We start from the raw sequence: 57,671 nt of genomic DNA on the forward strand, positions 1-57,671 counted from the left end.
GATTTCGGGATGCCGCCGGCGATGCAGGCATCGCCGATGACGTGGATATTGGGCACGCGTTTGGAGGCGAATGTGACCGGATCGATCGGGCACCAGCCGGTATGGTCGGCGGCGCCTGCGATCTCGGCAATGCGGCCGGCGCGCTGCGGCGGAATCACATTGGCGACCGCGGCGCTGTAGTTACCGAAATCGGTGACGATCTCGTTGGTCGCCGGATTGACGGACGTTACGCGGCCACCCTGCGACAGCGCGATCCGCTCGATCATGCCGGGATAGAGCTCCTTCCAGGCGGCCTCGAACAGCTTCTGCTGCGAATAATTGTCCTTGGCATCGAGCACCAGGATCTTCGAACGCGGCTTGTTCGCCTGCAGGTAATGCGCGATCAGGCTGGCGCGCTCGTAGGGCGCGGGCGGGCAGCGCATCGGCGCGGCGGGGACGGCAATCACAACCAGGCCGCCGTCGTCCATGGCTTCGAGCTGCCTGCGCAACAGCGCCGTCTGCTCGCCGGCCTTCCAGGCATGCGGCATCTGGACCGACGCCGCCTCGTCATAGCCTGACAGGGCGTCGAAACGCAGCTCGATGCCCGGCGCGAGCACCAGCCGGTCGTAGGACAGCGTCGTGCCGTCGCCGAAGCCGATCGTGCGCGCCTGCGCATCGACCTTGGTGGCGGCCTGCGCGGCGACCGTGATGCCGTCGGCCGCAACCTTGTCGTAGGTGAATTGCTGCGCGCGAAGCTCGCGCAGGCCGGCGATCACCTCGTTGCTGAACGGGCAGGCGGTGAACGTCGTGTTCGGCTCGATCAGCGTGATCTGCAATTTCGGATCGAGCCGCCGCAGCGCCCGCGCGCAGGACGCGCCGCCAAAGCCGCCGCCGATCACCGCGATCCGCGCGGCGCCTTGCGCCAATGACGGACGCGCCAGCGCCGCGGCTGCGATGGCAGCCGCGCCACGGACGACATCCCTGCGCGTCTGAAGACGCGTGACGGTCATGCGGGACAATCCGGAAAATGAAGCGGCGGCCGGTGAGCCGCCGCCTCTCGCTTCATCAGGCGAAGGTGATGTTCTGGGTGCGCAGCGGGAAGGTCCTGACGCGCTTGCCCGTCGCGGCGAAATAGGCGTTAAGCACGGCAGGCGCGGCAACGCCGATGGTCGGCTCGCCGACGCCGCCCCAGAATCCACCGCTCGGCACCATCACCGCTTCGACCTTCGGCATCTCGTTGATCCGCATCGAGTTGTAGGTGTCGAAATTGCTCTGCTCGATGCGGCCGTCCTTCACGGTGCAGCCGCCATAGAACAGCGCGCTGAGGCCGTAGACGAAGGAGCCCGCGATCTGCCGCTCCACCTGCGCCGGATTGACGACGTAGCCCGGATCGGTGGAAGCGACGATGCGATGCACCTTGATCTTGCTGCCGTCGGTCACCGAGATCTCGGCGGCGCCGGCAACATAGCTGCCATAGCCCATCACCTGCGCGATGCCGCGATACACGCCCTGCGGGGCCGGCGTGCCCCAGCCGATCTTCTCGGCCACGGCATTGAGCACCGCGAGATGTTTCGGGTGCTTGCCCATCAGCTTGCGGCGGAATGCGAGCGGGTCCTGGCCTGCCGCAAGCGCCAGCTCGTCCATGAAGCATTCCATGTAGATCGCGTTGTGATTGACGTTGACGCCGCGCCAGAAGCCCGGTGGCACGTGCGGGTTGCGCATCGCATGCTCGACCAGCAAATTCGGCACCGAATAGCCGATCGCGGCCTCGCCGGTTGCAGCGACGCCCTGGAACGCAGCCGGATCCATGCCGTTCTGCAATGCTTCGGGACGCACCGAGAACAGGATGGACTGGCCGGACAGCCGGTAATGCAGGCCGACCAGGTTGTTGTCGGCATCGAACGCACCGGTCAGCTTGCATTGCGTGATCGGATGATACTTGCCGTGCTGCATGTCCTCTTCGCGCGACCACAGCAGCTTGATCGGGGTGCCCGGCATCTGCTTGGCGATCGCCACCGCCTGGCGGACATAGTCGGTCATGCCGCGCCGGCCGAAGCCGCCGCCGAGCATCAGCTTGTGCACGTCGACCTTCTCCGGCGGCAGGCCGGAGGCCTCCAGCGCCGCGGCGTAGGCGGCCTCGCCATTCTGCGTGCCGCACCACACCTCGCATTTGTCCGATGTGTAGAGCACGGTGGCGTTCATCGGCTCCATCGTGGCGTGGTTCTGGTAGGGATAGCTGTAGACAGCTTCCACCTTCTTCGCTGCGCCTGCGATCGCGGCTTTCACGTCGCCATTCTGCTGGCCGACATAGGCCGGCTGCGCATCGTCGAGGCCCTCGGCGAGCCATTTTGCGATCGTCTCGCTGGAGACTTTCGCGTTGTCGCCCTCGTCCCAGACGATCGGCAGCGCGTCGAGCGCGGTCTTGGCGTGCCACCAGGTGTCGGCGACGACGGCAACTGCGCTGTCGCCGACCGGCACCACCTTCTTGACGCCCTTCATGCCGGCGATCTTGGCTTCGTCAAAGCTCTTCACCTTGCCGCCGAACACCGGGCAATCCTTGATCGCGGCGTTGAGCAAGCCGGGCAATTTGACGTCGATGCCGTAGATCATCTTGCCGGTGGTCTTGTCTGCGGTGTCGAGCCGCTTCAGGCCTTTGCCGGCGATGGTCCAGTCCTTCGGGTCCTTGAGCTTGACGTCCGTGGGCGGCGCGAGCTTGCCGGCGGCTTCCGCGACCTTGCCGTAGGTCGTGGTCTTGCCCGACGGCGTGTGGGTGATGACGCTGTGGGCGGCCGTGCACTCCGCGGCCGGCACCTTCCAGTCGTTGGCTGCGGCCTGGATCAGCATCATGCGCGCCGCCGCGCCGCCCTTGCGCACATAGTCCTGCGAGGTGCGGATGCCGCGGCTGCCGCCGGTCGAGAAATCGCCCCAGGCGCGCTTGCGGGCGACGCTCTGGCCGGGCGTCGGGAATTCGGTCGTCACCTTCGACCAGTCGCATTGCAGCTCCTCGGCGACGAGCTGGGCGAGACCGGTCAGCGTGCCCTGGCCCATCTCGGAGCGGGCGATGCGGATCACCACGGTGTCGTCGGGTTTGATCACGACCCAAGCGTTGACTTCAGGTGCGTTGACTTCAGGTGCGTTGACCTCGGGCGTAACGTCGGCCGCGTGTGCTTGCCGTGGCCCGAACGGAAGGTCGAAGCCGATCGCAAGGCCGGCGCCGGCGCTTGCGGTGCCGATCACGAAGGCGCGACGGTTCAGTCTGACGTGCTGATTCATGGCTGCCTCCTCATGCGTTCGCGGCAGCATGGATCGCCTCGCGCACCTGCTGGAAGGTGCCGCAGCGGCAGATATTGGTGATGGCGTCGTTGATGTCGTCGTCGGATGGTTTCGGATTGTCCTTCAGCAGCGCCGCCACCGCCATGATCATGCCGCTCTGGCAATAGCCGCATTGCGGCACGTCGTTGGCGATCCAGGCCTGCTGCACCTTGTGCAGTGCGCCGTTGACCGCGAGCCCTTCGATCGTGGTGATCTCCTTGCCGGCGGCCTCACTGACCGTGACGCCGCAGGAGCGCATCGCGACGCCGTCGACATGCACGGTGCAGGCGCCGCACTGCGCGATGCCGCAGCCATATTTGGTCCCGGTCAGTCCAATATTTTCACGTATCGCCCACAGCAGCGGCGTGTCGTCCTCGACATCCACATTGATTGTCTTGCCGTTGATCTTGAGGTTTGCCATCGCTTTCCCCTGAATGGTCCAATCCTCCGATTGGACTTCAGCGCGATGTTGGCCTCGAAACTGGAACGGTTCAAATCAAGAAAATGCGTTTGCAGCGCGCAAGAAAGGTGATGCTGCGGTGTTGAGCCGCAGCATCCCGCGCCACATGCCTGTCATGCTTTTTTCGGCGAGGCGACCACCAGCCGCAGGAAGCTCATGACGGCGCCGAGCGCGGCAAAGCCGGCACCCAGCGCCAGTGCCACCGTCGCGCCTTCGCGGTCGGCCAGCGCAAAGCACAGCGCGGCGAGCGCGGCACCGGTGGTCTGTCCCACCAGCCGGGCGGTTGCGACGATGCCGCTGGCGCTGCCGCTCCGATGCGGCGGAGCGCTCGACATGATCGCCTTCATGTTGGGGGTCTGGAAGAAGCCGAATCCGAAGCCGCAGATCATGGTGCGCCAGACGATGTTGGCGACGCTGGGCTCGGCCGGCAGGGTCGCCAGCAGCACCATGCCGATCCCGAGCAGCAGCATGCCGATGCCGCCGAGGATGCCGGCCGGATAGCGATCCGACAGCCGCCCGCCGATCGGCGCCATGAAGGCGACCACCAGCGGCCAGGGCGTCATGAAGAAGCCGGTCTCGACCTGAGAGCGATGCAATATGTCCTCGAAGTAGAACGGCAGCGAGACGAAGCCGAGCCCTTGCACGGCGAATGAGCAGACCGCGGTGGCGGCGGAGAGCGCGAACACCGGCCGCCGGAACAGGTCGATCGGCAGCATCGGCGCCGGATGATCGGCATGCCGCCGGGTCAGGATCCAGCCGAACAGCAGCGCGCCGACCAGTTCGGCGATGACGAGCGCCGGCGCCGCCTTGTGCGCGGCGCTGCCGATGCCGATGATGAAGAGGCCGAGGCAGGCCGAGGTCAGCGCCGCGCCGAGGAAGTCGAACGAGTGGGTGGCGCGCGGCGTCGACGGCAGCGTCTTCAGGCCGATCAGGAGCGCGATCACGCCGAACGGGATATTGACGGCGAACAGCCAGGGCCATGGGCCGAGCGCGAGGATGCCCGAGGCGATCGTCGGCCCCAGCGTGAAGGCGGTCGCGACGACCAGCGCGTTGTGGCCGAAGCCGCGGCCGTGCATCCGGCTCGGATAGACGAAACGCACCAGCGCGGTGTTGACGCTCATCAGCCCGCTGGCGCCGAGCCCCTGCAACGTACGCGCCACCAGCAGGCTCGGCAGCGACCAGGCCAGCGCACAGCCGAGTGACGCCACCGTGAACAGCAGCAGGCCGCACAGATAGATCCGCTGGTGGCCGACGATCTCGCCGAGTGCGCCGAGCGGCAACAGGGTGGCGACCAGCGCGATCTGATAGACGTTGACGACCCATACCACTTCGGCGGGGCTGACATGCAGATCGTTGGCGATCGCCGGCAGCGCGATGTTGGCGATCGCCGTATCGAGCGAGGCCATCGCCAGCGCGGTGAAGATCGCGGCCACCGCCCAGCGTCGCCGTTCCCAAGGCAATCCATCGGATGTTGGCGCCGAGGTTGCGGCGGCGATCGGGGTCTTGTCGAGCATGCCTGAAAGTGTCTCCAGGCCGCCATGTACACCGTCAGCTCGGCCTTCCCCAGCCGTTCCGCTGCATGCTGCGTATGCGATGCGGCTGGGCCCCGTCATCCCTGTCATTCCGGGTTCGCGTCAAGAGGCGCGCCCCAGAATGACGACGCTTCGTTTTTTCGGAATTCTCTCTTGACGTGGACCCCAACTCAGATGTTTAATGTCTGCGTCTCACCCGATCGAGGGGCGCTGCGCATCGTCACAGACGCGGTGTGAGATGCGGTGGACGCCGAGCGTGTCAGTGACGACAGCACGCGAGGCGAACGGCGAAATCGTGCAGGCCTGACGTCCTAGTGGTAGATGTCTCCCAGTGAGAGATCGCTGGCGACGGTGACACAAAAGCCCAGTCTCGCCGGGGCGAGCACGTATAAGCCGTAACCCATCGCGCAGGGAAAGCCGGGTTGTTCCCGGTTACACCTGTGGTCCTACTCCCGTGCTTTTTGTTGCACGGGACCCATGGGTGCAATCGGCACCCGGCTTTCCCTGCGCCCTCTGTTCTCAGAGCGGCGGAACGAACAGCAAGACTCGGGCAATTCATGTCGCGAGAATACGAACATATGTCCCCGATACCGCAACATATTCAGTGTCGTCCCGGCGCAGGCCGGGACCCATAACCACCGAAGGTCATTATTGCGCGACGCTGGGGCCACAGCTCACTTCGACGACTCCACCCTGTGGTAACGGGTCCCGGCCTGCGCCGGGACGACGATGTGGTGAGAGCCGTGCGCAAGACCCCGCGTTGTCCTGGCCTTCGCCAGGACGACAACGGATCTGGTCGTCGGCGTGTCACACAACCGCACGCGGGCGACTTTCGGATAGCTTGCTTCATCGTCGCGATCGATTACCCTTGGTATACAAGCTGGCCGCCACGTCAGAATGGGCGGCAAAGGGGAAGCGCATTGCACGGACAGGCCGACCGGCGCAGCGAGGTTATCCGTGGCGCCAGCGATGGCGTGCGTCGCCGTGCGTTCACCGGCCTCTGGGTTGCCTCGCTGCTGGTGATCCTGGCGTTCCTGGTCGTCTATCCCGTCATCATGCTGCTGCTCGGCGCGCTCACCGATACCAATCCGGTGGTCGACGGCCTGACGCGCAGCCTGAGCCACCTCTCGGTCGCGAACTTCCTCACCGTGCTCGCCAATCCCAATGTCGGCGATGCCCTGCTCAACACGCTGCTCGCCTGCGGCGGAGGGACTGCGATCGCGGTCGCGATCGGGCTGTTGTTCTCATGGATCGTCGTGCGCACCAACACGCCGTTCAAGGGCTTCATCGCCGCCGCCAGCATCCTGCCGCTGTTCGCCCCGCCGCTGGTGGCGGGCGTGGCCTGGGCGATCCTCGGCTCACCGAAGACCGGGCTGATCAACACGGTGTTCAAGTGGATGGGCTCCGACTTCCGCGTCGATCTCTATTCGATGTGGGGCCTGGTGTTCGTGTTCGGCATCTACTACGCGCCCTACGTCTACATGTTCACCTCGTCCGCGCTACGCAACATGGACCCGAGCCTGGAGGAGGCCGCGGAGATTTCCGGCGCCAGCGCGTTCGCGACCCTGTTCACGGTGACGTTCCCGCTGATCATGCCGGCGATCGTCTCGGGCATGCTGCTGTCGTTCATCGTGATGCTCGGCATCTACGGCATCCCCGCGGTGCTGGGCGCGCCGACCAACATCAACGTGCTCACCACCTATATCTTCAAGCTCACCAACTGGTCGCCGCCGCTCTACAACACCGCGGCCGCGGTCGCGATCCTGCTGATGGTGGTGACGGGGCTCCTGGTCTATCTGCAACAGCGGGTGCTGAGCGGGCGCAGCTACACGACGGTCGCCGGCAAGGCGTTCCGTCCGCGCAGCCTCGATCTCGGGCCGTGGCGCTGGCTCACCTTCGCGCTCGGCGTGGTCTATCTCCTCGTCGTCGTGGTGCTGCCGTCGCTGGCGATGATCGTGGCGGCGTTCCGAAAATTCATGTTCATCCGCGACGTCGCCAGCCTGTTCGACATGCGGCAATATTCGCTGATGCATTTCCAGAGCATTTTCGACAACCCGCTGACACTGAAGTCGATCTACAACGCCCTCGAGGTCGGCATCATCACGGCCGTTGTCGGCGGCGCGCTGGCGTTTGCGATCGGCTACACCATCCATCGCACCCGCGTCCCCGGACGCCGCACCATCGATTTGATCTCGACCGTGCCGGTCGCCATTCCCGGGCTCGTGGTCGGCGTCGCCTATCTCTGGGCCTGGATCGGCGTGCCCGGCGGGCTCTACGGCACGATCTGGATCCTGGCGCTCGCCTTCATCGCGCGCTTCATGCCCGACACCGTGAAGGCGCTGTCGACCTCGTTCCTGCAGATCCATCGAGAGCTCGAGGAGGCCGCCTGGGTCTGCGGCAGGGGTATGCTCTCGACCATCATGACGATCGTGCTGCCGCTGGCGCGGCCGGGTGTGCTGGCGTCGATGACGCTGCTGTTTGTGCTGGCGATCCGCGAGCTCGGCTCGTCGCTGTTCCTTTACACCAGCAACACCATGGTGATGTCGGTGTTGCTGCTCGACTATTACGAGGGCGGCAATGTCGGCAAGACCGCCGCCTTCAGCCTGGTGCAGACCGTGCTGCTCGGCGTCCTGATCGGCGGCGCCAACTGGCTGTCGCGCGGCGCCGCGCAGCGCAACGTGGCGCGGACCGGATAACAACAAGCGAGGGGAGGATTGACGATGGATAGACGAACCTTCACCAGATTGGCCTTGGCGAGTGCTGCGACAGTCGCGTTGGCGCCGCGCGCGCGGGCCGACGAGTTCGGCTCGCCCGAGCTCGTCGCCGCGGCCAAGGCCGAAGGCAAGCTCGTCTTCTACACCGCGAACTATGCCGAGATCGAGCAGCAGGTGATCAAGGCCTTCAACAAGCGCTTTCCCGGCATCGAGGTCGAGATGGTCCGCGCCCCCGGCGGCCAGCTCATCACGCGGGTGAAGACCGAGGCCGCCGCCGGCAAGCTGATCGCCGACATCGTCGATCATTCCGACCGCGCGCTGATGCAGCCGCTGGAAGATCTGTTCCAGGACTATGCGCCGCCGAACGCGGCCGACTACAGCAAGGACGCGCTGATCTCGCCAAAGTTCTGGCCGCGCGCGACGATCGCCTGGTCGATCGCCTACAACACCGAACTGGTGAAGAACCCGCCGAAGAGCTGGATGGACCTGACCAAGCCGGAATACGACAAGCTGACCGGCCAGGTGTTCGCACAGTCCGGCGGCACCACCTGGACCCGGATCATGTTCGAGCGCCAGGTGCTCGGCGAGGACTACTGGGCCAAGCAGGCCGCGACCCATCCGGTGCTCTATCCCTCGGGCGCGCCGATGGCCGACGCGCTGGTCCGTGGCGAGATCGCAATGGGCCCGCTGCTCTACAACGTGATCTACCAGAAGCAGAAGGACGGTGCGCCGATCGAGATCTTCTTTCCGCCGGAGGGATCGCCGGTCAATCCTTACGCCACCGGCATTCCCAAGACCGCCGCGCATCCGAACGCGGCCAAGCTGTTCCTGAACTGGTGCCTGTCCAAGGAAGGCCAGGGGTTCATGATCAAGGAGTTCGGCAACCTCACGTCGCTGAAGGAGCCGCCGGCGTTTCCGGTGGGCTTCGATCCCAAGACGGTCAAGCTCTGGTATCCGAATTTCGACCAGTACGTGAAGCTGCACGCGGCATGGGTCGCGGACTGGGACAAGACGTTCGGCTATCGGCAGTAGGGGCGGTGCGGGAATGACGGCGACGCTCGAGGTCACCGAGCTCAGAAAACAGTTTGCGATCGGCCGCCCGGCGATCGACGGTGTCAGCTTCACGGTGCCGGCCGGCGAGATCGTGGTGCTGCTCGGCCCTTCCGGCTGCGGCAAGACCACGACCTTGCGCTGCGTCGCCGGGCTGGAGCATCCGACCGGCGGCGAGATCGCGATCGCCGGTCGCGTGGTGTCGCAGCCTTCGCGTGGCATTCTGGTGCCGCCGCGTGCGCGCAATCTCGGCATGGTGTTCCAGTCCTATGCGGTGTGGCCGCACATGACGGTGCGGCAGAACGTGGTCTATCCGTTGAAGCACCGCAAGATCAGCCGCACGGACGCCGGTCGCATGGTGGAGGAGGCGCTCGCGCTGGTCGGGCTATCCGAATATGGCGACCGTCCGGTGGTTGCGCTGTCGGGTGGCCAGATGCAGCGCGTCGCGCTGGCGCGCAGCATGGTGTACCGGCCGCAATTGCTGCTGCTCGATGAGCCGCTGTCGAATCTCGACGCCAAATTGCGGTTGCGGCTGCGCGACGATCTCCGCGTCATCCTCAAGCAGACCGGCATGACCGCACTCTACGTCACCCATGACCAGGCCGAGGCGGTCGTGCTCGGCGACCGCATCGGCGTGATGCGCGACGGCAAGCTGTTGCAGATGGACACGCCCGACGCGATCTACAATCGCCCGGCGGATCTGTTCGTCGCCAATTTCACCGGCGCCACCAACGAGCTCGCCGGTACGCTGGTGGCGTGCAACGGCGATTATGGCGTGGTCGATTTCGGCGATGGCCGTCAAGGCGAGGTCGCGCTGTTCCATGCGCTTGCGCCCGACGAGAAGGTGCGCGTCGCGCTGCGACCGGAGAACATCGCGATCGGCGGGAGCGATGGCGCCAACACCTTCGCGGCAAAGGTGGTGGACCGCCGCTATCAGGGCACCCAGACCGCCTATGGCATCGAGCTGTTCGGCAAACGGCTGGAGGCGGTCGAACTCGGCACCGCCGCGCGCCACCAGGTCGGCGTCGAGGTCCCGGTCTCGCTGCCGCGCGAATGCCTGTGGGCCTATCGCGACAGCGGGTCGGTGTCGCATGAATAGGGCATGATCCGGACTTGCTAGGTACTCAATCCCAGGCGCGCATAGATTCGCCGCGCATAGGCACCGAACGCGTCAGTGGTCTTGATCGGCAAGTCGCGCGGAAAGGGCAGCTCGATCGGGAAGTACTCGGCCATCCTGGCCGGACCCGCCGTCAGCACGGCGCAATGCGAGGCCAGGAATACGGCCTCCTGGATCGAGTGGGTGACGAAGATGATGGTCTTGCCGCTCTCGCGCCAGATCCGCAGCATCTCAAGATTCATCTGCTCGCGGGTCAGTGCATCCAGCGCGCCGAACGGCTCGTCCATCAGGATCAGCTTCGGATCATGGACGAAGGCGCGCGCAATCGCCGTGCGCTGCTGCATGCCGCCGGAGAGCTGCTGCGGATATTTGTCCTCATAGCCGGCGAGCCCGACCAGCCTGAGCAGGTCGCGCGCACGCTCCCGCGCCGCCTTCATCGGCAGGCCGACGATCTCGGCGGGCAGCAGCACGTTGTCGAGGATGGTGCGCCACTTCAGCAGCAGCGCCTGCTGGAACACCATGCCGATGTCGCGCGCGGGATTGAACGGCGTGGTGGCGTTGCCGATCTTCACCGTGCCGCCATCGGCAGCGTGCAGGCCGGCCAAAATCTTCAGCACCGTGGTCTTGCCGCAGCCGGACGGGCCAACCAGCGACACCAGCTCGCCTTCCTGCACGTCCATCGTGACGTCGGACACCGCGAGGAATTCGGCGCCTTTGGACCGGTAGACCTTGCGGACGTTGCGCAGGCTGATGAAGGGCTCGCCCGTCATGCCAGCCATTTCTGCAAATTCTCGGCGACGAACGCGTCGTCCGAGAGATCGGCATGCGCGCGGCAGACGCGGTCGATCTCGGCCATCTGGCCGGGGCTGAGGCCCTCATTGGGATCGAGACACCAGATTCCCTGCATCAACCCCTGGCGGCGGAGGATCTCGTGACAGCCGGCGATACAGCCGTGGAAATTGTTGGCGACGTCGAAGAGGGCGCTGTTGCAATCGGTGACGCGGGCGTCGAGCGCAAGCAGGTCGGCCGGCACGGTCTCCTTGTGGCGGGCCGCCTTGCACATCTCGAACTGCCTGATCGCGCTCGCGGTCCACACCGACCAGTGGCCGAGCAGGCCGCCCTTGAAATAGGTCCGCGTGGTGACGCCGTTGTCGCGCAGGTCGAACGGAAGGGTGAGGTCGAGCAGGATATGGTCGTCATTGCCGGTATAAAGCGCGACGCGGTCGAGCGCGCCGGCCGCCGCGACGCCGCGCAGCACGTCGAGCGTGCGATAGCGGTTGAACGGCGCGATCTTGATCGCGATGACGTTATCGATTGCGGCAAAGCGCCGCCAGAAATCGGCACTGAGGATCACGCCGCCGACCGCCGGCTGCAGATAGAAGCCGACCAGCGGAATCTCCCGCGCCACCGACACGCAATGCGCGATGATCTCGTCCTCGGACGCCGATTTCATCGCGGCGAGACTGAGCAGGCCGGCGTGATAGCCGATGCCGCGGGCGATCTTCGCCTCGGCAACGGCCTGGCTGGTCGGGCCGGCGAGGCCCGCGACCATCGCGAGCGGTCGTTTCGTCCATGCGGTGGCCGTTTCGGTGGCCAATTCCAGCACCGGCTTGTACAGGCCGACGTCGCGGATCGCGAACTGGGTGGTGTGGACACCGACGGCGAGACCGCCGGAACCGGCGTCGATGTAGTAGCGCGTCAGCGCGCGCTGATGCTTCGCGTCAAGCCGGCGGTTGGCATCGAGCGCCAGCGGATGCGCGGGCAGCACGGTGCCGTCGGCGATCAGCTTGCGTATCTCGGGCTTGATCTCGCTATGGTGCATGGCGTGTCCTATCCAAATTCCGGGCCGGCGACGGCGAAGGGCAATTCCGCGCCCGGTGCGGTCCGCGGGCCGAACCGCATCCGCTGGAACGGTCGCTCGATGGTCCAGCCCGCCGCGGTCAGGCCTCTGACGAAGTCGGCCTGCGACTGCACGGCATCGACGATCAGCGGTCGCGTCTCTGACCCTGCGATCGCGTCGACCAGCGCCAGCGCGCTCGCGGCGTTGTCGGCGTACAACGGGCCGATATGGCGCGCGACGCGGCCGTCGCGAACCAACGCGATGACACCACCATCGGAAGCGAGACGCGATCGGGGGCGATCGCAGAACTCGTGCAGCAGCGCGTCGCGCGCAAAGCCGTACGCGGCGCGGTCGCGCGCGATCAATTCATTCGGACTTCCCGCCCTCACTTCCGCACGCGGGGCTTGCGAAGGATTGATCAGGCGAAGCCGCCGCAACTCGAACGTCGGCGTGAAGCCGAGCGGTCCGTACACGGCAGCCCCGGCCGGCGTCGCGTCGAGCCACGTCGTCAGGTCCAGCCTGCGCGCAGCCGCGAGGCAGGCATCGACCAGTCGGGTCGCGAGGCCGCGCCGTTGCCGGCTTGCGGTTACCAGCACCATGCTGATCCATGCGTTGCCGTCGGAATACGGCAACAGCGCTGCGGTCGCGATCAGGTGGTCACCGTCACGGATGCCGAACACGATGCCGTGCTCAAGGAAAAAGCGCCAGTCGGCCTCGTTCTGGTTCCAATGCGCCTCGGTCGACAGCAGCAGTGCCGCCGGCGCGTCATCGATCCCGAGCTCGACGATCGCCGGCCCGTCAGTAACGGCCATCGCGCACCTCGTATTTGGTGGGCTTGCCGAGGCTCGGCATCGACCGCGCCACCCAGTCGGCAGTCCACGTAATGAGCTGATCGGTGTCGACGATCGGCAGGCCGAACAGTTTGAGCGCTTGCGACGTGTTGGTGAGCCACGCGGTCGGCTCCTCCTTGCCCACGATCAGCGGCGCGCGGCCGAAGCGCTGGCCGAATTTAGCAGCGAGGTCGCGCACCGCGAGGATCTCGTGGCCGCTGACATTGATCGGCGAGGTCGGCGTGTCGCAATGCGCGAGACAGCGCAGCGCCTGCGCGGCCGCGTCGCCCTGCCAGATGAAATTGACATGGCCAAGGCTGACATCGATCGGTTTGCCGGTCAGCACCTTGGAGGCGATGTCATGCAGCACGCCGTAGCGCATGTCGATCGCATAATTGAGCCGGAACAGACGGCCGGGCGTGGAGAATTTGCGGGAGAAATATTCGAACATCCGCTCGCGCCCGACGCACGACTGCGCGTATTCGCCGGGCGGGTTCGGCGCCATGCCCTCGTCGGAGCCTTTGCCGTCGGTCGGCACGAAGGGATAGACGCAGCCGGTCGAGAACGCGACGATTCTGGACTTGGTAAAGGCCTGCGCGACGAGGGCCGGCACATGGGCATTCATCGCCCAGGTCAGCGACAGATCGCCCTCGGCGCCGAACTTGCGGCCGGCCATGAAGATGACATTGGGGCTCTTCGGCAGTGCCTCGATCGCGACCGCGTCCAGCAGGTCGCAGTTGATGGTCTCGATGCCGCGCGCCTCGAGCCAGCCCTTGACGCTCGCGTCGCTGAAGCGCGCGACGCCGATCACGCGACGATCGGGCAGCGCGCGCTTGGCGAGGGCCGCCAGGGTCGGGCCCATCTTGCCGGCGACGCCGAGGATCATGATGTCGCCGTCGACCTTGCCGAGATCGTCGATCAGCGCCTGGCTCGGCCGGCACAGCAATTCGTCGAGCGCTGCGATATCGGGGATCGCATCAGGAAGGGTGTCGCGGCTGAGCAGCATGACTTGTCCTTGTTATTGCAGCCTGACGTCGCGGACCACGAACAGCCGTTCGAGGCCGAGCACGAGGCCGTAGAGGGCGACGCCGAGCAAAGTGAGCAGCACCACGGCCATCACCATCGCCGGCGTATCGAGCGAGGACTGCACCTGGATCATCAAATAACCGAGCCCGCGCTCGGAGGCGATGAACTCACCGACGATGGCGCCGGCCACGGCGAGGATCGCGCCGACCTTCATCCCGGAGAACACGTAAGGCAGCGAGCCCGGCAGCTGGATCTTCCGGAACAGCGTCCAGCGCGAGCCGCGCAGCGACTTGACGAGATCGAGCAGATCGGGCTCGACCTCGCTCAAGCCCCGCGCGGTGGTCAAAAGAATCGGGAAGAAGCAGATCGAGAACGCGATCAGGATATTCGGCAGGATGCCGTAGCTGAACCAGACGATGAACAGCGGTCCCAGCGCGACCTTCGGGATCATGTTGAGGGTGACGAACAGCGGCAGCAGCACCACGCTGACCAGCGGCGCCCAGCTGAACACCACGGCCAGCGCGACACCGACCAGCGCGCCGAGACAGAAGCCGCCGAGGATTTCGGCCGCCGTCACCAGCAGGTTCGGCAGCCAGGCGTATTTGGCGGCGCCCAATGTGGCGATGGTCGCGAGCGGAGAGGGCAGGATGAACTTCGGGATATGGAAGGCATCGACGGCGACCTGCCAGAGCAGGATCACGGCGAGATGAACGATCAGGATGATCGCGATCGTTCGGGTCGATCGTCCGCCGTCGGTGGACACCTGGATACTCCGTGGCTGCGCCTGTTCCGTCGGCGCCGAGCGAGGCTAGCTCGGCCTGCGGCAACTTTCAACCATCTGGTTGATTATTGTAGGTTGCTCCAAAGTCGCGGTGTCGTCCCTGCGAAAGCAGGGACCCATAACCACGAGGAGGCGTTGTTCCAAGGACTGCGGCCCCAACAGTGCAAACCAACTCCCATTCGTGGTTATGGGTCCCGGCTCAAGGCCGGGACGACAGCGAGCATGTGGCGCGGCCTTCGACTACATCTACGCCGTAATGGACTACGGCCGCAGCGATTGCATCACGAGGTCGACGACGTGCTTGCGTCGCGCGCGCTTCGCGACGGCGCTGGAGAGGTCCTTGCCGAAGATCGCCGACAGCGTCGGGGTGTTGGAGAAGAAGAAATAGCTCAGGCCGGCGATCGAGATATAGAGGTGCACGGGGTTGACGCCCTTGCGGAAGGTTCCGGCGCGGACGCCCTCGGCCAGGATCGTCGAGACCATGCTGACCAGCGGCGAATGCATCGCCTCGAGCTTGCGGGAGCCGCGCACATGGCGCGCGCCGCCGCGGTTCTCGTCGTTCAGCAGCACGATGAAATCTGGATGGGCGTCGAGATGGTCGAACGAGGCCTCGATCAGCGTCTTGATCGCCTTCTCGGGCGGCAGGCCCTCGAGATTGAGCTTGCGCTCCTGGGCCCGGATCTCCTCATAGACCCATTCGAGCACGGCGAGGTAGAGCGCGTCCTTGTCGCCGAAATAGTGGTAGACAAGCTGCTTGTTGACGCCGGCGCGGGCCGCGATCTCGTCGACCCGGGCGCCGGCCAGGCCATTCCGCGCGAACTCGCGCCGCGCGGCCGTCAGGAGCTTCCGTTGCGTCGCGGCAGGGTCGCGCCGCTGCGGCCTTGTGTCGTCCGTTCTCTTCCGGGGCATTTCCAACCAGACAGTTGACAACGCGTGTCGTCCTCTGTTGCATTGGTAGCGTCGGGGACGCGCAACGACAAGGCCCGCCTCGCGATATGAGGAGCTGATCATGAGGGGTTTGAGAGCCGCGGCTGCCGCGATCGCGCTGGCGATGACGGCGGGGCCGTGCGTCGCCGGCGAGGCGGTCAATCTGATCCTGAACTGGACGCCGACCGCGGACCATTCGCCGTTCTACTACGCCAAGGCGCAGGGCTGGTACGAGAAGGCCGGCATCGATCTCACCATCGAAGTCGGCAAGGGCTCCGGCGTCTCGGCCCTGAAGGTCGGCTCCGGCGGCTCGCCGTTCGGCATCGCCGATCTCGCGACCATGCTGGTGGCCAAGAGCAAGGGCGCGGACGACGTGGCGCTGATGAGCATCTACGCCAACACCGGCCAGACCTTCTACTGGCTGAAGAGCTACGGCGTGAACGGGCCGAAGGATTTTGCCGGCCACAGGATCGGCAACCCGCCCGGCGATGCCTCGCGGGTGATGTGGCCGGCCTTCGCGAAGGCCGCCGGCCTTGCGCCTGATTCCGTGACCTTCGTGAATGTCGGTCCGACCGCCAAGATCGCGGCGCTGAAGAGCCATACCGTCGACATCATCAGCGACTTCTACAATGAGCACGATCTCAAGGTGATCGAGTTCGGCAGCGACCTCGGTTACCTCAACTGGAAGGACATCGGCCTCAACCCCTACGGCAACTCGCTGATCGTCAACGGCGCCTACCTGGCCAAGAACCCGAAGCTGGTCGAGGAGTTCGTGCGGATCACGCAGAAGGCCTATGCCGCCTGCGTTGCCGACGCCGCGCCGTGCCTGAAGGCGCTGCTCGATCAGGTCTCCGGGCTCGACAAGGAGAACCAGCAGCGGCAGTGGGAGCGGATCAAATATCTGATGACCGACGAGTTCACCACCTCCAAGGCGCTCGGCTGGATCGATGGCGAGCGGATGAAGAAGGATTACGAGCTGGTGCAGACCTATCTCGGCATGGAAAAACCGTTCGACGTCACCACGGCGTTCTCGACCAAGATGCTCGACGGCAGCATCAAGATGGATGCGAGCAAGGTGAAGAAGTGACCGGTTGACCGCATCGGTTGGCAATCCTGATCGCGAGGATGCGCGGACCGCCTGGATTTGCTAATCGTGTCGATGTCGGCTTAGCTGCCGTCGACCAACGATAAGAGAATCCTTCAGCGAGGCGCCCACCGATGACGATGACCGACCAGTCCCGGGACGCGAAGCCTGTCGCGATCGACAAGGAGCGGCTGCGTCAGAAATATCTCGCGGAACGAAATAAGCGGCTGCGCGCCGACGGCAACGACCAGTATCTCCAGATCAAGGGCCAGCTGGCGCATTATCTCGACGATCCCTACACGCCGGTCACGGCGCGGGCGCCGAAGACCGACCATGTCAGCTTCGCCTTCATCGGCGGCGGCTTCGCCGGGCTTGCTACCGCCGCGCGGCTGACGGAGGTGGGCATCAAGGATGTCCGCATCGTCGAGAAGGGCGGCGATTTCGGCGGCACCTGGTACTGGAATCGCTATCCCGGCGCGCAGTGCGACACGGCCTCGATGGTCTACATGCCGCTGCTGGAGGAGACCGGCCACATGCCGTCGGAGAAATACGCGCATGCGCCGGAGATCCTGGCGCATTGCCAGCGCATCGGCAAACATTTCGGCCTCTACGGCAACGCGGTGTTTCATACCGAAGTGACGAGCCTCGACTGGGACGAGGCGCAGTCGCGCTGGATGATCCGCACCACCAGGGGCGACGCCTTCACCGCACAATATGTCGGCATCGGTACCGGACCGCTGCATGTGCCGAAACTGCCCGGCATTGCCGGCATCGAGAATTTCAAAGGGCACTCGTTCCACACCAGCCGCTGGGATTACGACTACACCGGAGACGATCCCCGGGGCGCGCCGATGGACAGACTGGCCGACAAGCGGATCGGCATCATCGGCACCGGCGCGACCTCGGTGCAGTGCATTCCCCATTTGGCGCGCGCGGCCAAGGAGCTCTACGTGTTTCAGCGCACGCCGTCTTCGGTCGATGTGCGCGCCAATGCACCGATCGATCCCAGCTGGTTCGCCGACATCGCAACGCCCGGCTGGCAGCTGCGCTGGTTGGAGAATTTCACCGCCAATCAGGCTGGCGGCTCGGCCGAGGAAGACCTGGTGCAGGACGGCTGGACCGATCTGTCGAAGCGGATCCGCGCCAAGGTGATGCTGCTGCCGCGCGAGCAGCGGACCGTGGAGAACATGCGGGCGGCCTTCGAGGATTCCGACTTCGAGAAGATGGAAGAAATCCGCAACCGCGTCGACGGCATCGTTCGCGATCGCGAGACGGCCGGGAAACTCAAGGCGTGGTACGGCCAGCTCTGCAAGCGGCCGTGTTTCCACGATGCGTATCTTCAGGCGTTCAACACGCCCGGTACACATCTGGTCGACACCGATGGCAAGGGCGTCGAAGAGATCACCGCGAACGGAATTGTCGTCGCGGGGAAGGAATATCCGCTCGACTGCATCATCTACGCTTCGGGCTTCGAGGTCGGCACCGAATACAAGCGCCGCGCCGGGTTCGACCTGACCGGCCGCGGCGGCGTCAAGCTGTCGGACTATTGGTCCGAGGGCATGCGCACCAAGCACGGCATCCATGTGCATGGATTCCCCAACGTGTTCTTCGTGCAACCGACGCAGGGCGCCAATTTGATCTCCAACGTGCCGCACAATCTGACCGAGGCCGCGCGAACCATCGCGCTGCTGGTCGGCCACGCGCAGGCCAACGGCTTCAAGGAAATCGAGGTTGCCAAGGAGGCCGAGGATCGCTGGGTCGAATTGCTGCTCACCAGCGTCGGCCGCATGATCGGCGGCCCCGATTGCACGCCGGGCTACTACAACAATGAGGGACGGGAGCCGGGTCCGGCCGCGCGGCTCAACGTCGGCTATCCCGCGGGCGCCTCCGCCTACTTCAAATATATCGACGGCTGGCGCCGCAGCGGCCAGTTCGAAGGCGTGCAGTTTCGCTGAGCGCAGCGACCCGTTGCGTGAGGGAGAAAAGCGATGACAAGCAGCGACATGTCACATCAGGCGCCGAAGCCAGCGTCCCCGTCGGTGACCGCCCGGCACCAGGCCACGCTGCAGGCGCTGCCGTTCTCCGACACGCGTGATTTCGACGACGCCGCGCGCGGCTTCCTCGGCACCATCGAGAACGCGAAGATCAGCTCCGCGCAGGGCCGGACGGTCTGGAGCCTCGAGCCTTACGGCTTCTTGTCGGAGGAGACCGCGCCGCCGACGGTCGATCCCAGCCTGTGGCGGCAGTCGCGGCTCAACATGCATCATGGCCTGTTCGAGGTAGTGCCGGCCGTCTACCAGGTGCGCGGGCTCGACATCGCCAACATGACGCTGATCGAAGGCGACACGGGTGTCATCGTGGTCGACACGCTGACCTCGATCGAGGGCGCGCGGGCCGCAATGGAGCTGTACTTCGAGCATCGCGGCAGGAAGCCGGTCGTCGCCGTGATCTTCTCCCACACCCACACCGACCATTGGGGCGGCGCGCGCGGCGTGGTCGATGACGCGATGCTGGCGGCCGGCGTGCCGGTCATCGCGCCGAACTTCTTCATGGAGCACGCGGTCTCGGAGAACATCATCGCAGGGCCCGCGATGCTGCGTCGCGCGCAGTACCAGTTCGGCCCGTTCCTCGCCAAGGGCGTGCGTGGCCACGTCGATTGCGGGCTCGGCAAGACCATGGCGGCCGGCGGCGTGGCGCTGTTGCGGCCGACCGATCTGATCGTCGCGACCGGCGACGTCAGGGTGATCGACGGCGTCGAATTCGAATTCCAGATGGCGCCGAACAGCGAGGCGCCGGCGGAGATGCATTTCTTCATCCCGCGCTACAGGCTGTTGAACCTCGCGGAGAACTGCACGCACAACTTCCACAATCTGCTGCCGTTCCGCGGCGCCGACGTCCGTGATGCGCTGGCCTGGTCGAAATATCTCGGCGAAGCCCTGCAGATGTGGGGCGGCAGGGCCGAGGCGATGTGCGGCCAGCATCACTGGCCGGTGTGGGGCAGGGAGCGGATCGATACCATGATCCGCCAGCAGCGCGACCTCTACAAATACGCGCATGACCAGACCATTCGGCTGATGAACCACGGGCTCAACGCCGCTGAGATCGCCGAGGCGATCCGGCTGCCGCAGAGCCTCGAGGGCGCCTGGCACGGCCGCGGCTATTACGGCCATATCCGGCACAATGTGAAGGCGATCTACCAGAAATATCTCGGCTGGTACGACGCCAATCCGGTCAACCTCGATCCATTGCCGCCGGTCGAGGCCGGGAAAAAGTATGTCGAGTACATGGGCGGGGCGGATGCGATCCTGAAGCGGGCTACTGCGGATTTCGCCAAGGGCGAATTCCGCTTCGTGGCGCAGGCGCTGAGCCATCTGGTGTTTGCCGAGCCTGACAACCAGGCGGTGCGCGCGTTGCTGGCCGATACGTTCGAGCAGCTCGGCTACGCCTCGGAAAGCTCGACCTGGCGCAACGCCTATCTGTTCGGCGCCCAGGAGTTGCGACAGGGCATGCCGAAGACGCCGCCGCGCTCCCCGATGCCGCGCGAGACGCTGGCTGCGCTGCGCACCGAGCAGCTCTGGGACGTGCTCGGCATCCGCCTCAATGGCCCCAAGGCCGAAGGCGAGCGCATCGTGCTGAACTGGAATTTTACCGATACCGGCGAAAGCTTCATCCTCAATCTGGAGAACTCGGCGCTGACCTATGTGAAGGGCGCGCAGGCTTCCGATGCGCAGGCCGGCTTTACGCTCGCGCGCGGCGTGCTCGATGAAGTCATCGCCAAGCTGACCACGTTTCCGGAGGCGGTCGCTGCAGGCAAGATCAAGGTGACCGGCGACCCGATGCAGCTCGCGGAGCTGATGGCGCTGATGGATGAATTCCCGCGGATGTTCGAGATCGTCGAGCCGAAGCGGGCGGTGGTGACCTGAAGGACGTAGGGTGGGCAAAGGCGCGAGCGCCGTGCCCACCATCCACGACGTGCTCGTGAGGGTGGGCACGCTGCGCTTTGCCCACCCTACGGCCTTAGGATGACGGGGGACTGGCGGCCTCAAATCCCCAGATACGCCGCCTGCACCTGCTTGTTGTCGGCGAGTTCGGCGCTCGAGCCCTGCATGATGACATTGCCGCTTTCGAGCACATAGGCGCGCTGCACCAGCGACAGCGCGCGGCTGACATTCTGCTCGACCAGGAGGATCGCGGTGCCCATCTTGTGGATCTCGCCGATCTTCTCGAAGGTCACGTCGGTCATGACGGGCGCGAGCCCTAGCGAGGGCTCGTCGAGCATCAAGAGCCGCGGCTTCAGCATCAGGCCGCGGCCGACCGCGACCATCTGCTGCTCGCCGCCGCTCATGGTGCCGGCGAGTTGCTTCCTGCGGTCGGCGAGGCGGGGGAAGATGCTGTAGACCAGCTCCATCGTGCGCGCGCGGTCCGCCTTGGCCTTCGGCGTGTAGGCGCCGATCTCGAGGTTCTCCTGCACGGACATTTCGGGAAAGACCTGCCGCCCTTCCGGGACGTGCGCGATGCCGAGCTCCGGGATGCGGTAGGGCGGCAGCGCGGCCAGATCGACGCCGTCGAACGTGACCCTGCCGGCGAACAGTTTGACCAGCCCGGAGACGGCGCGCAGCGTCGTGCTCTTGCCGGCGCCGTTGGCCCCCAGCAGGCCGACGGCTTCACCTTCGGCAATGGAGATGCTGACATCGGTGATGGCCGGCACCGCGCCGTAGCTGGCGCTGACGCGGGAGAGCTCAAGCATGTGCGTCTCCCTGGGCCGGCGGATGCACGTAGGAGCCGAGATAGGCGCGGATCACTTCCGGGTTCTCCACGATCTCCTTCGGCGCGCCCTCGGCGATCTTCTGACCGTGATCGAGCACCACGATGTGGCGTGCCACCGCCATGATCGCGCGCATCACGTGCTCGACGATCACGATGGTGAGGCCGCTGGCGGAGAGCTTCTTCACCAACGCCACCGCCTGGTCGATCTCGGCCGGGTTGAGCCCGGCCATCACCTCGTCGAGCAGCAGGATCCTTGGCTGCGTCGCCAGCGCGCGGGCCATCTCCAGCCGACGCTGGTCGATGGTGGTGAGGTCTTTTGCCCGCGTCTGCTCCCTGGCGCCGAGGCCGACGAATTCGATCGCCTCGCGCGCCTTCTTTTGCGCGGCGGCGATGTGGCGGTCGCGCAGGAAGGCGCCGGTCATCACGTTGTCCAACACCGTCATCGCGCCGAACGGCTTTGCCACCTGGAAGGTGCGCGCCATGCCGAGCGCGCAGACATCGTGCGGCTTGAGGCCGACGACTTCCTGGCCGAAGGCCAGCACCGAGCCGGAGTCGGGACGATGAAATCCGGTGATCAGATGAAAGCTTGTGGTCTTGCCGGCGCCGTTCGGCCCGATCAGCGCCACCGTCTCGTTCTCCTGCACCGTGAAGCTGACGTCCTGCACGGCGCGCAGGCCGCCGAAGCGCTTGCTGAGACCCTTGATGACCAATGCTTCAGCCATCGCCGTCCCTCAGGCGCGTGCCGGCTGGCGCCGGGTGGTGCGGTGATAGACGTCGGTGGCAAAGCCGATCAGCCCGGTCGGCCGCCACAGGATCACGGCCATCAGGATCAGGCTGTACACGGTCAGCTGGATGCCGCCGACCGAACTGCCGAGCCAGCTCTGCAGCAGCGCCGAGGTGGTCTCCAGCAGCACAGTGCCGATCACCGGTCCCCACAGCGTGCCGATGCCGCCGACGATCGAGACCAGCGCGGCCTCGATCGAGACGTTGAAGCTAAAGGCGGTCGCGGGATCGATGAAGTAGATGTATTGCGTATAGAAGGTGCCGGCGAGCGCGGTCAGGAAGGCGCTGATCAGATAGATGTCGCGCTTGATCTTCGGTGCGTTGACGCCGATCGCCTCCGCCGCGTCCTCGTCCTCGCCGATCGCGACGAGGTAGTAGCCCATCCAGGATTTCTCGATCAGATGGGTGATCCACAGCCCCACGACCAGCAGGCCGAGCACCACGTAATAGTACGACGACTTCTCCTCGAACTGCATCATCAGCGGCGCGCTGCCGAGGTTCGGGATCGTGGTGCCCTCGGCGCCCCAGGCGAAGTCGCGGAATTTGAGGAAGATCAGCATCAGCACCTGCGCGGTCGCGATGGTCGCGATGGTGAAATACGGGCCGCGCAGGCGGAAGCAGAGCCAGCCGATCGGCAGGCTCGCCAGCATCGCCACCACGCCGCCGGCGATCATGCCGATCCAGGGCGAGATGCCGTAGTTCACCTGCATGATCGTGGAGGTGTAGGCACCGAGCCCGAAATAGGCGGCGTGTCCGAGCGAGAGTTGCTTGGCGTAGCCGCCCATCAGGTTCCAGGCGACGCCGATGAAGGAGAACAGCAGGATGCGGATGAAGATGTCGATCGCAAACGATGAGGTGACGAAGTGGGGCAAAGCGAGCATGACGAGGCCCGCCAGCGCAAGCCACAGCCATTTCATCTTGGCGAGCGTTTCCATCAGCGGCCCCTCCTGGCACCGAGGCCGCTTGGCCTGAAGGCCAGCGTCAGCAGCAGCAGCGCAAACACCACGATCAGGCCGGAATCGGCGCCGACGAACTGGATGCCGAGCGATTCCGCGACCCCCATCATCAGGCTCGCGACCAGCGCGCCGATCACATTTCCCAGCGTGCCCATCACCACGGCGACGAACGCCATCAGCACGAACACCTGACCGACGAACGGATAGGCCGAATAGAACGGCATCAGCAACGAGCCGGCCGCGCCTGCGAGCGCCAGCGCGGTGCCGAAGGCGACCGCGAACACCCGGTTGGGATTGATCCCCATCAGCATCGCAACGTCGCGGTTCTGCGACGCCGCGCGCATCGCCTTGCCGAGATCGGTGGTGTGCAGGAACACCCAGAGCAGGCCGCTCAGCGCCATCGCGACGCCGAAGGCGATCAGTTTCGCCACCGGAATATAGAGCCCGCCGAAATGCAGCGCCTCATCCGAATAGGAGGTGTGCACGGTGCGATAGTTCGCGGTGAAGAACATCAGCGAGAGGTTCAGCAGCAGCAGCGACAGCGCAAAGGTCAGGAAGATCTGCGGCATGTCGTTCGGCCCGAGCACCCGGCGGATCAGGAAATGCTGGATCAGGACGCCGGCCAGGAACAGCACCGGCATCGAGACGACCAGCGAAACCAGCGGATCGATGCCGAACTGGGTGGCGAGGAAGAACGAGATGTACATCCCGATCATCACGAATTCGCCCTGGGCGAAGTTGACGATCTTGACCACGCCGAAGATCAGCGTGACGCCGATGCTGACAAGCGCGTAGATGCCGCCGATGAGCAGGCCGTTGATGACGGCCTGGGCCAGTGTCTCCCACATGCGAGGCGACCGCCGTTCTTAGGTCTTCATCAGCGGCGCGCGGGCGTCTTCCTTGGGGAAGACGCTGACCAGGTCGGTCTTCTGCCACTGCACCCCGACCGGCTTGCCGTAGATGTTCTTGCCGTCGGGCCCGAACTTCACCTTGCCGCCCGGCGCCATCGCCGCATAGCCCGAGGAGACGTCGAGGGTCGAGAGCGCTTCGCGCACCTTCTTCGGATCGGCGGAGGCGGCGCGCTCCAGCGCGTCGGCCAGCATGAAGGTCTGCGCCACCAGGCCGCCGGCATATTCGAAGGCGAAGTCGCCGGTGCGCTTCTTGAACTCGACGTTGACCTTCTGTGCCTCGTCGCTGACGTCGTGGTTCCAGTGCGCCACGCCTTGCAGGCCTTCGGCCAGTTGACCGACATTCTTGTAGAAGTCCGGCATCACGAAGCCGCCCGAGCCGCCGTTGATGGCGACGTTGAGCCCGACCTGCTTCACGGTGCGCACGATCAGGATCAGGTCGTTGAGATAGGAGATCGAGAACAGCGTGTTGGCGCCGGAGGCCTTGACCTTGTTGATCAGCGGGCTCGCATCGGTGAAGCCGGCTGAATAAGGCTCGAACATCACGATCTCGACGCCTTCGCCCGGCGCCTGCTCCTTCAGGCCGTTCGAGGTCGAGGTGCCGAACGCAGTGTTTTCGAAGATCACCGCGACCTTGGCCTGGTCGCTGACCAGCTTGGCCATCTGCAGCTGCGCCTTGGCGAATTGCGAGGCGCGCGCGAACGGCGTGAACGTGTAGCTGCGTCCCTTGTTGAGCTGGTCGGAGCTGGAGCCGGTGATGATCGGCACCCTGGCGCGCTCGCAGACTTCGCTCGCGATCAGGGTCAGTGCGCTGGCGTAGCAGCCGTGGATTGCCGAAAGCTTGTTGCCCGTGATCAGGCGGTCGGTCTCGGTGCGCGTCACCGTGGTGTCGCTCTGCACGTCGGAAATGATCAGATTGAGCTTGGCGCCGCCGAGCGACTTGATGCCGCCGGCCTCGTTGACCATGTCGACCGCGAGCTTGGCGGCCGCGACGCAGCCGGTGCCGATCTGCGCCATGCTGCCGGTGGTCGGATAGAGCGCGCCGATGTTGATGGGGTCGGCGGCCCAGCCGCGCAGCGGCACCGCGCCGAACGCACCTGCGGCCAGCACGCCGCCGGTCTTGGCGAGGAATTTGCGCCGATTGAGCTTTCGTTGTCCGGCCTTGCCCGCAGCGGTATTATTAATGGCCGACGGCTTGCGGTCCCCTGTCATGGCGTTCCCCCTGCGCGACCACGGCACGGCTGCCCCGTCCGCTCGCTTTTTATTCTTGATCAAGCGGGGCGCATAAGAGCACGTAATTCAGCAATCGCAAAGGCGATATCCGCAGATGGCGGGGTCGGGGCGTGCGTCGCAACAATCGCGCAACGCGCGCGCATGTCGAGCGGATCGCGGAATGGTGGTTGCCGTCGGCGATGGCGATATTATTGATAATCGAATGACCCGACGGACCGGTTACGCACCGGCCCGCCGGGCCATCCGATCGGCCGCTGCAACTTACTCCGCGCTGGCCACCAGCTTGAAGCGCGGCTTGGCTTCCATCAGGCCGCGATAGGCGGCGAGATAGTCAAGCGCCATGCGGCGCGCGGTGAAGCGGGTCTCGAACTGCTTGCGGATCGCGCCGCGATCGAGCGTCTCCAGCCGCCCGACCGACGACACGGCGCTGATCTCGTCCTCGACGATGAAGCCGGTGACGCCGTCCTCGATGATCTCAGGTACCGAACCGCGGTTATAGGCGATCACAGGCGTGCCGCAGGCCATCGCCTCGATCATCACTAGGCCGAACGGCTCCGGCCAGTCGATCGGAACCAGCAGGCCGAGCGCGCCGCTGAGGAAATCCGGCTTCTCGCGGTCACTGATCTCGCCGATGAACTCGACCAGCGGGTTGTTCGTGATCAGCGGCTTGATCAGCTCGTCGTAATATTCCTGGTCGGCGCGGTCGACCTTGGCGGCGATCTTCAGCGGAATGCCGCAGCGGCCCGCGATCTTGATCGCGCGATCGACGCCCTTTTCCGGCGCGATGCGGCCAAGCACGGCGAGATAGGACTGCCGCGCCGGCTGCGGTGTCAGCAGGTTCTCGGGCAGGCCATGATGGATGGTGCGCACCCAATGCGCTTGCGGCACCGGTCGTCGCTGAGCGTTCGAGATCGAGATCACGGGAATCTTGGAGAAGGTGTTGAAGACGGGCTGATGCTCCGGCAGGTCGAGCCGGCCATGCAGCGTGGTCACGAACGGCGTCGGCTGCCGCGAGAACAGCGACCAGGGATAATAGTCGAGATGGCAGTGCAGGAAGTCGAACTCGTCGTCGTCGGCTTTCTGCCGCACGCGTTCCAGCATCACCATATGCAGCGCGTTGGGATCGCGGACGGAGCCGTCGAGGCGCAGCGCCTTCGGCCAGGTCGCATCGAGTTTCGCGGAGGTCTGTGAATCACCGCTGGCGAACAGCGTTACGTCATGTCCGAGGGCAACGAGTTCTTCGGTCAGCCAGTGCACGACCCGTTCGGTGCCGCCGTAGAGTTTGGGGGGAACAGCCTCCGTCAGCGGGGCAACCTGCGCGATGCGCATTTCTCCGTCTCCATGTATGTGAATGGTGGATGAACAAGACCCTCAGCCCTCTGATGGCGCCGACGCGTTGTTGAACTACGACGTGCCGAAGACGGGAACGTTCTCGCACGTGCGAGGTTCCTTATGGGCGTGTGAACTGCCGCTTCTTTCTTCCATCACACTGTGGTCTTGCTGATGCCATCCCGCTCCAACAGCCTTTCGCCGACGCCAGCGTTGCAAGCTTGTTGTGCAGTGATGGCTGCACCCACGAACCCCTCCGCCGCCCTTCGCGTCATCGTGGACGAGAGTTTCGACTAAAAATTTCTCGTTCACCCTCAACAGCTTTGCAGGACGTCATGGACCATCTGTCAGGATATGCGCATCGCCCCTTTCCCTTCGTGCTGCGCTATCTGCGTAGGCGCCTTCCCTCGCACGTCGTCATCCTGTCGGCGGTGCTGGCGGCGGTTGCCTGCTCGGTGGGCACGCAATATGGCGTGAAGAATATGGTCGATGCCTTGTCGGCCGGACCGTCGTCCGCGAATGGCGTATGGCTGGCATTCGCTCTGCTCATGTCGCTGATCGCGGCCGACAACTTCATGTGGCGGATTGCCAGTTGGACCGCGAGCTACACCTTCGTCAGCGTCACCGGCGATCTGCGCCGTGACATGTTCCGCCATCTCACCGGCCACGCCCCGAGCTACTTCACTGACCGGTTACCCGGCATGTTGACCAGCCGCATCACCGCGACGTCGAACGCCGTGTTCACGGTCGAGAACATGTTCGTATGGAACGTGTTACCGCCCTGCATCGCGACCATTGCGGCGATCACGCTGGTTGGAACCGTCAGCGTGACAATGTCAGCGGTGCTGATCCTGATTTCGGGAACCATGGTGGCCGTCATGTTCCGCATTGCCGCCGCCGGCAAGCCGCTGCACGACGACTTCGCCAACCGCGCTGCGGCGGTCGACGGCGAGATGGTCGACGTCATCAACAATCTGCCGCTGGTGCGCGCGTTCTGCGGGCTCGGCTATGAGCACGAGCGCTTCGACGCGACGGTGAACCGGGAACTCATCGCCCGCGGCCGTTCCCTGCGCTATCTCGAGAAGCTGCGCCTCATTCACGCGGCCGTGACCGTGATCCTGACGATTGCAATGCTCGCCTGGGCGGTCAATCTCTGGCAGCAGGGCACGGCGACCACCGGCGACGTCGTGCTGGTCTGCACCCTCGGCATCTCGATCCTCAGCGCCACCCGCGATCTCGCGGTTGCGCTGGTCGACGTCACCCAGCATGTCGCGCGGCTCACCGAAGCGCTGGCGACGCTGCTGCAGCCGCACGAACTGAACGACCATCCGGAGGCCGAACCGCTGGTGAAGAGCGGCGCCGCGATCGCGTTCAACAATGTCTCGTTCCGCTATCCCGGCGGCCTGCAGGTGTTCGAACGCTTCAGTTTGCGCATCCAGCCCGGCCAGCGGGTCGGTCTGGTCGGCCAGTCCGGTGGCGGCAAGTCGACGCTGTTTACACTGCTGCAGCGCTTCTACGACGTCGAGAACGGCAGCATCACCGTCGACGGCCAGGACATCGCTCGCGTCACCCAGCAGAGCCTGCGCGCGGCGATCTCGGTGGTGCCGCAGGACATCTCGCTGTTCCATCGCTCGATCATGGAGAACATCCGCTACGGCCGGCCCGACGCCACCGACGACGAGGTGCTGCGCGCGGCGATCGCAGCGCGATGCGACTTCATCGAGACCCTGCCGGAAGGCATGGACACGATCGTCGGCGACCGCGGCATCAAGGTGTCCGGCGGCCAGCGCCAGCGCATCGCGATCGCGCGCGCCTTCCTGAAGGATGCGCCGATCCTGCTGCTCGACGAGGCCACCGCGGCGCTCGACGCCGAATCGGAGGAGGCGATCCGCGAGGCGTTGTCGCGGCTGATGCGCGGGCGTACGGTGGTTGCGATCGCGCATCGCCTTGCGACGCTGCGCAGCTTCGATCGGGTCGTGATGCTGCAGGGTGGCCGGATCGTCGAGGATGGTTCGCCGGATATCCTGGTGAAGGGGAAGGGCCCTTACCGCGACCTGGTGGCCCGCGAAATGGGCCGTCTCTCTCCCAGCGCGGCCTGATCCCGCGTCAGTTCCAGTCGTCGTGCGTTCCGATGCGTTGAACCAGAAGAATCGCGAACCTACAAGCATCGCCTGAGGTCGAGATGGCAGCCGACGTCGTTACGCAGATCACTGCCCGCATCACCGAGCAGATCGTGGTGGAGTCGTCGTTTTATATTCCAATGACGGGCCCCGCGGCGCGGCCGCGGCGCTCGCTCAAGCACGACGACACCTTCATCGTGCTCGACAGCCATGGCGACATCGGCGCCTCGGCGGGCGGGCCGGACGGCCTGTTCAACGCAGATACCCGCTACCTCGCGCGGCTCGAGATGGTGCTGGAAGAGGTGCAGCCGCTGCTGCTCGGCTCCAATCTGCGCGACGACAATTCGTCGCTGACGGTCGACCTCACCAATTCCGACGTCTACCGCAACGACCGGCTGGTGCTGCAAAAGGACACGCTGCACATCGTGCGGTCGATCTTCCTGTGGCGCGGCACCGCCTATCAGCGCATCGGGCTGCAGAACCACGGCGAGCACGCCGCGAGCTTCGATCTCACGCTGCTGTTCGACAACGACTTCGCCGACCTGTTCGAGGTCCGCGGCGAGCGCCGACCGCATCGTGGCACGGGCACGAGCCGGCTCCTGGGGCCGACCGATGTCATGCTGGAATATTGCGGCCTCGACGATCAGACGCGGATCACCGCGCTGCATTTCGACCCGCGCCCGACGCGGCTGTCGGTGGGCGCTGCGACCTATCATTTCGAGCTCGCGCCGGCGCAGGCGACGTCGCTGTTCGTTGCGGTGTCCTGCAACAAGCCGATTATGCACAAGCCGGTGCCGTTCTTCCGCGGACTGCTGGCGCACCGCCGCGAGATGCGGAATTCGTCGGCCGGCGCGGCCTCGATCGAGACCTCCAACAACATCTTCAACGAGGTGTTGTGCCAGGCGATGGCCGACCTCAACATGCTGATGACCGAGACGCCGCAGGGCCGCTATCCCTATGCCGGCATCCCCTGGTATTCGACCACGTTCGGCCGCGACGGCCTGATCACCGCGCTGCAGATGCTGTGGGTCGATCCACGCATCGCGTGCGGCGTGCTGAAACGGCTCGCGGTGTTCCAGGCCAAGGCGGTCGATCCGCGCGCGGACGCCGCGCCGGGCAAGATCCTGCACGAGATGCGCGGCGGCGAGATGGCGGCGCTGCGCGAGGTGCCGTTCGCGCAATATTACGGCAGCGTCGATTCGACGCCGCTGTTCGTGCTGCTCGCCGGGCTCTATCTGGAGCGCACCGGCGATGTCGACACGCTGCGCGAATTGTGGCCCGCGGTCGAGGCCGGATTGCAATGGATCGACGGCCCGGGCGATCCCGACCGCGACGGCTTCATCGAGTATCAGCGCGCCACCGAGCAGGGCCTGCAGAACCAGGGCTGGAAGGATTCGTTCGACGCCATCTTCCATGCCGACGGCAGGCTCGCCGAGGGAAATATCGCGCTGGCCGAAGTGCAGGGCTACGTGTTCGCCGGCAAGCATTTCGCCGCGCGCGCGGCGCGCCAGCTCGGCTTTGCGGAGAGGGCAGCGAAGCTGGACGCCGAGGCCGAAAAGCTGCGCGAGCAGTTCGAAGCGGCGTTCTGGTGCGAGGAGCTCGGTACCTATGCGGTCGCGCTCGACGGCGCCAAGCAGCAGTGCAAGGTGCGCACGTCGAATGCCGGCCAGACGCTGTTCTCCGGCATGGTGCGGGAAGACCGCGCCCGGCGGGTCGCCGCAGACCTGATGAGCCCAAAATTCTTCTCGGGCTGGGGCATCCGCACCGTCGCGACCGGCGAAGCGCGCTACAATCCGATGTCCTATCACGACGGCTCGATCTGGCCGCACGACAATGCGCTGATCGCGCTCGGCTTCGCCCGCTACGGGCTGAAGCACTCGGTGGCGCATCTGTTCAAGGGGCTGTTCGACGCCGCGAGCTACATGGAGCTGCGGCGGTTGCCGGAGCTATTCTGTGGCTTCCGCCGCGAACGCCGGCGCGGCCCGGTGCTCTATCCCGTGGCCTGCGCGCCGCAGGCCTGGGCCAGCGCGACGCCGTTCACCTTGCTCGAGGCGGCGCTCGGACTCGAATTCGATGTTGCCCGCGGCGAGATTCGCCTGCGCGATCCCCGCCTGCCGGACTTCCTCAACGAGGTGGTGTTGCGCGACCTCAGGTTAGGTGCTTCCAGCGTCGATTTGCGGGTGCGCCGTCACAACGGCGAGGTGTCGCTCGAAGTGTTGCGCACGCGCGGGCAGATCCAGGTTTCGATCGTGCTGACGCATTAGCGCGTCGCCGCATATCGCTTCCGCGCGGAGCGACATCATCGTGGGAGAGTTTCATGCGTTCGAGGATCATAGTCACACTGGCGGCGGCGCTGCTGCTGAGCTGCGCCGGTGTCCGCGCCGCCGACGATTCGTCACCGTCGCCCGCACCATCGGCGCCGTCGACCACCGGTTCGAAGGAGCCGGCCAAGGAACCTGCAAAGGAGCCGGCGCCGCCACCGTCGGTCACCGTGATCGGTGCGCGCGATGCGCACGGCATTCTCGGACGCGACGTCCGCAGCACCGCCAATGAGGATATGGGCCGGATCGTCGACGTCATCGTCGACCGCGACGGCAAAGTCCGCGCTGCCGTGATCGATTTCGGCGGCTTCCTCGGCGTCGGCAGCCGCAAGATCGTGGTCGATTGGAACGCGCTACGCTTTGCAGGCGTTTCCAACAAGAGCGACAGCATCACGCTGGATTTGACCAAGCAGCAGGTCAGCGCTGCGCCCGAATACAAGGAAGATACGCCGCTGATCGTGCTGGGCGCGGCCGGCAGCCTCCACCCATGGGATTATGAACATTAGGGGACTGAAGCTGGTCGCGCGTCCGAACTCTTCCTTCGAGACGGTTGGCGACGATCGTGGCGAACGATCAGCCGGCGACACCCATGTTGTGCCGTTGGCTCAGGATCCGCCGAAGAGTTCGCCCAGGCCGGAAGAGCCGCACACACCATCGCGCGAAAGCCAGCGCGGGCTCGACTGGTTCATCTTCTTCCTGGCCGACGTGCAGACCGGGTTCGGCCCGTTCATTGCGGTCTATCTGACGACGCAGAAATGGACCCAGGTCGAGATCGGCTTCGTGCTCTCGATCGGCGGTATCATCGGCCTGCTCGGCCAGATGCCGGGCGGCGCGATCGTCGATGCCGCACGATCCGAGCGGATCGTCGCGGGGTGCGCGGTCGCGACCATCGGCACCTGCGCGCTGGCCTATGCGGTCTGGCCGATCCTGCCCGTGGTGATGGTGGCCGCGGCATTCCACGCGCTCGCAAGCTGCGTGCTGGGACCCGCGATCGCCGCCATCAGCCTCGGCCTGGTCGGGCCGCATGCGATCGGGGAACGGCTCGGCCGCAACGCGCGCTTCGCTTCGCTCGGCAATGGCTCGGCTGCGGCACTGATGGGCGCCTGCGGCTATCTGCTGTCGAGCCGCTCGGTGTTCCTGGTCACTTTCATCCTGGCAATCCCGACCCTGTTGTCGCTGTCGCAGATCCGCGAGCGCGAGATCGACATCGCGCAGGCCCATGGCGAGGTGAAGCGGGAGGTGCCCGACAAGAAGGCGACCAGCGTGCTCAGCCTGGTGCGGCATCGGTCGCTGCTGATCTTCGCCGGTGCCATGATGCTATTCCAGCTCGCCAACGCCGCGATGTTGCCGCTGATGGCGGGCGTGGTCACGACGCGGTCGAGCCAGTGGGCGCCGGTGCTGATCGCGGCCTGCATCATCGTGCCGCAGGCGATCGTCGCGCTGTCCTCGCCGTCGGTCGGCCGCAGGGCGCAGATTTGGGGCCGACGACCGCTGCTCCTGATCGCGTTCGGCGCGCTCGTGATTCGCGGCCTGCTGTTCGCGACGGTGCGCGATCCCTATTTGCTCGTCGCGGTGCAGGTCTTCGACGGCATCACTGCGGCGATCTTCAGCGTGATGGTGCCGCTGGTGGTGGCCGACGTCGCCTTCGGCAGTGGCCACTTCAATCTTGCGCAGGGCATCGTCGGCACCGCGGTCGGCATCGGCGCCTCGCTCAGCACGGTGCTGGCCGGCTATGTCAGCGACAAGCTCGGCAGCGGCACGGCCTTCCTCGGGCTCGCCGGCGTCGCTGGCCTCGGTCTCCTCATGATCTGGATGGTGATGCCGGAGACGCGGCGGACAGTGTGACGGCGAGGTGACACAGGGCATGCCGTTGGGTCGATCGCCAAGGCGCAGTGGCGCGGCACTCTTTCTCCCATGCATGCTCTCGTATATGAGTGATTTGCTGCCGCAAAGTGCCGAGGATCCGATTGGCGATTTGGAAGGTGGCGATGGCGGTTAGCTAATTTTAACATCGTGATCCGAAACTCCAGCGACGCGAGCACGTATCAGGCATTTGGGCCGGGGCAGGGCATGGCAAATCAATATTCGATGGCGCAATCCAAGGTAGCGCAGCGGTACTGGCGGCACCCCGCCATTGTGATTTTGGCGGCGTTCGTCACACTGACGGCGCTGACCGGCGAGGTTGCCGCGAAACAGGCCCGTAAGCCAGCCAACGTCGAGGCGACCGCGCCGCGCGAGGCCGGCGATCCGATCATGGCGATCGTGTCGATCAAGAGCCAGCGGGTTACCTTCTACGACGCCGAAGGCTGGATTTACCGCGCGCCGGTGTCGACCGGCATCAAGGGGCGCGAGACGCCCGCCGGCGTCTTTGCGCTGCTCGAGAAGGATAAGGACCATCACTCCAGCCTTTATGACGATGCCTGGATGCCGAACATGCAGCGCATCACCTGGAACGGCGTCGCGCTGCACGGTGGGCCGCTGCCCGGCTATGCCGCCTCGCATGGCTGCGTCCGGATGCCCTACGACTTTGCCGAAAAGCTGTTCGACAAGACCGATATCGGGATGCGGGTGATCATCGCGCCGAACGACGCCGAGCCGGTGGACTTCTCGCATCCGGCGCTGTTCGTGCCGAATGCCGATGCCATCAAGGCTGCCCCGGGGCGGGTCCAGACGGCCAGCCGCGATGCCGAGGACGCGGCCAAGGCCGCCGACGATGCCAAGAAGGCGGCCGTGACGACGGCGCGCGAGTCGACCGCGCTCACGGCCTCGTTGCGCAGGCTGGAGCAGGCGAAGACCCGCGCCGACGCCGAGCTCAAATTTGCCGACAGGACGCTCGCCGCGGCCAAGACCGACGAGGCCAAGGCAAAGGCCGAGGAACTCCAGCAGAAGGCCACGACCAAGGTTACCGACAGCGCGTCTCAACTTGAGACCGCCAAGACCGACGCCAAGGCCAAGACCGACGCTGCCGCCGCCGCAAAGGAGGCCGTCAAGGCGGCCGAGGCGAAAAAAGTGGAAACCGCGAAGGCGGCGATCCAGGCCAAACTCGCCCTCGAGCCGGTCTCGGTCTATATCAGCCGCGCGACGCAGAAGATCTACGTCCGGCGCAACACGCACAAGGCGTGGCCCGACGGCGGCGAGGTGTTCGATTCCTCGATCGAGGCGCCCGTCACGATCCGCGATCCCGACAAGCCGATCGGCACGCACATTTTCACGGCGGTGGCGCGCGACGGCGCGGGCCTGCGCTGGACCGAGGTCACGATCGACGAAGGGGACAACGCCAAGGATGCGCTCGACCGCATCACCATTCCGCAGGATGTGCTCGATCGCATCGCGCCGACCGCAGCCCCACGGTCCTCGATCATCGTCTCGGACGAGCCGCTGAGCACCGAGACCAATTATCGCACCGAGTTCGTCGCGGTGCTGAGCAACCAGCCCCAGGGCGGCTTCATCACCCGCAAGCCGAGCGAGGTCCGTGTCGCGCGCCGCGACAATCCGGATGACGACGGCGGCTTCTTCTCCTCGTTCCAGCGTAGCTGGGGGCCGCAGCCGGCACCGCAGCAGCGCGGTTGGGATGATTCCCAGCGCAGCTGGGATCCCCAAAACGGCTTCGGCTGGAATCAGCAGCCGAGCCCCCCGCCCCAGAACGGCAATCCTCGTCGGCGCGGCGGCCAGACCTATCGTCAGGTGCAACAGCCCGTTCAACAGCAGGGCGGCTGGTTTCAACCGTCCTGGTAGCGAATGCCGAGCTGCGGGCTACGCGGCCACCCGCGGCATGATCAGTCGTTTGTAGAGCGCGCCGTAGCAGGCGGCTGACAGGTCCCAGCTGTAGGACTTCGCCATCGCGCTCGCGCGCATGGCGTTGAGGCGATCCTTCCTGTGATACGCGTCGAAGGCGCGCCTGACGCCACTGAGGAAGGATTCCGCCGACGGCTGCGGGAACAGGAAGCCGGTCTCGCCGTCGGCGATGGTCTCGGCCAGCCCACCGGTCTGGTGGCCGATCGGCAGCGAGCCGAAGCGCTGGGCATACATCTGGCTGAGCCCGCAGGGCTCGAAGCGCGACGGCATCAAGGTGAAATCGCTGCCGGCGAAGATCCGGCGCGCCTGGGCGTCGTTGAAGCCGATCACGACGCCGATCGCCTCCGGCCGGCGCCGGTGCGCGGCCACCAGCGCGTCCTCGATCGCAGCTTCACCGGTGCCGACGACGACGAGCTGCCCGCCGTCTCTGATGATCTCGTCGGCGGCCGACAGCACGAGGTCGACGCCCTTCTGGTGCACGAGGCGGGCGACCAGGCCGAAGATCGGGCCACGCGAGATCGCAAGGCCGAACTGGCGGCGGACGTAATCGGCGTTGGCCTGCTTGCCTTTCCAGTCGCCGGCGCCGAACGGCTTTGCGAGCTGCGCGCAGGTGCGCGGGTCCCAGCTCTCGTCGATGCCGTTGAGGATGCCGGTGAGCTCGTTGGCATCGGAGCGGATGCGCAGCAGGCCCTCCAGCCCGCAGCCGAGCTCCGCGGTCGTGATCTCCCGCGCATAGGTCGCGCTGACCGTGGTCAGATGCGTGGCGTAGACAAGGCCGCCCTTGAGGAAGGAGAGTTGGTCGTAGAATTCCAGCCCGTCGATGTGGAAGGAGCTTTCCGGCGCGCCGATCCGCCGCAGCGCTTGCTTCGAGAACAGGCCCTGATAGGCGAGGTTGTGGATGGTCAGGATCGAGGGAATCTGCGCGCCGCGCCAGGCGAGGTAAGCCGGTGTGAGCGCCGCCTGCCAATCGTTGACATGCACCAGGTCCGCTGCCCAATTCTTGTCCAGCATGCCCATTGCAAGTTCGGCGGCGGCAGACGCGAAGCGGGCGAAGCGGATGTCGTTGTCGGGCCAGTCGCGGCCGGACTCGTCGCCATAGGGATTGCCCGGCCGCTCGTAGAGTTCTGGGCACAACAGCACGTAGACCGGCAGCCCGTCTTTGGTCGACGCGCGCCCGAGCGTGCAGGCCGGCATCTCGGCCAGCGCAGCGCAGTGCCCGACTATCTCAATATGGGTGAATTGCTCGACCACGTCCCGGTAGCCGGGAAGCATGATCCTGGTGTCGCTCCAGGGGCGCAGCGCCCGCGGCAGTGCCGCAGAAACGGCAGCGAGCCCGCCCACGCGGACGAAATCGTCCATCTCCGTCGTGACGAACAAGACCTTCAACAAGCGCCCTCGTTCCAGCCCGTGACAGGGCTATGCAAGATCGGGTCCAATCTGCTGTTGAGTAAAATGCAACGCGGCCCGTGGCCTGGTCTGGACGAGACGCTTTCCTGTCAGCACGGCTCACTTTAGGGTCGACGCAGCATCGAGCAAAAGAACCGCGCGTGGAGGGAGCCTTGGACAAGACAATAGCCGGCAACGATGAGGGGAATTTGACAGGCAGCTTCGCCGGGCTCCGCGTGCTCGATTTTTCGACCACGATTGCCGGCCCGCATTGCACGCGGATGCTCGCCGACATGGGCGCTGAGGTGATCAAGATCGAACCGGCCGAAGGCGAGACGATGCGCACCCGCCCGCCGGTGCGCAACAACTGCTCGACGGTGTTCGGCCAGCTCAACGTCGGCAAACACAGCGTGGTGCTCGACCTGAAGTCTCCGGCCGGCGTCGAGGCGGTGCGCCGGCTGATTGCGACGGCCGATGTGCTGGTGGAGAATTATCGGCCCGGCGTGATGCGGCGGCTGAAGCTCGACTACGCCGCGATCCGCGACATCAATCCGAGGCTGGTCTATTGCTCGATCTCCGGCTATGGCCAGACCGGTCCGTCGGCGGAACTGCCGGCCTATGCGCCGGTGATCCATGCCGCGTCCGGCTACGAAATGGCGCATCTCGCCTATCAGCCGGGCCGCAGCCGGCCCGATTATTGCGGCATCTATCATGCCGACGTGGTGACCGGCACCTACGCTTTCGGTGCGATCTCGGCCGCGCTCTATCAGCGCAGCACGAGCGGCAAGGGTCAGCACATCGATGTCTCGATGCTGGAATCGATGTTGAGCCTCACTTTGAACGAAGTGCAGGGGACACAATTCGAGATCAAGCCACCGCAGCGCCCGATGTTCGGGCCGACTGCAACCAGCGACGGCTATGTGATGATGGCGATCGCCAGCGAGAAGACGTTCCAGAACCTGATGCAGGTGATCGGCCGTCCCGAATGGATCTCCGATTCGCGCTTCGCGAGATATGCCGACCGGCGCGCCAATTGGGGCGTCCTGATGGATGGCGTCGAAGCCTGGTCGCGCACGCAGACGACGCAAGCGTGTCTTGCGGCACTCAATGAGCATGGCGTGCCGTCGTCGGCCTACCGCACCGTGCGCGAAGCGCTGGCCGATCCGCAAGTAGCGCATCGTGATGCGCTGGCCGAGGTCGAGGACGGCGGCGGCATGTTCAAGGTGCTCAATCAGCCGTTCCGCATGTCAGGCGCGACCGTCGCGGCCGGCAAGCGCATGTCGACGCTCGGCGAGCACACGCTGTCTTACCTGAAGGAGATCGGCCTCTCCGAGCGGGAGATCGCAAGCTTCTCGAGCCTGCGACCGAAATCGGCACAAGGTTAGCCCTGCGGCCTTTCATCCGTATTGCGGCCTTGTCGTGCGCGGCTTTTCCGGACAATGTGCGCGCCATCACATGACGATCCGGAACGCCGGACGTTGCGCATCTCGGGAGGGAGCACGGATGAAGCGGAACGGCCGCGCGCATGCGGTTGCGCGTTTATTTCTTGTCGCGGGATTTGTTGCGGCAGCGTCAGCAACGCCTGCCAGCGCGCAGAAGCAGGGCGGCACGCTCAATGTCGGTCTCGAGCTCGACATCCCCGGTTTTGATCCGCTGAAGGTCGGCGTGTTCGACACTGCGGCGCTGACCGCGGCATCGGCGATTTTCGACACGCTCACCTATCTCGACGACAAGGGCGAGCCGCAGCCGAAGCTTGCGCTGTCCTGGACCCACTCGGATGATTTCAAGACCTGGACTTTCAAGCTGCGTCCGGGCGTGAAATTCCACGACGGCACGCCGTTCAATGCCGAAGCCTACAAGGCGAATTTCGATCGGCAGAAGGATCCCGCCAACAAGTGCCGCTGTGCCTTCTACATCGCTGCCGTCAAGGACGTGCAGGCGACCGACGAACTGACGCTGGTCGTCCACCTCAGCGACCCCGCGCTGAACTATCCGGCACTGGTATCGTACCCCAACCAGAACGCCGCGGTGCAGTCGCCGACGGCCTGGAAGACCAAGGGCGACGACTACAATCGCAATCCGGTCGGCACCGGACCCTACGTTCTCAAATCGTGGACCGCCGGCGACCGCATGGTGCTGGAGAAGAACCCGGATTACTGGGACAAGGACAAGGTCTATTTCGACCGCATCACCTTGAAGCCGCTGCCCGACGCGCAGTCGCGCTTTGCCAGCCTGCAATCCGGCGAGGTCGACCTGATCTGGGATGACGAAGCCGATTCCGACAACATCAAGAAGGCGCAAAAGGACTCCAAGCTCACCGTGCACACCTACACCGGTTCGGGCGCGTCGGTTTATGCCTTCAACACCAAGACCCCGCCGTTCGACGATGTGCGCGTGCGGCAGGCGCTGGTGATGGCGCTCGATCGCAAGAAGTGGTCGCAGGCCACCGCCGGCGGGCTGGCGCGTCCCGCCAGCAATCCTTACGGCGACGGTTCCTGGGTCAAGTGCAAGGACGACGGCGCGTTGCCAGAGGATCCCGAGAAGGCGAAGGCACTGATCAAGGATTACGGCAAGCCCGTCGAGTTCAAGATGCTGGTCACGGCGACGCCGCGCGGCCGCACCAGCGGACAGGTGCTGCAGCAATTCTGGAAGCGCATCGGTGCCAACATGGAGATCGAGCAGGTCGATCAGGCCACCATTCCGCCGCGCGCCTTCATGCGCCAGTTCCAGCTGACGCCGTGGCGCATCGTCGATCTCGCCGATCCCGATCCGCAGATGTACGCCAATTTCCACACCGGCAGCCCGGTCGCACTGGCCAATTACTCAAATCCGGAGCTCGACAAGCTGCTTGAGCACGCCCGCACCACGGCGGACACCGCCCAGCGCATCGAGGACTATTGCGCGATCAGCCGCCTGATCAACAAGGAGGCGATCTGGTTCTGGACCTATCAAAACACCTACTACGCGATATCGAGCGCGAAGGTGAAAGGCCTGCCCAACATGTACAGCGGAATGATCGACGTCTCGCGCACCTGGAAGGACTAGCGCTGCATGCTGTTCTTCGTCGCGCGCAGGCTCGTGTATCTCGTGCCGGTGCTGATCGCCGTCTCGGTCCTGACCTTTGCGATCGCGTCCCTGCTGCCGGGCGATCTTGCCTATGTGATCCTCGGCGACCAGGCGACGCCGGAGAACGTCGCGGCGCTGCGCCACGATATGGGGCTCGATCAACCGGTGTGGCTGCGCTATTTCGGCTGGCTCTGGCACATCCTGCAGGGTGATTTCGGCCGCTCGTTCCGCACCGGGCAGACCGTGCTGCAGGCGGTCAGCGAGCGCATCCCGGTGTCGTTCGAGCTGATGATCTTCGCCGAGTTGATAGGGCTTGCGATCGGCGTGCCGCTGGCGATCGCCTGCGCGGCCAAGGCCGGCAGCGCGTTCGATCGCTTCATGACCGGCACGGCGTTCGGCATGCTGTCGGTGCCGACCTTCCTGTCCGCAATCCTCTTGATCTATCTGTTCGCGGTGCAGCTCGGCCTGTTGCCGGCGACCGGCTACGTGCCGTTCACCGAGGAGCCGCTCGCCAATCTGCGCTTCATGGTGCTGCCGGCGCTGACGTTGGGTCTCGCGGAATGGCCGGGCATCATGCGCGTGCTGCGCTCCGACATGATCGCGGCACTTCAGGAGGACTACATCGCGCTCGCCAAGGCCAAGGGCCTGAAGCCGTCGCGTATCCTGTTCGTGCATGCGCTGAAGCCGTCGTCGCTGACGCTCGTCACCATCACCGGCATCAATATCGGCCGCTTGATCGGCGGCGCGGTCATCGTCGAATCGATCTTCGCCCTGCCGGGGATCGGCCGCCTGCTGGTCGGCGCGATCTACACCCGCGACCTCATCATCCTGCAGGGCGTGGTGCTGCTGGTCGCGGCCGGCTTCGTGATCATGAACTTCATCGTCGACCTGCTCTATGCCGTGCTCGACCCGAGGATCCGCCATGGCCACGCTTGAGCTCGACGTTGCGGAGGTCACGGTGGCACCGACCCGGCGTTCGCGCCGGCTCGGGCTGCTGTTCTGGTTTGCGATCGGCTGGGTGACGCTGGTGTTCGCGGTTGCGATCCTTGCCGACGTGCTGCCGCTGCCGAGCCCGACCGACATGGACATGCTGGAGCGCCGCGGCCCCATCTCGGCCGAGCACTGGCTCGGCACCGACGGTCTTGGCCGTGACGAGCTGTCGCGGCTGGTCTATGGGGCGCGGATCTCGCTGATCGTCGGCCTCTGCGCGCCTGTCATCGGGCTGGTGTTCGGCGGCGCGCTCGGCATGCTCGCGGGCTATTTCCGCGGCCGCTTCGAATCCCTCATCGTCGGCGGCATGGACGTGCTGCTGGCGTTTCCGCCGCTGATCCTCGCGCTGGCGGTGACCGCTTATCTTGGCCAGTCGATCTTCAACCTGACCTGCATTCTCGGCGTGCTCGGCATTCCCGCCTTCATGCGGGTGGCGCGTGCCGCGACATTGACGCTGGCGCGCCGCGAATTCGTGATCGCGGCACAGGCGCTCGGGGCCAGTCATGCCCGCATCCTGCTGCGCGAATTGCTGCCGAACGTGCTGCTGCCGCTGCTGGCGTTCTTCCTGCTGGCGGTGGCCGTCATCATCGTCGCCGAAGGCTCGCTGTCGTTTCTCGGCCTCGGCGTGCCGCCGCCGATCTCGAGCTGGGGCAGCATGATCGGGGAGGGACGTGAAAGCCTCGACGTCGCCCCGATGCTCGCCTTCCTGCCCGCGATCGCGATGTTCCTGACCGTACTGGCGTTCAATCTGATCGGCGACACGGCGCGCGCCCTCACCGACCCAAGGCAGGGCGCGTTGTGAGCGGCGCCTTGCTCTCGGTGGAAGACGCCGTGGTCGACTTGCCGACCCCGCGCGGCAATCTGCGCGCCGTCGATCACGTCGATCTCTCCGTCGACGCGGGCCGGACGCTCGGCATCGTCGGCGAATCCGGCTGCGGCAAGACCATGCTGTCGCGGGCGATCCTGCAATTGCTGCCGAAGAAGGCGAAGCCATCCGGTCGGGTGATGTTCGACGGGCAGGATCTGTTGAAACTGCCGGCGGAGAAATTACGCAAGCTGCGCGGCCGCTCGCTGGCGGTGGTGTTCCAGGACCCGATGACCTCGCTCAATCCGGTGCTGACCATCGGTACCCAGCTGATCGAGACCATTCAGGAACATCTCGCGCTCGATCTCGCGAAGGCGAGGCAGCGCAGCATCGAGCTGCTCGCTGCCGTCGGCATTCCGGCGCCGGAGCAGCGTCTCGCGCAATATCCGCATCAGCTCTCCGGCGGCATGCGCCAACGCGTGGCGATCGCGATCGCCCTGTCCTGCGAGCCGAAGCTCCTGATCGCGGACGAGCCGACCACGGCGCTCGATGTCACGATCCAGGCCCAGATCCTCGATCTCCTGGCGCGCGAACAGCAGCGCCGCCACATGGCGATGATCATCATCACCCATGATCTCGGCGTCGTCGCCGGCCGCACCGACGAGGTCGCGGTGATGTATGCCGGCCGCGTGGTCGAGCGCGCGACGACGCCTGTGCTGTTCAAAGAGATGCGGATGCCCTACACCGAGGCGCTGCTTGCAGCGCTTCCGCGGCTCGACGCCGCGCCACATACGCCACTGCCCGCGATCTCCGGCCGCCCGCCCGATCCGACCCGGCCGCTGAGGGGCTGCTCGTTCGCGCCGCGTTGCCGCTATGCCGCCGGCCGCTGCAGCACCGAGAAGCCATCGTTGAGCGCGGCGGCGACGCCGGGGCATCTCTATGCCTGCTTCCACCCGATCGAGAACGGCGGGAGGCTCGGCGCTTGATGCTGCAGTCGTCTCCCAATCCACTGCTGAAGGTGGAGAATCTCGTCGTCGAATATGCGGTGGGCAACAAGACCGTCCACGCTGTTTCCGGTGTCTCGCTCGAGATCGCCCGCGGCGAAACGCTGGGCCTGGTCGGCGAATCCGGCTGCGGCAAATCCACGCTCGGCCGTGCCGTGCTGCAATTGCGGCCCGCCGTTTCCGGCAAGGTGCTGTTCGACGGCAATGACCTCACCACCATGCAAGGCGAGGCACTGCGCAGGATGCGCCGACGGGTGCAACTGATCTTTCAGGACCCGATCGCCTCGCTCAATCCGCGCCGGCGGATCGGTGATATCGTCGCCGAGCCGCTGGTGATTGCGGGAGTGAAGGATGCCGAAGAACGCCGGCGGCGCGTCGGCGAGGTGCTGTCGGCGGTCGGGCTCGATCCGGCGCTGGTGAGCGGACGACTGCCCCATGAATTTTCCGGCGGCCAGTGCCAGCGCATCTGCATCGCCCGCTCGCTGGTGCTCAATCCGGAATTCGTGATCTGCGACGAGCCGGTGTCCGCGCTCGACGTCTCGATCCGCGCCCAGATCCTCAATCTGCTAGAGGAGATGAAGGCGCGCTACGGGCTGACGCTGCTGTTCATCGCCCACGATCTCGCGGTCGTGAAGGCGGTCAGCGACCGCGTCGCGGTGATGTATCTCGGTCGGCTCTGCGAGGTCGGCCCGTCTGAGCAACTGTTCGCCCGGCCGGCGCATCCCTACACGGCGCTGCTGATCGAGGCGATCCCGATGCCTGATCCGGACGTTCGCCCGACCCAGAGCGTTCCGACCGGCGAGCCGCCGTCACCGATCTCCCCGCCCTCGGGCTGCCGCTTCCGTACCCGCTGCCCGCGAGCGGATGCGCGCTGTGCCAGCGAGGTGCCGGAACTGCACTCCGTCGCGGCGGGCCAGTTCGCGGCATGCCATCATCCTCTGGTTTGAATGGCGGGGCATCGACGGCGCATTTGTCCCGAACGGACAGGCATGGCAAGGTCGGCCGCAACAACACGTCTCCGGGAGAACAGCGATGAAGAGCTTTCAGGTCGTCGATTTCAACGCGCCGCTGCAGGAAGTCGATCATCCGACGCCGCAACCGTCGGGCAGCCAGGTGCTGATCAAGGTCAAGGCCGCCGGCGTCTGCCATAGCGACCTGCACATCTGGGAGGGCGGCTACGATCTCGGCCACGGCCGCAAGCCGCTGTCGCTGAAGGATCGCGGCGTCTCGCTGCCGCGCACGATGGGGCATGAGACGGTCGGCGAGGTCGTGGCGTTCGGGCCCGACGTGAAGGATGCCGACAAAGGCGATCTCAAGGTCGGCGACGTCGCGCTGGCCTATCCCTGGCTCGGCTGCGGCAAATGCCCGACCTGCCTCGGCGGCGACGAGAACATGTGCGCGGTCAAGCCGAATGCACTCGGCGTCTATTGCGACGGCGGCTACGCCGATCACATGACGGTGCCGCATCCGAAGTATCTGTTGAACCTGAAGGGGCTCGATCCCGTCACCGCTGCGCCCTATGCCTGTTCCGGCGTCACGACCTATAGCGCGCTGAAGAAGGTGGAGAAGGATTTCGACACCCCGATCGTGATCTTCGGTGCCGGCGGCCTCGGCCTGATGGCGCTGTCGCTGCTGAAAGCGATGGGCGGCAAGGGCGCCATCGTCGTCGATATCGATGCCCGGAAGCGCGAGGCGGCCGAGGCTGCCGGCGCGCTTGCGACCGTCGACGGCAAGGCGCCCGACGCGCTGGAGCAGCTGATCAAGAAGGCCGGCCAGCCGATCCGCGCCGTAATCGACCTGGTCGGCAACGCCCAGAGCTCGCAGCTCGGGTTCGATTGCCTGACCAAGGGCGGCAAGCTGGTGATCGTCGGCCTGTTCGGCGGCGGCGCGCCCTGGGCGCTGCCGCTGATCCCGATCAAGGCGGTCACGATCCAGGGCAGCTATGTCGGCAATTTGCGCGAGACGCAGGAGTTGCTCGATCTGGTGCGCGCGAAGAAGATCCCGGCGATCCCGGTGACGCCGATGCCGCTTGCCAAGGCCAACGAGGCGCTGACCAATCTGCAGAAGGGCCAGCTCGTCGGCCGCGCCGTGCTGACGCCGTAATTCGCAGCCGTCATTGCGAGGAGCGTAGCGACGAAGCAATCCATCTCTCCCCGTGCCGAGACATGGATTGCTTCGCTTCGCTCGCAATGACGACCAAAACCCCCTGATCTTGACCTCTTGAGGAAATCCCCATGTCCGCCAACAATGCATTCCACATCGCCGTGCTCGGCGGCGACGGTATCGGCCCTGAGGTGATGGCGCCTGCGCTCGAAGTGCTGCGCAAGATCGAGGCGTCGACCGACCTCCGATTCCGCTTCACCGAGGCACCGGCCGGCGCCAACAATTACAGGGAGACCGGCAAGTCGATGCCGGAATCGACCGTGCGGTTGTGCGACGAGGCGGACGCGATCCTGCTCGGCGCCTGCGGTCTGCCGTCGGTGCGCTACCCCGACAACACCGAGATCATGCCGCAAGTCGAGCTGCGCTTTCATTTCGATCTTTATGCCGGCGTGCGTCCGGCACGGCTGATCCCGGGCGTGCCGAGTCCGATCGTCGGCGCCGACCAGAAGGGCATCGACCTCGTCGTGATCAGGGAATCCACCGAAGGCCTGTTCGCCTCGATGGGCAAGGGCGTGGTCACCGACAGCGAGGCGCGCGAGACGCTGGTGATCACGCGCAAGACCTCGGAGCGGCTGTTCGAATTCTCCTTCCGCCTCGCCGAGCGGCGCAAGGCGCGCGGCCGCGTCGGCGGCGGATTGACCTGCGTCGACAAGGCGAATGTGTTCAAGGCGTTTGCATTCTTCCGCGAGATGTTCGACGACGCGGCCAAGCATCATCCCGGCGTCAAGACCGATCGTCTCTACGTCGATGCGTGCTCGGCGCTGCTGGTCAAGCGCCCCTGGGATTTCGACGTCATGGTGATGGAGAACATGTTCGGCGACATCCTCTCCGACATGACGGCCGGCCTGATCGGCGGCATGGGCATGGCGCCGTCGGCCGATATCGGCGATCGCCACGCCGTATTCCAGCCCTGCCATGGCACTGCACCCGACATCATGGGGCAGGGCAAGGCCAACCCGACGGCGATGATTCTCTCCGCCGCGATGATGCTGGACTGGCTTGCCGACAAGCATGGTGTCGAGAGCGCCACCGAGGCCGCTGAGCGCATCGAGCGCGCCGTCGACAAAGCCTATGCCGACGGCATCAAGCCGATGGAGTTCGGCGGCAGCAACGGCACCGCTGACGTCACGAAGGCGGTGCTGGCGGCGCTGTAGGAGAGGTCGAGGGGGCCACGGCCCCCTCGCTCAGCATCAACGGCGATGGCCGCCATGATGATGTCCGCCGTGGTGCCCACCGTGGCGATGCCCGCCATGGACGCGCGGCCCGTGATGGTGATGGCGCTGGATATGCGGACGATGATGCCATCCATGATGGCGTGGTCCGGAATAGCCGTAGGCACCGTAAGCGCTGGGCCGCCAGTGGCAGCCCCAGCGATCGCAGACGTAGCGCACCTGGTCGATATTGGACGTCGCGGCTGCGCTGTGGCTGGCGGTCGGAATGCCGTTCGGCATCGCCGCCGCCGCGCCCGATGTCAGCGCAGCGCTGCCGAGCGCGGCCAGTCCAATCACGGCAAGCTTGATGTTCATCGAGATCTCCTTGGTTGAAGCCTGAAAACGTCCGTGCAGCGGCGTGGTTGCTGCGACAAAACGACAGGCGTTGCGCTTGTGTTCGCGCAACGTCGCTTCAACGCTGATAATGCGGAGTTCGAAAGCCACTTCGCGTCGCAGGCGGCAATTGGCCGCGCGACAGAATGGCGGCGCCTACTGCGCGAGATGCGCGGTCAGCGGATGTTCGGCGGCCTTGTTGAAGAAGGCTGCTTCCTCGCTGGTGGCTTCCAGCAATTGCTGGTCCTGGTCGTAGATGTCGTTGCGGAATTGAACCGTGCCGTCCTTGGTCATCCACGCCGTCAGGTAGATCCAGGCGACCGGGACTTTCTTCAGCATCCTGACATCCTGATGCTGGCCGGTCGCGACCGCGGCATCGATCGCGGAACGCGTCCACTGCGGCTGATCCTTGAGCAACCACGCCGCGAGATCGCGGACATTGTCGACCCGCGTGCAGCCATGCGAATCGAAGCGATAGTCGTCGCTGAACAAATTGCGCTGATTGGTGTCGTGCATGTAGACCGAATAGGCGTTCGGCATGTCGATCTTCACCGCGCCGAGCGCGTTCCACGCGCCGCTCTGCTGCCGCACCGTGACGTCGGGCGCGTGGCTGCCGGACCAGTCCACCGACTGCGGGTCGATCGGGGCGTCGTGGCCATCGAGCACGTCCATGTGCATGCGCGACAGGTAGCTCGGGTCCTTGCGCATATGCGCCGCGATCTCGGTCTTGGTGATCGACGAGGGCACCGTCCAGGTCGGGTTGAGATTGACGCTGGTGATCTCCGAGGTCACCGTCGGGGAGGGCTTCTCGGTCTTGCCGACGATGACGCGATAGCGCCGCACCACTTTGTCGTCCTCGACGGCTTCGGCGAAGGCAGCCGGAATGTTGACGACGACGTAGCGCGGCCCGAACGCAAAATCGAGCTGGCCGATCCGCTCCCGCGAGGCCTCGAGCTGCTTGATCCGCTTCTCGACGGGAACGTTGAGCGCCGCCAGCGTCCGCGGCGTCACCGTGCCGGTCGCGGCGAGGCCAAGGCGTGACTGGAAGCGCCTCACCGCCTCCGCCAGCGCCTCGTCATAGGCGCCGCTGGCCTTGTCCGCCGCGAGGTCGCCGGTGATGATCAGGCGCTTGCGCAGGAGATCGTCGTTGGCACCCTGGACGCCCGGCGCGAACTTCGCGTCGGCCGGGATGGCCGGCCATCCGCCGCGGGCCGCGAGATCGGAATAGTGCTGGATCGCATCGCGTATCCGTTGCGCGCTGCCCTGGTCGTAAGTCGGATCATGGGAGAGGGCGAGCGCGGTAGCGGAGCGTGTTTCGGCGGTGGAGGCGGGCGTGGCCTGCCTCGGCTGGCCTGCCGGCGCAGCCGCGGCCGGGGCGGCGGCATGGTGCGGCGGGGCCGCTGCGGCCGTCCCGGGGGCGCCGGAGTTCTCCGCGAATGCCGGCAGCACGGCAAGCATCGTGGCCATGGCAACGAGTGTCACTCTCTGCATGTCGCATGTCCTCGGAAGCGCGTGGCGTCGGCAATGCAAGCCTGGTCCTGCGCCGGACAATCGAGCGGCTGCAGGTTCGTGCGGTCGTAAGCGTCTAACCCATGAGGGTTGCGTCTTGGTTAAGTTTCGGTAGCGGCGGCGTGGGTCTCGCCGCCATCAAGCTCGCGGCGAGACGGCGCGAGCGCGGACCGACAACGAAAAAGCGCTGCCATGGCGGATGGCAGCGCTTCGATAGTTTGCCGGCTCGCCAGCGCATGGTTGTCGCACTGACCGGCCAACGGCCGGTCGGTTCGCATGGTCGATCGCGTTCGCGGCTCCGCGATCGCGCCGATGACGCCGCTCAGTCTTCGTTGGCGGCGATCGATTCCATCAGCGACACCAGCTGACGTTGCACGGTCTGATCCTTGATCTTGCTGTAGGCGCGCAGCAACCGCAGGCTGAATGCGCTGTCGAGGAACAGCAGGCTCTCGACCTCGCGGGCCTTGTTGTCGCCGTCGTAGAAGAAGGTGACCGGCACGTCGAGCGCGGTTGCGATCTGCTGCAGGCGAGCGGCGCCGACGCGGTTGACACCCTTCTCGTATTTCTGGACCTGCTGGAAGCTGACGCCGAGCTTGTCGCCGAGTTCGGCCTGCGAGATCTTCTGCTCGACGCGCCGGAGGCGAATACGCTTGCCCAACTCAATGTCCGGCTTGCCGGCACTGCGCTGTTTCATCTTCTTTGCTGCTGATCTGTTCATTCTTGTGACCCGTCCTTCAATCGGGAATCCCTGGCCCGGGAGAGGTCAGGGACTCGGCCATGATGTACCGCGTTATGCTCGAGTGGATCGTCAGTTCGAATGCGTGAACGACGAAAATCCAAGATGATCGCGGGATGGTATCCAAACGCTTGCGCGCATTGGAAGCACCCATATACCGACACGGCCGACTACCTGAAGTCGATCGCGCCAAGGTGTCGATCGACACCCCGCCCTCCACATTTGGCAAAATATTGACCAAACCACAACTAGCGCGAGTTTGATCGTCACAGATTTTGCGCGCATGCTTACCGGCGGCACAGGCACCACCCGCATCGCTACGGGCACCGGTATTTTACGGGCATCCAAATATAGATGCAACCCCTGCTGGTGCATCCAGAGGTCGCGAGGCCCGGGGACGGCACGGCCAGGGGGCCCGGAACCCAGCGAAAGTTTGACGTAAGTCCAAGTCAGGCTTTCGGAATGTTGCTGGACAATTGCCCAAAAGTTCTCGATCATCAGGGACAAGCATGTGCCTACCACAAGCCGGCAAACCCTGGCGGGAGAGGCCAATGAAGCGAAAGAGGGGCAAGAGGGACGCGCCTCGACCAGCCCTCGCGGCTTCGGGAGTGGAGAATATGCCGGTCGCAAGTACGGAAGAACGGTTGTTGTCGCTGCTTGCGACCCTGGAGGAGTGCCAGGCCTTTCTGCAGGACAGGGCAAGTGCCGAGACCGCGCGCCTGCTGTCGCTGGCGATCCTCGAGCTCCGCATGGAGCTGCACAAGGTGACCGATTCCGAGCTGAAGGCGCTGTGTGACATGGTGGCGTCGGGCGAGCCGGTGGAAGACCCGGCCACGGCGAGCCGCTTCCCGTCCTATCTGAAGCTCGTCAAGTAGACCTTTCTCATCCAGCGCACGGATCGCCGTGGCCCGCCGCGCATGCGGCGCGCCCGCTGTTGCCCGGGCAACCATCCCTCAGCCCGCCGTCACATCCACCGTTTCGGCGCCCTCGAGCACACGGCGGGCCTGGTCGCGGTCGAGATCCCCCTCCCAGGCGGCGACCACCACGGTGGCCACGCAATTGCCGATCAGATTGCCGACCGCGCGCGCCATACCGATGAACCAGTCGACCGACAGCACCAGCACGAGGCCGATCGCGGGAATGCTCGGCACCGCATTCAGCGTCGCCGCCAGGATCACGATCGCCGAGCCCGGCACGCCATGGGCACCCTTCGAGGTGATCAGGGAAACGCCGAGCACCAGCAGCAGGTCGCCGAACGACAGCGGCGTGTTGGTCGCCTGGGCGATGAACACCACGGCCAGCGTCAGGTAGATCGAGAAGGCGTCGAGGTTGAAGGAGTAGCCGGTCGGGATCACGAGGCCGACCACCGATTTCTTGACGCCCAGCGCCTCCAGCTTGCGCATGATCTGCGGCAGCACCGCGTCGGAAGATGCGGTCGCCAGCACGATCGTCAGCTCCTCGCGCAGGTAGCCGAGAAACTTGAAGATGTTCACGCCGGCGAGCGCCATCACGGAGCCGAGCACGCCGAGCACGAAGATCGCGACCGAGACGTAGAACAGCGCGACCAGCGACACCAGTTGCTTCAGCGAACCGACGCCGTATTTGCCGACCGTATAGGCGACCGCGCCGAGCACGCCGATCGGCGCAACCCGAACGATCAGGCCCATGGCGCGGAACAGCACGGTCGACACCGCGTCGATGAAAGAGGTGATCTTCTCGCCCTTCTCGCCGCCGACCAGCGCCAGGCTGGTGCCGAAGATGATCGCGAAGAACAGCACCTGCAGCACGTCGTTGCGCGACAGCGCGTCGAACGAGGTGGTCGGGATGATGTTGAGCAGGAAGCTGCCGATGCCTTCGCCCTTCAGCTTCTGTGCGTTGCCGGCATAGTTGCCGAGCGCCTTGGCGTCCAGCGTCGAGGTGTCGATGTTCATGCCGTGGCCGGGCCCGAACAGATAGGCGAGCAGGAGGCCGACCACGAGCGCGACCGTCGTCATCGCCTCGAAATAGGCCAGCGCCTTGACGCCGACGCGGCCGACCTTCTTGAGGTCGCCGGCGCCTGCGATGCCGTGCACTACGACGCAGAACACGATCGGGGCCACGATCATCGAGATCAGCTTCAGGAAGGCGTCGCTGAGGATCTTCAGCCCGGTGGCGAAATCGGGGGCGGCCACGCCGACGACGATGCCGAGCAGGAGCGCGATCAGCACCTGCACGAACAGCGACGTGTAAAGCGGCTTGCGTGTCGCGGTGGCTTCCGCTGCGATGGTCGTCATGAGTCCCCCTGATGTCGGCTGGCCCGAACCTGCTCCAGCTTAGCAATCTGCGTGCCAAAATGCCGCAGGATTGGGCAGCACAGCAAGCTCAGCCGTCGTCCTCCAGCGCGCCGGTCACGGTGTAGACGACCCCGCCGGGCAGGAAATCGACCGTGGCCTCGCCGCCGAGCTGGTCGCGGGCGCTGCGCTCGATCAGCCGGGAGCCGAAGCCGCGCTGCACCGGCGCGGTGACCAGCGGGCCGCCGGCCTCCGTCCAGATCATCCGGAGCGTCCGGCCCGGGCGGTCGTCGCGGAGCTCCCAGTCGAGCGCCACCGTGCCGGCCTCGTTGGACAGCGCGCCGTATTTGGCGGCATTGGTCGCCATCTCGTGGACGATCATCGACAGCACCAGGGAGAGCCGCGGTGACAGCGGTACCCGTGGTCCGAACATCCTGACCCGCTCGGGGGCGTTGAGCAGATAGGGCTGCAGCACGCGCCCGAGCACGTCCTGCAGGTCGGAGCCCTGCCATTTCGCCGTGCTGAGCAGATTGTGGGCCTCGGCGAGCGCGCCGAGCCGTCCCTCGAATTTCTCGCGCTCGGCGCGGCTGGCGCTGCGGAAGGTTTGCGTGGCGATCGACTGCAGGATCGCCAGCGTGTTCTTGACGCGGTGGTTGAGCTCCTCGATCAGCAGATCATGCAGCGCCTCGCCGCGCGCAATCGTGGTCGCCATTCGCACGGCAAAGCCGAGCCCGACCATGAGCAGCACGCCGCCAATCACGCTGGTGATCGCAAGTGAGCGCCACAATGGACCCACCAGCGAGCTTTCGGCGATCCCCGAGGCGACGGTCCAGCCGGTGATGCGCGATCGGGTCAGCCCGGTGATCAGCGAGACGCCTTCGAGCGATATCGTCGCCAGCGTCGCCTCGTTCTGGCGGAACATCTCTGCATATAGCGAGGGCGAGGCGCGCTGACCGATGGTCGCCTGCGGGTTCGGCACCCGCGCCAGGTTGACGCCGTCGCTGTCGAAGATCGAGATGGTCCAGTCCTGGTTGAGGCGCTGCTTCTCGATGATGGCCTGAAACACGTCGAGTGGCGGGCTGAAGGAGATGTCGTAGACCACCTCGCCATCGCGCAGCACCGGCACCTCGACGGTGATGATCAGGCGCCGCTTCACCGCGCCGAAGAACAAATTCGAGTAAACCGGCTGCCTGGTCGAAAACACCTTCTCGACGATATCGAGATTGTTGCGCGGCGGCAGGCTCGCAGTATCCGGCGTGATCGACGAGAACAGCTGCCGGCCGGTGCGGTCGGCCACCAGCACCACGCCGTCCTTGCCGTATTGGTCGAGGAAGCCGAGCGCGACGCGGCGGAAACTGTTGAAATCGCCATTGCGCAGCGAGTTGGTCAGCGCCAGCACCTGTAGCCCGCCGGTCATGCGCTGCATCTCGGAGTCGAGCACGAGGCGGATGTTGCGGGCGGTCTCGAGCACGCGCTGGGTGGCGTCGGCGCGATCCTGTCGGTAGTTGTGGAAGACGATTCCGATCGCGAACACGATCAGCGGCAACATCGTCCCCGCGACCAGCAGCGCGAGACGGACTGGCAATGTCAGTTTCGGCACGAAGTCCCCGGATCGGTGCCCATTTGCCGCGAGCTTAGGAGAAGGCGGGAAATTTCGCCAAAAAATTCGTCAAGGAACGGCCGATCCGGGCCAGGTTCCGCGGCGCCCTGGTTGCGCCGCGGAATGGCATCGCGTCAGAGGTTGCTCTCAGTGATCGCCGCGTAGACCATGGTCCGCAACTCGCGCCGCAGCGGATAGGCGCTCGACGGCAGCACCTGGGTCATGAAGATCGTGATCAGCTCCTCGGCGGGATCGATGAAGAACGAGGTGGTCGCAGCACCCCCCCAGTTGAACTCGCCCGGGCTGCCGGCGATCAGCGTCTGCGATGGGTACATGGTGACGGCGAAGCCGAGGCCGAAGCCGATGCCGTTGTAGGCGGCTTCGCTGAACAACGAGCGTGACATCGCAGGCAGGTCGACGCCGCCGGGCAGGTGGTTCGAGGTCATCAGCTTCAGCGTCTTCGGGCCGAGCAGCCTCACTCCGCCGAGCTCGCCGCCATTGATCAGCGCACGGCAGAAGGTGAGGTAGTCACCCGCGGTCGAACACAGCCCGCCGCCGCCCGAGACCAGCGAGGGCGGTGACAGGAACGAACTGGTCGTCGGATCGTCCTGCAAGGTCAGCGTGCCCTTACGGTCGGTGGCCAGCGGGTTGAAGCCGCCTTGCGGATCGGCCGAATAGCAGGCGGCAAACCGATGCGCCTTGTCCGCCGGCACGAAGAAATCGGTGTCGTTCATGCCGAGCGGCTTGAAGATGCGCTCCTTCAAGAACTGCTCGAACGGCATGCCCGAAATCTTGCCGACGAGATAGCCGAGCACGTCGGTGGCGACCGAGTAGTTCCAGGCCTCGCCCGGCGAGAACTCCAGCGGAATCTTCGCCAGGTCCTCGATCATGCCGTCGAGCGTGCCGGCCTTGATGACTTCGCCGATCTTCTTCTCGCGATAGGCCGCGTCCACGTTGGAGCGCTGCTGGAAGCCGTAAGTGAGGCCCGAGGTGTGGCGCAGCAGGTCTACGATCAGCATCGGCCGGGTCGGTGGGCGGGTCAGGAAGGCCGGCGCGGTGCCGGCGGCGAACACGCCGAGATTTTTCCATTCCGGGATGTATTTTGCGACCGGCTCGTCGATCGCGACGCGGCCTTCCTCGACCAGCATCATGAAGGCGACCGAGGTGATCGGCTTGGTCATCGAATAGATGCGGAAGATGGTGTCGTCCTTGACCGGCACCTTGCGCTCGAGATCGGCAAAGCCCTGCACTGCGGAATGGACGATCTTGCCGCGGCGATAGATCAGCAGCTGCGTCCCGGGAAAGCGGCCGGCATCGATATAGCGGCTCTTCAGATGCGCTTCGAGGCGGTTGAGCGCTGCGGTCGACATGCCCGCGGATTCGGGCGAGGCGGGGGTGGGGGCTAACATCTGATATCCTCCGGCTTGGCGAGGGGGTCTTGATAGCCGAAAAGTGTGCTCCGCACCAATCCGCCGCCGCTTACCGGCACTGCGCTTGTGGTGTACGCTCGTGCCTGCAATCGCGCTCCACGGGAGCTCAAGGGAAACGCCGAGATGACCCAGTTCAACGACACCGAGCTCACCGCCGCCGTCATCAAGAGCTTCGAGGAGACGCCGAATCCGCGGGCCAAATTCCTGCTGCAGGAGCTGGTGAAGTCGCTGCACGATTATGTGCGCAAGACCGACCTCACCTTCGAGGAATGGGACTACGCGATCGATTTCCTCACCCGCACCGGGCAGAAGTGCACCGACATCCGCCAGGAGTTCATCCTGCTCTCCGACGTGCTCGGCGTGTCGATGCTGGTCGATGCCGTCAACCACAGGGATCGCGACGGCGCCACCGAGACCACCGTGCTCGGCCCGTTCTACGTCGGCGAGCACAAGGTGACGCCGCACGGCACCGACGTCTCGGCAAACCTGGCGGGCGAGCGCATGTTCGTGCAGAGCCGCGTCACCGACCTCAAGGGCAGGCCGCTCGCCGGCGTGCCGGTCGATATCTGGCACGCGGATGACGCAGGCTTCTACGACTCCCAGAAGGCGAATTTCGCCACCGAGGGCGCCTCGTCGCGTGCACGCTTCATCACCGATGCCGACGGCCGCTTCTATTTCCGCACCATCCTGCCATGCAGCTATCCGATCCCGACCGACGGCCCGGTCGGTCAGATGATCACGCAAACCAACCGTCATCCGATGCGCCCGGCGCATGTGCACTTCCTGGTTAACGCCAAGGGCCATGAGCCGCTGATCACCCACGTCTTCATCGAGGGCGACAAGTATATCGACTCCGATGTCGTGTTCGGCGTGAAGGACGAATTGATCGCCAAGGTGGAGAGGCGCTCCGATCCGGTGATGCCGGACGGCAAGCCGGCCGACGGTCCCTGGCACCTGATGACCTACGAATTCCACGTCAAGCCCGGCGGCGGGTTGGCGCCGGCACCGCTCGGGACCAAGGTCCCCGAGCACGCCTGATCGCGCCAACGGCGTCGACTGCTGATGGCGCGTGGCGCGCGTTGCTGCGCCTCGCGCCATTGCCTTGCTCAATTCATGAGCGGCATGATTACAGTTTGTGCGTCGCACAACGAATGAGCGAATCGCCATTTTTCGATGCGGTGCGCGAGGCGCCCAAGGAATCGCGCTATCGGTCTATATAGCTGTATTTGCTTGTACTTTTCGTGATGTGCGATTTGGCACGAAGCTTGAATTGTTCAAGCTGACGCCATCGACGCCGTCCTTCGCAAACCAATCATCCGAACTTTGACGCTGCCAAGCCGGGGCCTCCCTGGAGTGCGCCTCCGTGGCTCCTCGCGATCGCAGCCCGAAAGGAATTTGTAATGAGCAAGGAGAACCCGACCTGGATTTCCGAGTGGAATCCCGAGGACGAGGTGTTCTGGAATTCCAAGGGCAAGCTGATCGCCCGGCGCAATCTGATCTGGTCGATCGTGGCTGAGCATATCGGGTTCTCCGTCTGGCTGATCTGGAGCATCGTCGCGACGAAATTGCCGGCGGCCGGTTTCCACTACACCACGGACGAGTTGTTCCAGCTGGTCGCCATTCCCGGGCTGATCGGCGCGCTGATGCGCTTTCCCTACACCTTCGCGGTGACGATGTTCGGCGGCCGCAACTGGACGATCTTCAGCGCGTCGGTGCTGTTCATCCCGACCTTCGGCCTGGCCTATTTCGTCAGCCAGCCCGACACGCCGTTCTGGCTGATGCTGCTGGCCGCGTCCACCGCCGGCCTCGGCGGCGGCAATTTCGCCTCGAGCATGACCAACATCTCGTTCTTCTACCCGGACCGCATGAAGGGCTGGGCGCTCGGCCTCAACGCGGCCGGCGGCAATATCGGCGTCAGCAGCGTGCAGCTGCTCACGCCGATCCTGATGGGCATCGGTCTGATCAATCTCTATCAGGCGACGCCGGTGTCGGGCGTCTATCTGCAAAACGCCGGCCTGATGTGGGTGCTGCCGATCTGCATCGCGGTGTTCGGCGCCGTCTACTTCATGAACAACCTGACCTCGGCGAAATCCTCGTTCAAGAACCAGCTCGCGATCGTCGGTCGTAAGCACACCTGGATCATGGCTTTCATCTATATCGGGACGTTCGGCTCCTTCATCGGCTACTCGGCGGCGTTTCCGCTGCTGATCAAGACGCAGTTTCCGGCGGTCACGATTGCCATCGCGTTCCTCGGACCGCTGGTGGGCTCGCTGTCGCGCCCGCTCGGCGGTCTGCTGGCCGACAAGATCGGCGGCGCGATCATCACGTTCTGGAACTTCATCGCCATGGGCGCGGCGACGATCGGCGTTCTCTACTTCGTCGGAACCAAGGATTTCACCGGCTTCCTGGCGATGTTCCTGATCCTGTTCGTCACCACGGGCATCGGCAACGGCTCCACCTATCGGATGATCCCGTCGATCTTCCGCGAGGAGAATCTGCAGAAAGCAAAAGGCAAGGGCGATGCCGGCAGGGCAATGGCGCTGAAGACGGCGAGCATCGAGAGCGGTGCTGCGCTCGGCTTCATCGGCGCGATCGGCGCCTGCGGCGGTTACCTGATCCCGAGCGGATTCGGCAAGTCGATCGCCGTGACCGGCGGCCCGCAGCTCGCGCTGGAAATCTACCTGGCGTTCTACGCGGTCTGCCTGGCCCTGACGTGGTGGCACTACCTGCGCCGCAGCTCTGCCTCGTCGAGCGTCTCGACCCTCGCCGAAGCGCGGATCTGACGCCGGCGCGACGCCACGCCACCAATACCGTTCTCCTCTCCCCGCTGGTCGGGAGAGGAGCGGCAAACCGCAGGAGGACGTGATGACACCCGACCAAGTGACGCTCGTGCAGGAGTCTTTTGCCAAGGTCGCGCCGATCTCGGAGCAGGCGGCGGTGCTGTTCTATGACCGCCTGTTCGAGGTCGCGCCCGGCGTGAAGGCGATGTTTCCCGCCGACATGGCCGAGCAACGCAAGAAGCTGATGGCGACGCTCGCGGTCGTCGTCAACGGACTGGGCAATCTGTCGTCGGTGCTTCCGGCGGCACGCGCGCTGGCGAAGCGCCATGTCGGATATGGCGCCAAGCCCGAGCATTATCCGGTCGTCGGCAGCACGCTGCTGTGGACGCTGGAGAAGGGGCTCGGCGAAGCCTGGACTCCCGAGGTCGCCGCCGCCTGGACCGCCGCCTATGGCACGCTGTCCGGCTACATGATTTCCGAAGCCTATGGCAGCGCGCAGGCGGCCGAATAGGAGCGTTTTGAGTGAGCGAACCACTGGTCATCATTGGCAATGGCATGGCGGCCGCGCGCCTGGTCGACGAATTGTCGAAGGTCGCGCTCGGCCGCTATGCCATCGCCGTGATCGGCGACGAGCCGCGGCTCGCTTACAACCGCGTGCTGCTGTCCTCGGTGCTCGCCGGCGAGACCGGGTCGCATGAAATCGAGCTGAAACCGGCCACCTGGTGGCGCGAGCGCGGCGTCACGCTGAAATACAATTGCATGGCGACCGAGATCGACGTCGGCCGCCACGAGGTCAAGATCGCCAACGAGGAGAGCGTCGGCTTCTCGAAACTGGTGCTGGCGGTTGGATCGTCGGCGCTGCGGCTCAACGTGCCGGGCGCCGATCTCGCCGGCGTCCATACCTTTCGCGACACCCGCGACGTCGACCTCCTGCTGACGCTTGCCGCGCAGAAGAAGCGCGTCGTCGTGGTCGGCGGCGGCCTGCTCGGGCTCGAGGCCGCCTATGGCCTCGCCAAGGCCGGCGCGACCGTAATGCTGTTGCATCTGATGGACCGCCTGATGGAGCGTCAGCTCGACGCGCCGGCGGCGGCGCTGCTGAAATCGCTGGTCGAGCGCAAGGGCATCGAGATCTTGCTCGAGGCGTCGACCGCGCGCATCCACGGCGAGCGTCGGGTGAGTGGCGTCGAGCTCACGGACGGCCGGCAGATCGCGGCCGATGCCGTGATCTTTGCCGCCGGCATCCGGCCGAACACGGCGCTGGCGCGCGAAGCCGGCATCCCGATCAACCGCGGCATCGTGGTCGACGACCATTTGCAGGCCGGCGGCGCAGACGTGTTCGCGATCGGCGAATGCGCCGAGCACCGCGGCACCTGTTACGGCCTGGTCGAGCCGGCCTACGAGCAGGCGCGTGTGCTGGCGAGGCATCTCGCCGGCGCCGATGCGGTCTACACCGGCAGCGTCGTCGCCACCAATCTGAAGGTGTCCGGTGTCGGCGTGTTCTCGGCCGGCGATTTCCTCGGCGCC

The 57,671-nt window shown here is 65.3% G+C and carries 47 protein-coding genes (2 of these 47 running past the window's edge); 24 read left to right on the forward strand and 23 right to left on the reverse strand.

Features of this window, described 5'->3' with window-relative positions:
• The 4 genes from IC762_RS10295 to IC762_RS10310 all read right to left on the reverse strand — a co-directional run.
• Positions 1-989, reverse strand: the 5' portion of a protein-coding gene (locus IC762_RS10295; protein WP_195788687.1) for an NAD(P)/FAD-dependent oxidoreductase. Its footprint begins 283 nt before the window's first position; 989 of the gene's 1,272 nt are visible here — the first part of the coding sequence; it begins with the start codon at positions 987-989; its stop codon lies beyond the left edge, outside the window.
• Positions 990-1,044: 55 nt separating this feature from the next.
• The gene (locus IC762_RS10300) at positions 1,045-3,252 is read right to left on the reverse strand and encodes a xanthine dehydrogenase family protein molybdopterin-binding subunit (protein WP_195788688.1); all 2,208 of its coding nucleotides are present in this window, start codon (positions 3,250-3,252) and stop codon (positions 1,045-1,047) included.
• 10 nt (positions 3,253-3,262) lie between these two features.
• A complete protein-coding gene (locus tag IC762_RS10305; RefSeq protein ID WP_195788689.1) occupies positions 3,263-3,712 on the reverse strand; it encodes a (2Fe-2S)-binding protein in 450 nt (149 codons plus the stop codon).
• Positions 3,713-3,864: 152 nt separating this feature from the next.
• Positions 3,865-5,265: an MFS transporter gene (locus tag IC762_RS10310; protein WP_195788690.1), complete on the reverse strand. Its 1,401-nt coding sequence runs from the start codon at positions 5,263-5,265 to the stop codon at positions 3,865-3,867.
• Between the two features lie 938 nt (positions 5,266-6,203).
• Between IC762_RS10310 and IC762_RS10315 the strand changes: the two genes are divergently transcribed.
• Genes IC762_RS10315 through IC762_RS10325 form a run of 3 tightly spaced genes read left to right on the forward strand, consistent with a single transcriptional unit; the run spans position 6,204 to position 10,146 of the window.
• A complete protein-coding gene (locus tag IC762_RS10315; protein WP_246801509.1) occupies positions 6,204-7,979 on the forward strand; it encodes an ABC transporter permease in 1,776 nt (591 codons plus the stop codon).
• Positions 7,980-8,003: 24 nt separating this feature from the next.
• On the forward strand, positions 8,004-9,029 hold the full coding sequence (locus IC762_RS10320; RefSeq protein ID WP_246801511.1) for an extracellular solute-binding protein: 1,026 nt from the start codon (positions 8,004-8,006) through the stop codon (positions 9,027-9,029).
• A gap of 13 nt (positions 9,030-9,042) precedes the next feature.
• A complete protein-coding gene (locus IC762_RS10325; RefSeq protein WP_195788691.1) occupies positions 9,043-10,146 on the forward strand; it encodes an ABC transporter ATP-binding protein in 1,104 nt (367 codons plus the stop codon).
• A 17-nt stretch (positions 10,147-10,163) separates the two neighbouring features.
• Here the strand turns inward: IC762_RS10325 and IC762_RS10330 are convergent, their stop codons facing one another.
• The 6 genes from IC762_RS10330 to IC762_RS10355 all read right to left on the reverse strand — a co-directional run bounded on the left by IC762_RS10330 (position 10,164) and on the right by IC762_RS10355 (position 15,550).
• On the reverse strand, positions 10,164-10,943 hold the full coding sequence (locus tag IC762_RS10330; RefSeq protein WP_195788692.1) for an ABC transporter ATP-binding protein: 780 nt from the start codon (positions 10,941-10,943) through the stop codon (positions 10,164-10,166).
• Complete coding sequence (locus tag IC762_RS10335; RefSeq protein ID WP_195788693.1) at positions 10,931-11,986, reverse strand: dihydrodipicolinate synthase family protein; 1,056 nt, start codon at positions 11,984-11,986, stop codon at positions 10,931-10,933. The genes IC762_RS10330 and IC762_RS10335 overlap by 13 nt, the downstream gene beginning before the upstream one ends.
• A gap of 8 nt (positions 11,987-11,994) precedes the next feature.
• Entirely contained in the window at positions 11,995-12,816 is an 822-nt protein-coding gene (locus tag IC762_RS10340) for a GNAT family N-acetyltransferase (RefSeq protein WP_195788694.1), read from the reverse strand.
• Positions 12,803-13,840 carry an NAD-dependent epimerase/dehydratase family protein gene (locus IC762_RS10345; RefSeq protein WP_195788695.1) on the reverse strand — a complete coding sequence of 346 codons (1,038 nt, stop codon included), beginning with the start codon at positions 13,838-13,840 and terminating at the stop codon, positions 12,803-12,805. Before IC762_RS10345 ends, IC762_RS10340 begins: the two co-directional genes overlap by 14 nt.
• 12 nt (positions 13,841-13,852) lie before the next feature.
• On the reverse strand, positions 13,853-14,623 hold the full coding sequence (locus IC762_RS10350; protein ID WP_195788696.1) for an ABC transporter permease: 771 nt from the start codon (positions 14,621-14,623) through the stop codon (positions 13,853-13,855).
• A gap of 279 nt (positions 14,624-14,902) precedes the next feature.
• Positions 14,903-15,550: a TetR/AcrR family transcriptional regulator gene (locus IC762_RS10355; protein ID WP_195788697.1), complete on the reverse strand. Its 648-nt coding sequence runs from the start codon at positions 15,548-15,550 to the stop codon at positions 14,903-14,905.
• A 100-nt stretch (positions 15,551-15,650) separates the two neighbouring features.
• On the opposite strand from IC762_RS10355, the gene IC762_RS10360 reads away from it, so the two are divergent.
• From IC762_RS10360 to IC762_RS10370, 3 genes are all read left to right on the forward strand, one after another.
• Positions 15,651-16,655, forward strand: coding sequence for an ABC transporter substrate-binding protein (locus IC762_RS10360; RefSeq protein WP_195788698.1), 1,005 nt, complete (start codon positions 15,651-15,653; stop codon positions 16,653-16,655).
• Between the two features lie 131 nt (positions 16,656-16,786).
• On the forward strand, positions 16,787-18,607 hold the full coding sequence (locus IC762_RS10365; protein ID WP_195788699.1) for a flavin-containing monooxygenase: 1,821 nt from the start codon (positions 16,787-16,789) through the stop codon (positions 18,605-18,607).
• A gap of 33 nt (positions 18,608-18,640) precedes the next feature.
• Positions 18,641-20,575, forward strand: coding sequence for an alkyl/aryl-sulfatase (locus IC762_RS10370; RefSeq protein WP_195788700.1), 1,935 nt, complete (start codon positions 18,641-18,643; stop codon positions 20,573-20,575).
• Positions 20,576-20,694: 119 nt separating this feature from the next.
• On the opposite strand, the gene IC762_RS10375 is transcribed toward IC762_RS10370, so the two are convergent.
• The 6 genes from IC762_RS10375 to IC762_RS10400 all read right to left on the reverse strand — a co-directional run bounded on the left by IC762_RS10375 (position 20,695) and on the right by IC762_RS10400 (position 26,628).
• A complete protein-coding gene (locus IC762_RS10375; protein ID WP_195788701.1) occupies positions 20,695-21,399 on the reverse strand; it encodes an ABC transporter ATP-binding protein in 705 nt (234 codons plus the stop codon).
• Positions 21,392-22,141, reverse strand: coding sequence for an ABC transporter ATP-binding protein (locus IC762_RS10380; protein WP_195788702.1), 750 nt, complete (start codon positions 22,139-22,141; stop codon positions 21,392-21,394). The genes IC762_RS10375 and IC762_RS10380 overlap by 8 nt, the downstream gene beginning before the upstream one ends.
• Before the next feature lie 9 nt (positions 22,142-22,150).
• Positions 22,151-23,137: a branched-chain amino acid ABC transporter permease gene (locus tag IC762_RS10385; protein ID WP_195788703.1), complete on the reverse strand. Its 987-nt coding sequence runs from the start codon at positions 23,135-23,137 to the stop codon at positions 22,151-22,153.
• Positions 23,137-24,006, reverse strand: a complete 870-nt coding sequence (locus IC762_RS10390; protein ID WP_195788704.1) for a branched-chain amino acid ABC transporter permease — start codon at positions 24,004-24,006, stop codon at positions 23,137-23,139. The genes IC762_RS10385 and IC762_RS10390 overlap by 1 nt, the downstream gene beginning before the upstream one ends.
• 18 nt (positions 24,007-24,024) lie before the next feature.
• Entirely contained in the window at positions 24,025-25,278 is a 1,254-nt protein-coding gene (locus IC762_RS10395; RefSeq protein ID WP_195788705.1) for an ABC transporter substrate-binding protein, read from the reverse strand.
• 282 nt (positions 25,279-25,560) lie between these two features.
• Positions 25,561-26,628, reverse strand: a complete 1,068-nt coding sequence (locus IC762_RS10400; RefSeq protein ID WP_195788706.1) for a glycosyltransferase family 4 protein — start codon at positions 26,626-26,628, stop codon at positions 25,561-25,563.
• Between the two features lie 335 nt (positions 26,629-26,963).
• Between IC762_RS10400 and IC762_RS10405 the strand changes: the two genes are divergently transcribed.
• The 5 genes from IC762_RS10405 (at position 26,964) to IC762_RS10425 (ending at position 34,804) form a co-directional block, all read left to right on the forward strand.
• Positions 26,964-28,727, forward strand: coding sequence for an ABC transporter ATP-binding protein (locus IC762_RS10405; protein WP_195788707.1), 1,764 nt, complete (start codon positions 26,964-26,966; stop codon positions 28,725-28,727).
• Positions 28,728-28,810: 83 nt separating this feature from the next.
• Positions 28,811-31,012: an amylo-alpha-1,6-glucosidase gene (locus IC762_RS10410; RefSeq protein WP_195788708.1), complete on the forward strand. Its 2,202-nt coding sequence runs from the start codon at positions 28,811-28,813 to the stop codon at positions 31,010-31,012.
• Positions 31,013-31,065: 53 nt separating this feature from the next.
• Positions 31,066-31,575 (forward strand): PRC-barrel domain-containing protein, encoded by a 510-nt coding sequence (locus IC762_RS10415; RefSeq protein ID WP_195788709.1) that lies wholly within the window; start codon positions 31,066-31,068, stop codon positions 31,573-31,575.
• On the forward strand, positions 31,565-32,914 hold the full coding sequence (locus IC762_RS10420) for an MFS transporter (RefSeq protein WP_246801512.1): 1,350 nt from the start codon (positions 31,565-31,567) through the stop codon (positions 32,912-32,914). Before IC762_RS10415 ends, IC762_RS10420 begins: the two co-directional genes overlap by 11 nt.
• Before the next feature lie 225 nt (positions 32,915-33,139).
• Positions 33,140-34,804, forward strand: a complete 1,665-nt coding sequence (locus tag IC762_RS10425) for a L,D-transpeptidase (protein ID WP_195788710.1) — start codon at positions 33,140-33,142, stop codon at positions 34,802-34,804.
• An 18-nt stretch (positions 34,805-34,822) separates the two neighbouring features.
• On the opposite strand, the gene glgA is transcribed toward IC762_RS10425, so the two are convergent.
• Positions 34,823-36,250 (reverse strand): glycogen synthase GlgA, encoded by a 1,428-nt coding sequence (glgA, locus tag IC762_RS10430; RefSeq protein ID WP_195788711.1) that lies wholly within the window; start codon positions 36,248-36,250, stop codon positions 34,823-34,825.
• Positions 36,251-36,423: 173 nt separating this feature from the next.
• On the opposite strand from glgA, the gene IC762_RS10435 reads away from it, so the two are divergent.
• The 8 genes from IC762_RS10435 to IC762_RS10470 all read left to right on the forward strand — a co-directional run bounded on the left by IC762_RS10435 (position 36,424) and on the right by IC762_RS10470 (position 45,432).
• Positions 36,424-37,635 carry a CaiB/BaiF CoA transferase family protein gene (locus tag IC762_RS10435; RefSeq protein ID WP_246801513.1) on the forward strand — a complete coding sequence of 404 codons (1,212 nt, stop codon included), beginning with the start codon at positions 36,424-36,426 and terminating at the stop codon, positions 37,633-37,635.
• A 118-nt stretch (positions 37,636-37,753) separates the two neighbouring features.
• Entirely contained in the window at positions 37,754-39,295 is a 1,542-nt protein-coding gene (locus IC762_RS10440; protein WP_195788712.1) for an ABC transporter substrate-binding protein, read from the forward strand.
• Positions 39,296-39,301: 6 nt separating this feature from the next.
• Positions 39,302-40,252 (forward strand): ABC transporter permease, encoded by a 951-nt coding sequence (locus tag IC762_RS10445; protein WP_195788713.1) that lies wholly within the window; start codon positions 39,302-39,304, stop codon positions 40,250-40,252.
• Complete coding sequence (locus IC762_RS10450) at positions 40,239-41,108, forward strand: ABC transporter permease (protein WP_195788714.1); 870 nt, start codon at positions 40,239-40,241, stop codon at positions 41,106-41,108. Before IC762_RS10445 ends, IC762_RS10450 begins: the two co-directional genes overlap by 14 nt.
• Positions 41,105-42,097, forward strand: a complete 993-nt coding sequence (locus IC762_RS10455; protein ID WP_195788715.1) for an ABC transporter ATP-binding protein — start codon at positions 41,105-41,107, stop codon at positions 42,095-42,097. The genes IC762_RS10450 and IC762_RS10455 overlap by 4 nt, the downstream gene beginning before the upstream one ends.
• Positions 42,097-43,062 carry an ABC transporter ATP-binding protein gene (locus IC762_RS10460; protein ID WP_195788716.1) on the forward strand — a complete coding sequence of 322 codons (966 nt, stop codon included), beginning with the start codon at positions 42,097-42,099 and terminating at the stop codon, positions 43,060-43,062. Before IC762_RS10455 ends, IC762_RS10460 begins: the two co-directional genes overlap by 1 nt.
• Before the next feature lie 85 nt (positions 43,063-43,147).
• Positions 43,148-44,218 carry an alcohol dehydrogenase gene (locus tag IC762_RS10465; RefSeq protein ID WP_195788717.1) on the forward strand — a complete coding sequence of 357 codons (1,071 nt, stop codon included), beginning with the start codon at positions 43,148-43,150 and terminating at the stop codon, positions 44,216-44,218.
• Between the two features lie 131 nt (positions 44,219-44,349).
• Positions 44,350-45,432 (forward strand): isocitrate/isopropylmalate dehydrogenase family protein, encoded by a 1,083-nt coding sequence (locus tag IC762_RS10470; RefSeq protein ID WP_195788718.1) that lies wholly within the window; start codon positions 44,350-44,352, stop codon positions 45,430-45,432.
• Between the two features lie 36 nt (positions 45,433-45,468).
• Here the strand turns inward: IC762_RS10470 and IC762_RS10475 are convergent, their stop codons facing one another.
• The 3 genes from IC762_RS10475 to IC762_RS10485 form a co-directional block, all read right to left on the reverse strand.
• On the reverse strand, positions 45,469-45,804 hold the full coding sequence (locus tag IC762_RS10475; protein WP_195788719.1) for a hypothetical protein: 336 nt from the start codon (positions 45,802-45,804) through the stop codon (positions 45,469-45,471).
• A gap of 174 nt (positions 45,805-45,978) precedes the next feature.
• Positions 45,979-47,313, reverse strand: a complete 1,335-nt coding sequence (locus IC762_RS10480; protein ID WP_195788720.1) for a L,D-transpeptidase family protein — start codon at positions 47,311-47,313, stop codon at positions 45,979-45,981.
• A 340-nt stretch (positions 47,314-47,653) separates the two neighbouring features.
• Complete coding sequence (locus IC762_RS10485; RefSeq protein ID WP_016844123.1) at positions 47,654-48,049, reverse strand: helix-turn-helix domain-containing protein; 396 nt, start codon at positions 48,047-48,049, stop codon at positions 47,654-47,656.
• Positions 48,050-48,684: 635 nt separating this feature from the next.
• Between IC762_RS10485 and IC762_RS10490 the strand changes: the two genes are divergently transcribed.
• Complete coding sequence (locus IC762_RS10490; protein WP_195788721.1) at positions 48,685-48,942, forward strand: hypothetical protein; 258 nt, start codon at positions 48,685-48,687, stop codon at positions 48,940-48,942.
• A gap of 78 nt (positions 48,943-49,020) precedes the next feature.
• On the opposite strand, the gene IC762_RS10495 is transcribed toward IC762_RS10490, so the two are convergent.
• The 3 genes from IC762_RS10495 to IC762_RS10505 form a co-directional block, all read right to left on the reverse strand.
• Positions 49,021-50,340 carry a dicarboxylate/amino acid:cation symporter gene (locus IC762_RS10495; protein WP_195788722.1) on the reverse strand — a complete coding sequence of 440 codons (1,320 nt, stop codon included), beginning with the start codon at positions 50,338-50,340 and terminating at the stop codon, positions 49,021-49,023.
• A gap of 88 nt (positions 50,341-50,428) precedes the next feature.
• Positions 50,429-51,886 (reverse strand): sensor histidine kinase, encoded by a 1,458-nt coding sequence (locus IC762_RS10500; RefSeq protein ID WP_433995904.1) that lies wholly within the window; start codon positions 51,884-51,886, stop codon positions 50,429-50,431.
• Between the two features lie 185 nt (positions 51,887-52,071).
• Positions 52,072-53,346 (reverse strand): serine hydrolase domain-containing protein, encoded by a 1,275-nt coding sequence (locus IC762_RS10505; RefSeq protein WP_195788724.1) that lies wholly within the window; start codon positions 53,344-53,346, stop codon positions 52,072-52,074.
• A gap of 144 nt (positions 53,347-53,490) precedes the next feature.
• On the opposite strand from IC762_RS10505, the gene IC762_RS10510 reads away from it, so the two are divergent.
• The 4 genes from IC762_RS10510 to IC762_RS10525 form a co-directional block, all read left to right on the forward strand.
• Positions 53,491-54,405: an intradiol ring-cleavage dioxygenase gene (locus tag IC762_RS10510; protein WP_195788725.1), complete on the forward strand. Its 915-nt coding sequence runs from the start codon at positions 53,491-53,493 to the stop codon at positions 54,403-54,405.
• 362 nt (positions 54,406-54,767) lie between these two features.
• A complete protein-coding gene (locus IC762_RS10515) occupies positions 54,768-56,150 on the forward strand; it encodes an MFS transporter (RefSeq protein WP_195788726.1) in 1,383 nt (460 codons plus the stop codon).
• Positions 56,151-56,232: 82 nt separating this feature from the next.
• The gene (locus IC762_RS10520; RefSeq protein WP_195788727.1) at positions 56,233-56,658 is read left to right on the forward strand and encodes a globin family protein; all 426 of its coding nucleotides are present in this window, start codon (positions 56,233-56,235) and stop codon (positions 56,656-56,658) included.
• Between the two features lie 11 nt (positions 56,659-56,669).
• Positions 56,670-57,671, forward strand: the 5' portion of a protein-coding gene (locus IC762_RS10525) for an NAD(P)/FAD-dependent oxidoreductase (protein ID WP_195788728.1). The gene runs 207 nt beyond the window's last position; only the first 1,002 of its 1,209 coding nucleotides appear in the window; the start codon lies at positions 56,670-56,672; its stop codon lies beyond the right edge, outside the window.

The organism is Bradyrhizobium genosp. L (assembly GCF_015624485.1).
In the GTDB taxonomy this organism is placed as follows: domain Bacteria; phylum Pseudomonadota; class Alphaproteobacteria; order Rhizobiales; family Xanthobacteraceae; genus Bradyrhizobium.

What these genes read in the sequence shown, in the direction of transcription:
- IC762_RS10300 (WP_195788688.1), bottom strand. Translation starts at nt 3,252, where the DNA reads ATGAATCAGCACGTCAGACTGAACCGTCGCGCCTTCGTGATCGGCACC.
- IC762_RS10305 (WP_195788689.1), bottom strand. Translation starts at nt 3,712, where the DNA reads ATGGCAAACCTCAAGATCAACGGCAAGACAATCAATGTGGATGTCGAG.
- IC762_RS10310 (WP_195788690.1), bottom strand. Translation starts at nt 5,265, where the DNA reads ATGCTCGACAAGACCCCGATCGCCGCCGCAACCTCGGCGCCAACATCC.
- IC762_RS10320 (WP_246801511.1), top strand. Translation starts at nt 8,004, where the DNA reads ATGGATAGACGAACCTTCACCAGATTGGCCTTGGCGAGTGCTGCGACA.
- IC762_RS10325 (WP_195788691.1), top strand. Translation starts at nt 9,043, where the DNA reads ATGACGGCGACGCTCGAGGTCACCGAGCTCAGAAAACAGTTTGCGATC.
- IC762_RS10330 (WP_195788692.1), bottom strand. Translation starts at nt 10,943, where the DNA reads ATGGCTGGCATGACGGGCGAGCCCTTCATCAGCCTGCGCAACGTCCGC.
- IC762_RS10335 (WP_195788693.1), bottom strand. Translation starts at nt 11,986, where the DNA reads ATGCACCATAGCGAGATCAAGCCCGAGATACGCAAGCTGATCGCCGAC.
- IC762_RS10340 (WP_195788694.1), bottom strand. Translation starts at nt 12,816, where the DNA reads ATGGCCGTTACTGACGGGCCGGCGATCGTCGAGCTCGGGATCGATGAC.
- IC762_RS10345 (WP_195788695.1), bottom strand. Translation starts at nt 13,840, where the DNA reads ATGCTGCTCAGCCGCGACACCCTTCCTGATGCGATCCCCGATATCGCA.
- IC762_RS10355 (WP_195788697.1), bottom strand. Translation starts at nt 15,550, where the DNA reads ATGCCCCGGAAGAGAACGGACGACACAAGGCCGCAGCGGCGCGACCCT.
- IC762_RS10360 (WP_195788698.1), top strand. Translation starts at nt 15,651, where the DNA reads ATGAGGGGTTTGAGAGCCGCGGCTGCCGCGATCGCGCTGGCGATGACG.
- IC762_RS10365 (WP_195788699.1), top strand. Translation starts at nt 16,787, where the DNA reads ATGACGATGACCGACCAGTCCCGGGACGCGAAGCCTGTCGCGATCGAC.
- IC762_RS10370 (WP_195788700.1), top strand. Translation starts at nt 18,641, where the DNA reads ATGACAAGCAGCGACATGTCACATCAGGCGCCGAAGCCAGCGTCCCCG.
- IC762_RS10375 (WP_195788701.1), bottom strand. Translation starts at nt 21,399, where the DNA reads ATGCTTGAGCTCTCCCGCGTCAGCGCCAGCTACGGCGCGGTGCCGGCC.
- IC762_RS10380 (WP_195788702.1), bottom strand. Translation starts at nt 22,141, where the DNA reads ATGGCTGAAGCATTGGTCATCAAGGGTCTCAGCAAGCGCTTCGGCGGC.
- IC762_RS10385 (WP_195788703.1), bottom strand. Translation starts at nt 23,137, where the DNA reads ATGGAAACGCTCGCCAAGATGAAATGGCTGTGGCTTGCGCTGGCGGGC.
- IC762_RS10390 (WP_195788704.1), bottom strand. Translation starts at nt 24,006, where the DNA reads ATGTGGGAGACACTGGCCCAGGCCGTCATCAACGGCCTGCTCATCGGC.
- IC762_RS10395 (WP_195788705.1), bottom strand. Translation starts at nt 25,278, where the DNA reads ATGACAGGGGACCGCAAGCCGTCGGCCATTAATAATACCGCTGCGGGC.
- IC762_RS10400 (WP_195788706.1), bottom strand. Translation starts at nt 26,628, where the DNA reads ATGCGCATCGCGCAGGTTGCCCCGCTGACGGAGGCTGTTCCCCCCAAA.
- IC762_RS10405 (WP_195788707.1), top strand. Translation starts at nt 26,964, where the DNA reads ATGGACCATCTGTCAGGATATGCGCATCGCCCCTTTCCCTTCGTGCTG.
- IC762_RS10410 (WP_195788708.1), top strand. Translation starts at nt 28,811, where the DNA reads ATGGCAGCCGACGTCGTTACGCAGATCACTGCCCGCATCACCGAGCAG.
- IC762_RS10415 (WP_195788709.1), top strand. Translation starts at nt 31,066, where the DNA reads ATGCGTTCGAGGATCATAGTCACACTGGCGGCGGCGCTGCTGCTGAGC.
- IC762_RS10420 (WP_246801512.1), top strand. Translation starts at nt 31,565, where the DNA reads ATGAACATTAGGGGACTGAAGCTGGTCGCGCGTCCGAACTCTTCCTTC.
- IC762_RS10425 (WP_195788710.1), top strand. Translation starts at nt 33,140, where the DNA reads ATGGCAAATCAATATTCGATGGCGCAATCCAAGGTAGCGCAGCGGTAC.
- IC762_RS10440 (WP_195788712.1), top strand. Translation starts at nt 37,754, where the DNA reads ATGAAGCGGAACGGCCGCGCGCATGCGGTTGCGCGTTTATTTCTTGTC.
- IC762_RS10445 (WP_195788713.1), top strand. Translation starts at nt 39,302, where the DNA reads ATGCTGTTCTTCGTCGCGCGCAGGCTCGTGTATCTCGTGCCGGTGCTG.
- IC762_RS10450 (WP_195788714.1), top strand. Translation starts at nt 40,239, where the DNA reads ATGGCCACGCTTGAGCTCGACGTTGCGGAGGTCACGGTGGCACCGACC.
- IC762_RS10460 (WP_195788716.1), top strand. Translation starts at nt 42,097, where the DNA reads ATGCTGCAGTCGTCTCCCAATCCACTGCTGAAGGTGGAGAATCTCGTC.
- IC762_RS10465 (WP_195788717.1), top strand. Translation starts at nt 43,148, where the DNA reads ATGAAGAGCTTTCAGGTCGTCGATTTCAACGCGCCGCTGCAGGAAGTC.
- IC762_RS10470 (WP_195788718.1), top strand. Translation starts at nt 44,350, where the DNA reads ATGTCCGCCAACAATGCATTCCACATCGCCGTGCTCGGCGGCGACGGT.
- IC762_RS10475 (WP_195788719.1), bottom strand. Translation starts at nt 45,804, where the DNA reads ATGAACATCAAGCTTGCCGTGATTGGACTGGCCGCGCTCGGCAGCGCT.
- IC762_RS10480 (WP_195788720.1), bottom strand. Translation starts at nt 47,313, where the DNA reads ATGCAGAGAGTGACACTCGTTGCCATGGCCACGATGCTTGCCGTGCTG.
- IC762_RS10485 (WP_016844123.1), bottom strand. Translation starts at nt 48,049, where the DNA reads ATGAACAGATCAGCAGCAAAGAAGATGAAACAGCGCAGTGCCGGCAAG.
- IC762_RS10490 (WP_195788721.1), top strand. Translation starts at nt 48,685, where the DNA reads ATGCCGGTCGCAAGTACGGAAGAACGGTTGTTGTCGCTGCTTGCGACC.
- IC762_RS10495 (WP_195788722.1), bottom strand. Translation starts at nt 50,340, where the DNA reads ATGACGACCATCGCAGCGGAAGCCACCGCGACACGCAAGCCGCTTTAC.
- IC762_RS10500 (WP_433995904.1), bottom strand. Translation starts at nt 51,886, where the DNA reads ATGTTGCCGCTGATCGTGTTCGCGATCGGAATCGTCTTCCACAACTAC.
- IC762_RS10505 (WP_195788724.1), bottom strand. Translation starts at nt 53,346, where the DNA reads ATGTTAGCCCCCACCCCCGCCTCGCCCGAATCCGCGGGCATGTCGACC.
- IC762_RS10510 (WP_195788725.1), top strand. Translation starts at nt 53,491, where the DNA reads ATGACCCAGTTCAACGACACCGAGCTCACCGCCGCCGTCATCAAGAGC.
- IC762_RS10515 (WP_195788726.1), top strand. Translation starts at nt 54,768, where the DNA reads ATGAGCAAGGAGAACCCGACCTGGATTTCCGAGTGGAATCCCGAGGAC.
- IC762_RS10520 (WP_195788727.1), top strand. Translation starts at nt 56,233, where the DNA reads ATGACACCCGACCAAGTGACGCTCGTGCAGGAGTCTTTTGCCAAGGTC.